Below are 57,671 nucleotides of genomic sequence, written 5' to 3' on the forward strand. Positions count from 1 at the left end.
GTAGCTGGCGGGCTTGGGGTTGACGGTCAGGCGCAGTTGCTCGGAGCTGACCCGCATCAACTGGCCGGGCTTGGGCCCCGACGGCGCGGTTCCCTGGGCCACCGGCTCGACCAGGGTGGCGCTGAAGGTCTGGGCCGGGATCATCAGTTCGCCGCTGCGTTGGGGGTAGATGCCGTAGCGCAGTTCGATCACGCCGTGGCGTACGTTGTTGATGACCTTTTCGTAGGTGCGTGATTCGCCCAGTTGCTCGGTACGGGCATCGGGAATGTGCAGCGGTGTCAGGCTGCTGTCGTCGTACAGCGACACCGAATGGTAGATGCGCAAGGTCAGGATCGCCTGTGCCTGCACATAGACGTCGGTCTGGTCGAGGCTGGCCTCGATGAACACCGGGGCCAGTTTGCCCGGCTCATTGCGCGTTTCGCTTTCGATCACTTGCAGGGTGATCGGTTGGCTGGTCACTTCGCCCAATTGCAGGGGCGGAATGACCACGGTGCCACTTTGGCGCGGCAGCAGGGTGACGATCCAGCGGGTGGTGGCGCGATTCTCGCCATCAAGAGTCGTCAGTTGGTTGACCTGGCGGGTGCCGCGCACTTCGAACAGCGCCTGGAGCGGGCTCAGGTCGGGTTTGCCGAACAGTGTGGCGTCATTGGACTCCAGGGTCAGTTCCACGGTCTCCCCGGAATTCAGGCGCCCGCGATCCACACTGGCAGTCAACTGTACGGCCTGGGTTCCAGATGCCCAGAGCAGCAACACGAGGAGGTAGGCGGTGAAGCGGGTCATGGGGTTTTTCCCTGGGCCTGATGGCTTTGCTGTTCATACCAGAATTTACGTCTGAGCAGTTCGCCCGGATTATCCGGGATCTGGCGCAGCCATTGTTCCAGTGCCTGGCGCTGTTCTTCGTCGTTGCGCTGGCCGGCCGCGGGGCGCAGTGGTGGGGTCGTGGTCCGCTCATCAGGCAACTCGCTGCCCGGCACATCCTGGGCACCAGGCGGTTGCGCTGCCTGGGGGCCCTGGGATTGTTCCGGTGTCGCGGTCGCTTCGGAGGAGGGCTGTCCCGGCGCAGAACTTTGTGCCTGGGCATTGGCGTTCGGTGCTTGCTCGGCGGGCCCTGGCTGCTCACTTTCACTGGGCTCAGGTTCGGCAGGTTTTGCCGTCTGCTCTTTGAGCAGGCTCTGCACCAGCGCTTTGTTGGTTTGGGCGGGACGCAGGTCCGGTTGCAATTCCAGGGCTTGCTCGTACGCATCCAGCGCGGCGTCCAGTTCGCCGCTTTTGGCCAGGGCGTTGCCGCGATTGTAGTGGGCGCGGGCGTCGTTGCCCTCGGCAAAGCGGCGAGCGGCTTCGCTGTAGGCACCGGCTTCATACAGGGCCACACCTTGCCATTGGTGGTCCTCGAAGTGGGCGGCGGCCTCGGCCGGACGCTTCTGCTTGAGCAGGTGCTGGCCCTGTTGATCGGGGCGCAGCCACAGGTCCTGGAGTTCGAAGGCATGACCGGTTTGCGGCACCATGAACACCCACGGCAGGCAGAACAGCCAGCCGCGCCGTCCGGCGCAGGCGGCCAGCAACAACAGCGGCAGGAGCAGCCAGTAGCCATGGTCCGCCCAGGTATCCAGGCGCAACGTCTGACCGTCGCTGCGCAAATGGCGAGGGCCGTCCAGCAGCCCCAGGCCACGCAGGTCGCTATCGTCCAGGCGCGCCGGACGATAGCGGCCGTCCAGCTCATTGAGGAAGGACTTGAGGCTCGGGCTGTCCAGGCGCGGTACCAGAATCGCGCCCTGGGCATCCTTGAGGTAACTGCCATCTTCCTGGGTTACCGGGGCGCCTTCGCGTGTTCCGATGCCCAGCATCAGCAATTGCGTGGCAGATCCATCGAGGATCTGGCGGATATGCTCGCGTTCCTGTTCGTTCAACGATGAACCTATCAGCAGGATCCGACCGTGACCAAGTCCGCTCTGATCCAGCAGGGCCATGGCCTTGTTGACCGCCAGGTCGGCGCGATGGCCGTTCTGGGGCATGATCGAGGGGGTGAGTGCTTCCAGGAGGTTGGCGCTGGTGGACAGGTCGTCGGACAGCGGCACCAGCGTATGGGCACTGCCGGAATAGACGATGATTGCGGTCTGGGCGTCGCTGCGGCTATGAAGCAAGTCCAGCACCTTGCGCCGGGCTTGCTCCAGACGCGTGGGCGGGACGTCGGCGGCGAGCATTTGCGGAGTCAGTTCCAGCACCACCACCAGCGGATCGGCGGGTTTTTGGCTGGTCTGTTCGACCCGTGCCCAACTGGGGCCCAGCAGCGCAAGCACCACCAACAGCCAGCCCAGGCCAAGGGCAACCCACGGGAGTTTGCTTTCGCGGCCGTTGCCGCCACTGAGCAGCACGGCATGAAACGCCGGCGGCAGGATCATTTGCCAGCGGCCCACGCGTTTCTGCCGGTGCCACAGGTGCCACAGCAGCCACCCCAACAAAGGCAGCAGCAATAGGAACCAGGGACGCAACCAGTGTGGCCAGAGAGCGATCATCGGCGTTTCCCCAGACGCATGCGCTTGAGTCGCCGGCGCCACTCGGAATGTTCTGCCGGTTGGAACAATGGCTGGGTGAACAGACGCTGCAGAGGGTTGTCCGGCCAGCGTTCCCGGGCTACCAGCAAAACGCTCAGCAGCAGCGCAACGGCCAGGGGCCATTGGTAAAGTGCCTGGGCGGGGCGCGCCTGGGTCGGCTGTTGGGTCACCGGTTCGAGCTGGTCGAGGGTGGTCTTGATCGCCAGCAACTGTTGGCCATCCTGGGCGCGGAAATACTGGCCGCCCGTGGCTTGGGCAATTTCCCTGAGTGTCGCTTCGTCGAGGTCCAGGCTCGGGTTGACCCCGACAAACCCTGCTGTGCCACTTTCTTCCGGATCGGCGCCAATGCCGATCGGGTAGATCTTCACGCCTTCTTCAGCGGCCAGCCGGGCGGCGGTCAGCGGGTCGATTTCCCCGCCGTTGTTGGCGCCATCGGTCACCAGGATCAGCACGCGGCTGTTTGCCGGACGTTGACGCAGGCGCTTGAGCGCCAGGCCGATGGCGTCGCCGATAGCGGTGTTCTTGCCGGCGATGCCGATGCGCGCTTCATCCAGCCAAAGCCGCACGGTGCGACGATCGAAGGTCAGCGGTGCCTGGAGGTAGGCCTGGCTGCCGAACAGGATCAGGCCGACCCGATCACCTTCGCGGCTCTCGAGAAAATCTCCCAGCAGGTGCTGGACCAGCGCGAGGCGACTGATTTCTTCGTCTTGCCAGCGCATATCGGGAAAGTCCATGGACCCCGAGACATCCACCGCCACCAACAGGTCCCGGCCGCTGGCGGCGATGGGCAACGGCTCACCCAACCATTGCGGGCGGGCAGCGGCAATCAGCAACAGCAGCCAGAGCAGGATGAAGGGTGCCTGCTGACGCCAGGTCGGCAGATTGCTTCGGGCCCGGCGCCCCACGAGACCTTCGAGGTCGCCCAGGAAACTGACCCTGAGGGCCGGCTCGCCACTGTCGGCCGCCGGCAGCACCAGGCGCATCAGCCAGGGCAGCGGCAACAGCGCGAAAATCCACGGCCAGGCGAACTCAAACATGTTTGCGAATCCAGATTTCGACGGCTTGGGTCAGGCCGGCAATGGCTTTGTCATCGAGCTTGCATTCGGGTTTATAGGCGCCTTCCACCAGCACCATCCAGCGGGTCAGGCCTGCCGCCGGGCAGCGGTTATCCAGGAAAGCCAGCCATTTACGTCCGTTGAGGGTGTGGCTCTGGCTGTACGGATAGTGGTTGCGACACAGGCGCTTGAGCAGCCCGTTGAGCTGTTGCAGCCAGGCGCCGGCAGGGGCGCCATCGTAGGGTTTGGGCAGTTGGGCGAGTTCCGCCAGCGCGGCCAGGCGCGCCGGGTCCAGGGGTTGCTCGGCGCGCACGGTGGAGCGCTTGGCGGGAAGGAACCGGCGCAATTGCCACAGTCCAAACCCCAGCAACGGCAACACCACCAGCAGCAGCCACCAGCCCGGCGCGGGAGGCCAGAAGCCGATGGGTGGCGGCGTGATCAGTGGCTGCAGTTGATCGAGACTGCTCATCGGCTTTTCCCCGACCGCTTGGGGTTCAGGTATTCGCGTAGCTGTTCGACCATGTCGCCCTGGGTGCTCAGGGGCATGAGCAGAATCCGCAGCTTCTGGGCCAGCAATTCCCAGCGCTCCTGGCGCGCCTCGGCCTGGGCGCGATAGGTCTGGCGCAGTTCGAAATTCAGGGTGTCGAGTTCCAACTGCGCGCCGCGCTGGGCGAAACGCAGCAATCCGGCGGCGGGCAGGGCGTGATCCAGCGGATCCGAAAGCGGCAACAGCAACAGGTCGCAATGGCGTGACAGCAGGCTCAACTGTTGCTCGGCGCTGTCGGACAGCGCGCGCTCATCGCAAATCACGATCACCAGGCTGCCAGGGCGCAATACTTCCCGGGCCCGGCGCAAGGCGTTGCCGAACGAATCGCGGTCCGCTTCGCCCTCGGTATGCAGCGATTGATTGACCCGCACCAGGCGGTTCAGCAGTTGCAGAAGGCTCTGTTTGCTGCGCCGGGGCTTAACCTCGTAATGGGTGTTATCTCCGAACACCAGCCCGCCGACCCGGTCGTTGTGCCCCAGGGCGGCCCAGCCGATCAGGCTGGCGGCCTGGGCCGCGAGCACCGACTTGAACATCAGCCCCGAGCCGAAGAACAGCCGATGGCTTTGCTCGATCATGATGAAGATCGGCCGCTCCCGCTCCTCATGAAACAGCTTGGTGTGGGGCTCCTGAGTACGAGCGGTCACGCGCCAGTCAATGGTGCGTACGTCGTCGCCGGCCTGATAGACCCGCACCTGATCGAAATCCACGCCGCGCCCGCGCAGTTTGGAGTGGTGCAGGCCGATCAGTGGGCTACGTTGGCCCGGCGTCGAGAACAACTGCACTTCACGCACGCGATGGCGCATCTCGATCAGCTCCGAAAGGCTGACGCGGATGCCCGGTACGGGCGCCAGTGGGTTGTTCATGGCTGGCTACTCAAGCGACGGCGACGACGTCGAGAATCCGCTGCACGACGCGGTCCTGGTCAATACCGGCAGCTTCGGCTTCGAACGACAGAATGATGCGATGGCGCAGCACGTCGAACAGCACGGCCTGGATGTCTTCGGGGCTGACGAAGTCGCGGCCGGCGAGCCAGGCGTGGGCACGGGCGCAGCGGTCCAGGGCAATGGAGCCTCGCGGGCTGGCGCCGTAGGCGATCCATTCGGCCATTTCCGGGTCGAACTTGGCCGGCGTACGGGTGGCCATGACCAGTTGCACCAGATATTCCTCCACGGCGTCGGCCATGTACAACCCGAGGATCTCCTTGCGAGCGGAGAAAATAGCCTGCTGGCTCACGCGGCGCTCGGGCTTGGTTTCGCCGTGCAGCGCTTCACCTCGGGCCTGCTGCAGAATACGACGCTCCACCGCGGCATCCGGGAAGCCGATCTTGACGTGCATCAGGAAGCGGTCGAGCTGGGCCTCGGGCAGCGGGTAGGTGCCTTCCTGCTCGATCGGGTTTTGCGTGGCCATCACCAAAAACAGGGGCGACAGCTCGTACGTGCTGCGCCCGACGCTGACCTGGCGCTCGGCCATTGCTTCGAGCAAGGCCGACTGGACCTTGGCCGGGGCACGGTTGATTTCGTCCGCCAGCACCAGGTTGTGGAAGATCGGCCCCTGCTGGAACACGAAACTGCCGGTTTCCGGGCGGTAGATTTCCGTGCCGGTAATGTCGGCGGGCAGCAGGTCGGGGGTGAACTGAATACGATGGAACTGCGCTTCAATGCCCTCGGCCAGCTCTTTGATGGCCTTGGTCTTGGCCAGCCCCGGCGCGCCTTCCACCAGCATGTGGCCGTCAGCGAGCAGGGCGATGAGCAGACGCTCGATGAGTTTTTCCTGGCCGAGGATCTGCGTTGAAAGAAAGGTTCGCAGCGCCAGCAGCGCTTCACGATGTTCCATCGGTGACTGTTCCTGGAAAGGGTGGCCCAGGCGTTCGGATAACGTCGGGGCTGGGGGCGTTACTTTAATGCATGGCGGGGGGTGGCGACTAACGGGATTTTGTTTGGTGTGCGGATTTGTGATCGGTTTGGATTCATTGGGGGATCTGAGGTGAACACCGACTCTATGAACACCCCAGATCGGCTCCCGCAGGGACTGGCGTTCAGATCTATTCCTGTATGCCGGCTAGTGCCGTGTCCTGAAAGTCATTGAGCAACAATTTGATTGCCGGTCTGTCGGCCAGCTCCTGCCAACACCCGTCGTCAACAATCGCGCCGTCGCGCAGGACGATGACCCGATCAAAGCGCTGTAGATGTTCGAAATCATGAGTGACACAAATTAGCCCGCGTTCTGCGAAGGTATCGAACAGCAAGTCCCATAGGGAGTCGGTCAACCCGGGCTCGATTGATGCACTGGGTTCATCGAACAAATTGAATCGCCCAGGCCTGTTGATCAGACGCAGCAGTGACAGACGCTTGGCTTCACCGCCAGAAATATTCGATGCGTGTTCACTGATGCTCCGTTCACAGACAATGTCCTGTAGCTGCAGTCGTCGTATTGCCTGGTCGAGGTGAGGCGACGCTTTAACGCCAAACAGAACGGACCTTTCAAAGAGACCTTCGAGAAAACAGGGCTGCTGAGGGCAGTACCTCAATGCACTCAAGTGGGCGCGAGGATTCAGTTGCGAAACGGGAGTTGCGTCGATGCTCAACTGATTTCGCGTTTCTTGATCAAGACCAGCGAGAACTTCCAACAAGGTGGATTTGCCCGCACCGCTCTGGCCGATGATCGCCACGGATTGACCTTGAGTAAATCTCAGGCTTTGCGTGATCGACAAGCGAACGTCGCCATTTTCGGTCAGTACGCACGGATCCAGAATCAGTGTCGATGCCCCTCGAAAATTGACTTCCGATTGCCGATTGCCATGGTCAAAATTTGGGAGCAAAAGCAGGCTTTGAAGTCGACGCTGATCGGCAAGAAACTGATCCAGCACACGATAGCCCTCCGTTAACGCGGCGATATTGAGTAAGTAACTGCCGGCAATGGAAAAAATGGCCACCAGTTGTCCGACACTGATACTGGGCTGGTTCGACAGTTGATCAACAACCCCCCATCCCAGTAATCCGCCCGTGGAGAGGCTGACGAACAGAATCTTGGCAGCGCTCAAGAAACCACCCGAGGTTGCCGCGGTCACCGCAGTATTGGCATAGCATTTGAAGGCCTCATTCAACGGCTGTGTGGCGGTAGACTCGGCGTTTTCCAGCTTTATTGCTTTGCCTGCATTGAGCGTGTTGTATAGGAGGGCGCTCAATTCATCTTCCTGCTCGTTGACAGCGTCAATGTGCTTCCTGCGCCATCTGATAATTTTGTGGCTGACAATCAGGTAGATAAATCCTAGACCCGTCATGCTCACAAAAACTTCAATGCCACCCATGTAAAAAAAAGCGCCGCCAACGATCAAGAACTCCAGGCACAGCGGCAGTCCGACGGTAACAAAAAACGTCAATAGTTGTTCGTGAGCGGTAATTCCACGCTCGACCGACTTTATGAAGTGACCGATTCGCCATGAATTGAACCGGGCAAATTCCTTGCGCATAAGGTTTGCCAGCCATTCAATAGATGCGGCCATGATAATTTGCTGGACAAGCTTGGATAGGAAATGGATCTGTAGCGGGCTGATAATTGCCTGCACGCACCCAGCGAGCACAAGGCCTGCCGTAAGAGTGAGCATTAGGTTGACGGTTGCATGTTTCTCGCCGTACAGGGTGTCGACGATGGCCCCCAGGAGCAAAGGTGGGGCAAGTGCGATGAGCTTGAGCACCAGGATTGTTGCAATGGTGGATGCCAGAAGAGTCGTATGTTCTTTGCAGGCAGTTCTAATGAGCGTTTGCATAGGATGCATACGACCGTCCGTTATTGTTTTATGGGTGGTTGGTTTCAACTGCTGAGTAATACATGCTGAGGTACAACGAGTTGCCCATTTCTAATGATGTTGAAACGTTCAAGTCCAGGGATGTAAGCCTGGGTAACGATGCTGTTGTTCGGGAAGCGCACTACAGTTCTATGAAATATTTTTTTGTCGGACGCCGATACGGCTTTGTGCAGGGTGTCTAATTGCGCTGGGACAGTTTCGTTGCTGTCGTGTGGTGGGCATTCAAGCTCAGGAAGGTTCAGGCTTCTAACAGGGGCCAAGTCGATTAAATTTTTAAGGGTTTTTGAGTGCGATAATAGCTTGACAGTCTTTCTGTCCATGGAGTCTTCAAAGACATCATATAGACTCTCGGATTGGAATTGTTCAGTCACCGCTCTCTGAATGGCGGTGCAAATGTCCATCGAACAGCCTGAGCCAATAGGTGAGAGAGGCTGGTCTCCAGGGCCGGCTTTGGGAAAGGCGACGGCAAAGTAAACAGATAAGACATCTTTGATAATGATGATCTGCAGTTTATTGGCGGGTTCTAAGGCGGAAGGGTCGTTGAGGAGCGCCTTGTTAAGCAAGCTCGTCGACGGTTGGTATAGGTCCATCTTGGGGCCGATTCCGCATATCGCCATGAAAAAAAGAGATAAGACATGTCGTTCGATTATTTCCTGAATGCCATGCAATAAAGCTTCATTTTCAGTGCAGCCAAAAGCAATGCCTGAGTTGGATGAGTAACGTGCCAAGAATTGCATGGTAGAACGCGTGTCGTTGGAGTTGCTTCGGGCAGCAGCAGGGCAGAGTAGAGCGCTTGGAGCAATCAGGTGTTCTTTTTTATCCAGCGATGTGAGAGTGAAGCAGTCTATTGGTTCGTCGCTGTATGGCAGGCGGGTGAAAAAACCGTCGTATTTAGCTGCTTTCTGACTGGCAATACTGTCGGTGCTGTGCCATGTCGACTCATGATTAGGGGCTAGAAAAGAGCTGGCATGCTCGATGGTTTCTGCCAGCGCACCTATAAGTGCGTCCGGCCCTTTACCCGCACCTGACTCAATAAAATGATTGTCACTATCAAAAAGCTCCGCGGTTGCCACTAGCCTGGAGGGTGTCGTATAGCGGGCCTCGGCTCTAAAACCGAGCGTGTGCAGGGTGGACATGATATTGAATAGAGCTTCGGTAGATGTTAGTTCGCGTTCTGGCATAGAAACCTCTAGGTTTAGGCGCCGAAAGGTGGAAACCTTTCGGCGCCTGTTCACAGGCACTTAATCGATCAATGATTTCAGTTGATCAGAGATGCAAAAAAGTTGGCTTCGGTTGGCAGAAGCCCTTTGGAAAAGCCCATTGCCTGCGGCAGAACATCAAAGGTGTTGATTTCAGAACGCTTCCTACCCATGTCATATACTCCTTTATTGATTATTCAGTGTCGCTTAGCGATCACCTAACTTGCGCGTTTTTGTGCAAGTGCATAATTAATAACACTGGGCTTTTGGATGGGCTAGGATGCAACTTCCGATGCTGGTGTAGGCCTGTTCTTGGCGATCGGTAGGACGTGCCTGAGGGAAGGTGGTTTTTTGTTGAAGTTTGCTTTTCTGGGCTATCTACTCAATGGGTTGAGTGGTTTATTCATCCCGGGATGAAGTGCCGCTAGAGTAATTGAGCAAGATTCAAAGGAGGGGTGTTGCCAGTCGGCTATCCAGTACTGGCAGAACCGGTGGCGAGGGGAGAGATTCCCTCGCCAAAAAGCTGCGCTTGGCTTCATTCTCGTGGACGAACGAATCAACCCTCCCACGCCTCCGGATTCACCAGATTCACCGGTCGCTCTCCCGCCAACGCCATCAGGAGATTATCCACCGCACAGCGCGCCATTGCCTCCCGTGTCTCGTGGGTGGCCGAACCCATGTGCGGCGTTGCCACTACGTTATCCATTTGTAATAACGGTGAGTCCGCACTCAGGGGTTCGCGCTCGAACACATCCAGCCCCGCGCCACGGATCTGTCCGTTGCGCAGGGCGTCGATCAGAGCGGCTTCGTCCACCACCTTGCCTCGGGAGATATTGATGAAGATGCTTTCGGGACGCATCTGCGCGAACGCTTGTGCACCGATCAGCCCTTGGGTTTCTGCCGTCAGAGGCAAAGTCAGACAAATGAAATCCGCCTGTCGCAACAGCGTCTCGAGGTTGCAATAACGGGCCCCGAAACGTTGCTCGACCGCGGGCTTGGGCGAATGGCTGTGGTAGAGCACCGGCATGCCGAAACCGAAATGCCCGCGCTGGGCCAAGGCTTCGCCGATGCGGCCCATGCCTATTATGCCGAGGGTCTTGCCATGGACATCGGTGCCGAAATGTTTGGAGCCGATGCTCTGTTGCCAATGGCCTGAGCGGATCAGGTTGGCCAACTCCACCACGCGCCGAGCCGTTGCCAGGATCAGTGCAAAACCGGTGTCCGCGGTGGTTTCGGTCAGCACGTCCGGGGTATTGGTGAGCAGGATGCGGCGTTCGGTCAGATAGTCGATGTCGTAGTTGTCGACCCCCACCGAGACGCTGGCGATGGCTTGCAGGTTCGGCGCTGAGTCCAGTAGTGGCGCATCCAGTTTCAGGCTGGCCCCCAACAGGCCATGGGCGCCAGGCAAGGCGTCGCGCAATTGGGCCAGGCCTGGCGCATCGAGGTGCTCGATGAGGGTGACCTGGGCCTGAGCTTGCAGACGGTCCATCAGTTGCGCCGAGAGCGCTTTGTACAACACTACGTGCTTTTTCATGGAGGGCTCGATTCAGGACTGTGCGGACGCCGGGTGTGGCGTCGCGGTTTGAGACACGGCGCGGTCGCTGGCGCCGGGCTTGAGGGCCAGGGTCAGTACCACCGACAACAGCAAGGCGCCACTCATTAGTAGAAAGGACATACCGGGAGAGCCGGTGGTGCCGTTGAGATAGCCCACCAGGTACGAGCCGCCGAACGAACCCAACGCGCCCATGCTGTTGATCAGTGCCATGGCACCGCCGGCGACGTTGGCCGGCAGGATCTCTGGAACGATGGCAAAAAACGGCCCGTACGGCGCGTACATGCAAGCCCCGGCAACCACCAACAAACTGTAGGACCACCAGAAATGCTCAGGCCCCAGCAAATAGGAGGCGTAAAACGCTACGGACGCGATCAGCAGCGGCGGCCAGACGAAACGTTTGCGCTTCTGCGCCTTGTCCGACGCCCAGGACACGACCAGCATGGCGACTACTGCCGCCAGGTATGGCAACGACGACAGCCAACCGGCCTCGACAATGCTCATTTGCAGGCCAGCCTTGAGGATTGACGGCAGCCACAGCACGAACCCGTAGACCCCAATGCTCCAGCAGAAAAATTGCAGTGCCAGGATGATGACTTTGGGTGAGCGGAAGGCTTCGGCATAGTTTTTCACGGCCTTGATACCGACCTGTTCAGCCGCCAGTGCGCTTTCCAGGTCTTGTTTTTCCTGGTTGCTGAGCCACTTGGCCTGGGACGGACGATCATCAGCCAGGCGCCACCAGATAAAGGCCCAGAGCACCGCCGGCAGACCTTCGATGATGAACATCCAGCGCCAGTCGAATTGTTGCACCAGATAGCCGGACACCACGGACATCCACAGCATGGTGACCGGGTTACCAAGGATCAGGAAGGTGTTGGCACGTGAGCGTTCGGCCCGGGTGAACCAGTGGCAGAGATACACCAGCATGGCCGGCATCACCGCAGCTTCGACCACGCCGAGCATGAAGCGGATCACGATTAGCCAGTAAGCATTGGAGACCACGCCCGTCAGGGTCGCCAGCGAGCCCCAGAGGATCAGGCTGACAAAAATCAGCTTCTTCACACTGTGTCTCTGCGCGTAGATCGCCCCCGGTACCTGGAAGAAAAAGTAACCAAGGAAAAACAGTGCGCCCAGCAATGAGGACAGCCCCGGGGTGATCATCAGATCCTCGGCCATGCCCGAGGCGGCGGCGAAGCCGTAGTTGGCCCGGTCCAGGTAAGCCAGGCTGTAGGTGATGAAGACGATGGGCATGATGTACCACCAGCGGCGGGTGGCGAGGTTGAGCGTTTGCATGTCGTTGACTCCTGAGCTTGTTGTTTTTGTTGCAGCAGGTGTGTTTTGTGGTGGTTCTAATCGCGAGCAGGCTCGCTCCCGCATGAGGATGCGTCGACCCTGTGGGAGCGAGCCTGCTGGCGATTGGCATCATTAAATTCAGCCAGTAACTCAATGCGCGTCGGCAATCCCTCCATGTCTCCACGGCTCTGCACTGCGCGGCTACCAATCCAGTTGGCGCGCTGTACGGCTTCGGTGATGGCGCGGCCTTCGAGTAACGCACTGATCAGGCCGACCGCGAAGCCATCGCCGGCGCCCACGGTGTCCACCACCTGGGCCACCGGCACGCCGGCAACTACGCCCTGGCCTAGCTGAGTGCGGAAATAGGCGCCATCCGCGCCGAGCTTGATCGCGACGATTTCGGCACCCAGGTCCAGATAGAACGCGGCGATGTCGGCCGGGTCGTCGAAACCAGTCAGCAAGCGACCTTCGCCGAGCCCCGGCATGACCCAGTGGGCGAGGGCGGCGAGGCGATTGATTTCGTGAATCATCATCGACTCGCTAGCCCACAGGCTCGGCCGCAGGTTGGGATCGAAGGACAGGCTGCGGCCGGCCTCGCGCATCCGCATCATTAATTCAGAGGACATCTCACGGGCCGTGACCGACAAGGCCGGGACGATGCCGGTGGCGTGCAAGTGGCGGGCTTCGAGCTGCGAGGGGGCGATGGTGTCGATCGACAGATGACTGGCCGCCGAGCCGCGACGGAAATATTCGACTTGTGGGTCGCTGCCATCGTCGCTACGGGATTTGAACTGGAACCCGGTGGGGTGGGCTGGATCGACCGTCACGTGGCGACAATCCAGGCCTTCGTTTTCCAGCGTCTGCACCACGAAGCGTCCTAGGGAGTCAGCACCCACCCGGCTCAGCCACGCCACTTTGAAGCCCAGTCGCGACAGACCGATGGCCACGTTACTGTCGGCCCCGGCGACGCGCTTGTGGAACTGCTCGACATTGGCCAGGTCACCGCGCTGGTCGGCCACCAGCATCGCCATGGTTTCGCCGAAAGACAACACATCGAACTCAGGCATGGGCTGGCTCCCGGCATGATTGGCCTAGGCGGGCGAGGGTGGCGACATGTCCCGCAGTCAACTGCAGCAAATCATCGTCTTGCAGCGGATATTCGGCTGCGCGCATTACACCAGCGGGCATGTGTTTGAACAGTTGTTCCCACAGATGCAGGTCTGTCATCGCCGGAGGCACCGCGACCAGTTTGCCGTCGGCGCGCCGGGCCACGGCCTTGCAATGCACATAAGCCACATACCGCCCAAGCTGTCGGGCGGCCACAGCGGCCGATTGGTCCTGCCATTGCCAGTTGCCAATGTCGAAGGTCATACCGATGGGCAGCGCTTGCTCCTCTGTCGCAGCAAAAAAACGCTGTAATGGTTCGATCCGCCCGCCTTGCAGGGTCTGGTCGTTTTCCACCAGCAATCGCACCGGGCTGGCGGCCAGCGCATCCGCCAGGGCTGGCAGATCATGGGAGTCGGTGAAATAGCCGAGAGAGACTTTCAGCCATGCCGAGCCAAACGCCTCGGCACGTCGCAAGGCAAGTGACAGGGCGGGATTGGGCTTGGGCTGGCCGGCGAGCCACAGTTCAAGTGGAGAGGAAAAAATACTTTGCAGTCCTTTGGCCAAGGCACCGGCGGCCAGTTTAGCGGGCTGTTCAGTGGTGAGCAGTTCTTCGCGCCATTCGATCCGTGAAGCGCCAGCGGCAGCCAGCAGATCGATAAAACTGCCTTGGCCCTGTTGCCGTACCAGATCGGCACCGTAGCTGGAAAGGCTGATGGAGACGGGTGGGTTGTGCATTGTTTTTATACCTCTGAAACCGGTTTCAGTTTTGTGCAAAAAAAAGTTGTGCTTGAGAGGGCCCTATCGCGAGCAGGCTCGCTCCCACAGGGGACTCCAGTGCGATGCAGATCCAGTGTGGGAGCGAGCCTGCTCGCGGTAGGGCTTTATCACCGACCATTTCCCCGCGTGGACCCACGCTCGATCAACCGCGCCGCAAAATCCAGGGTTCGCACCGGCCCGTTATCGCCACGCAAGCGCTTGAGCAAACATTCGAACGCGCTGGCGCCGATCTCGGCCGTCGGTTGGGCCAGGGCGGTGATGCCGCTGCCCACCAGCGGGTACCAATCCAGATCATCGAGGGCGATCAGGCCTACATCGTCGAACAAATGGCAACCCAGTTCGCGCAGCACCGTCGTGGCGGCCAGGGCGGCAATGCCATTGGCGCAGAACAATGCTTTGGGGCTATGTCCCGGCGGGGCAAGAAAGTTCTTGATGCGCGTGGTCAACTGATCACAGGTTTCCACAACGGTGCCGGCCAGGGCAGGCCGTCGTTGAATGCCGGCCTTGAAACTCTCGACCCGTTCGATCCGCGAGCTGGTGCCGTCGAATGGTTCGGTCACCAGCAACAGATCGCGGTAGCCCCGCTGTTCGAGATGATCGAGCGCCATCTCGACGGCCGCCGGATTGTCCAGGCCCACCAGGTCGCTTTCCAGTCGATCGACCTTGCGATCGACCAGCACCAGGGGCATTTCACTGCGCAGTTCCAACAATTCATCACGGTGGTGGCCGAGGGTGTTAACAATCAGCCCTTCGATGTTATAGGCGCGCAACAAGGCCAGATGCTGGCGTTCCTGCTCATCGTCGCGGTCGGTGTTACACACCACCAGGCTGTAGCCGTGGCGACGGCAGGCTGTTTCCACGCCGTGCATCACGGCAATTGAATAAGGGTTGCGGATATCGGCCACCAGCATGCCGATCAGGCGTGTGCGTCCGCGCTTGAGGCCGCGGGCCATCTGATTTGGACGGTAGCCCAGTTCGCTGATCGCTTGCTCGATGCGTTGAGCGATGGCCTCGGAAAGCAGGGCGCGATCCTCGCCAATGAAGCGCGAGACGCTGGCCTTGGAGACCCCGGCGCGTTCGGCGACATCAAGCATGGTCACGCGGCTGCGCTGGGCGGCGGAGAAAGGGTTCATCAATTGAAACCTGCTTATTTTTGTTAGTGGCTTTGAAACCGGTTTCAGAAGACCTCAGAACCCAGGGGGTCGTCAAGAGCGACGCGACATAAGAACGACCGACGGTGGTTTACCTCAGCCCAGGAAAGCGCAGGTATCGTGTCCTGACGAGTATCTGGTCCATGACTCGGACGGCAATCTTGTGCCGGCGCAGGAATAAGTTAGGCGGGGTGCCTCCAAGTTCCGTGTGGCGAGCAAGCATGCTCGTCGCAGGGAGTCAGTCGCGCTTCAGGTTCAGAGCTGGCTGATATAGGTGCCCGTCCCCTTGAGGATGTTCTGCAACGTCAGTTCCACCTCCGCCAAATCCGCCGCATCGGTGTCGTGGGTAATCTCCAGCACATCATCCCCGTTCAGCACATCGGCGTCCGACGCGGCAATTTCGATTTTCAGCAGGGTCGGGCTGAGGGTCACTTTGACGCCTTCCAGTGTCGAAGGCTCACCCTCCAGGGCGATTTCCAGTTCGTCTTCGTCGGGGTAGCGGGTCATCAGGAACATTTCGCCCTGGGTGCTGTGGCAGCACAGCATGGCCATGTTGTCTTCTTCCTCGTCGCACGGGTTGGCGATCAGAAGGGCGGTGGTCATTTGCATGGTGATGGCTCCTGGCTCGATGAGCCTTGCTGGGCGCAAATAAAGTGAATTTTGCCAGCCCGAACGACTTTCTGCTGGATTACTGCAGTCACACGCAGAATATGCGCGCAATTTCACAGCGCAAGGTGCCGTTTTGCTCGCCGGGCTGCTACGGTTGTTCGATGCAAACCGGCTGTTTAGCTTGCCGTTGACCGAATATGTCGCAGCGCTGCAAGCAGGCACATTGTCGCACTCGTTAAGCTGCACGGCGGATGTACACCTGCAAAGGGCACCACGAGGGCTTTTTGCAGGTGTCCATTACATGGAAATTACATGGAAAAGGATGTGACCTGCCGGTCTTGTCCAGCTTCACCCACCTGTCGTCCTGTTTCCTCTGCCCGAGAATCAGGAACAGGATGGCCGACAGCCCTGAAAAAGGGCTGCACGCGACGCTTCCATCAATAACAAGCCCAAGCGGAGTACCACAGATGGCGTTCTTCACCGCAGCCAGCAAAGCCGACTTCCAGCACCAACTGCAAGCGGCACTGGCGCAGCACATCAGTGAACAGGCACTGCCACAAGTGGCGCTGTTCGCTGAACAATTCTTCGGCATCATTTCCCTCGATGAACTTACCCAGCGCCGGTTGTCCGACCTCGCCGGCTGCACCCTGTCTGCCTGGCGCCTGCTTGAGCGCTTCGATCATGCGCAGCCGCAGGTCCGCGTCTACAACCCGGATTACGAACGCCACGGTTGGCAGTCGACCCATACGGCAGTGGAAGTGTTGCACCACGACCTGCCATTTCTGGTGGATTCGGTCCGCACCGAACTGAACCGTCGCGGTTACAGCATCCATACCCTGCAAACCACCGTGTTGAGCGTGCGTCGCGGCAACAAGGGCGAGTTGCTGGAGATCCTGCCCAAAGGCACCCAGGGCGATGGCATTCTCCAAGAATCCCTGATGTATCTTGAAATCGACCGCTGCGCCAACGCCGCCGAACTCAACGTCCTGAGCAAGGAACTTGAGCAGGTGCTGGGCGAAGTGCGCGTGGCGGTGGCTGATTTCGAGCCGATGAAAGCCAAGGTCCAGGATATTCTGTCCAGCCTGGACAACAGCGCCTATGCCATCGATGCCGACGAAAAAGGTGAAATCAAGAGTTTCCTGGAATGGCTGGTGGGTAACCACTTCACCTTCCTTGGCTATGAAGAGTTCGTGGTTCGTGATGACCCTGATGGCGGCCATATCGAATACGACGCCGATTCGTTCCTCGGCCTGACCAAACTGTTGCGTGCCGGCCTCACGGTCGATGACCTGCGCATTGAAGACTACGCCGTCAATTACCTGCGTGAACCGACCCCGCTGTCGTTCGCCAAGGCCGCACACCCGAGCCGTGTACACCGTCCGGCTTACCCGGACTACGTATCGATCCGTGAGATCGACGCCGATGGCAAGGTCATCAAGGAATGCCGCTTCATGGGCCTGTACACCTCGTCGGTGTATGGTGAAAGCGTGCGCGTCATCCCGTACATCCGTCGCAAGGTCGAGGAAATCGAACGTCGCTCGGGCTTCCAGGCCAAGGCGCACCTGGGCAAGGAACTGGCTCAGGTGGTCGAAGTGCTGCCTCGCGACGATCTGTTCCAGACCCCGGTGGACGAGCTGTTCAGCACCGTGATGTCCATCGTGCAGATCCAGGAACGCAACAAGATCCGCGTATTCCTGCGCAAAGACCCGTATGGCCGTTTCTGCTACTGCCTGGCCTACGTGCCGCGCGACATCTATTCCACCGAAGTGCGCCAGAAGATCCAGCAAGTGCTGATGGAGCGTCTGAAAGCCTCGGACTGCGAGTTCTGGACCTTCTTCTCCGAATCCGTGCTGGCCCGTGTACAGCTGATCTTGCGGGTAGACCCGAAGAACCGTCTCGACATCGACCCGGTCTTGCTGGAAAAAGAAGTGGTGCAGGCCTGCCGCAGCTGGAAGGACGACTACGCCAGTCTGGTGATCGAAAGCTTCGGCGAAGCCCATGGCACCAACGTGCTGTCCGATTTCCCGAAAGGCTTCCCGGCCGGCTACCGCGAGCGTTTTGCCGCGCACTCGGCCGTGGTCGACATGCAGCACCTGCTGAGCCTGAACGAAAAAAATCCGCTGGTCATGAGCTTCTACCAGCCGCTGGGCCAGGTGTCCGGCCAGCGCGAGCTGCACTGCAAGCTGTATCACGCCGACACGCCGCTGGCGCTGTCCGACGTCCTGCCGATCCTGGAAAACCTCGGCCTGCGCGTGCTGGGCGAGTTCCCGTACCGCCTGCGCCACACCAATGGCCGCGAGTTCTGGATTCATGATTTCGCGTTCACCGCCGCCGAAGGCCTGGACCTGGACATCCAACAGCTCAACGACACCTTGCAGGACGCCTTCGTCCACATCGTGCGTGGCGATGCCGAGAACGATGCATTCAACCGCCTGGTGCTGACCGCCGGCCTGCCATGGCGCGACGTGGCGCTGCTGCGTGCCTACGCCCGTTACCTGAAGCAGATCCGCCTGGGCTTCGACCTGGGTTACATCGCCAGTACCCTGAACAACCACACCGACATCGCTCGTGAACTGACCCGGTTGTTCAAGACCCGCTTCTACCTGGCGCGCAAACTCAGCGGCGACGACCTGGAAGACAAGCAGTTGCGTCTTGAACAGGCGATCCTCACGGCACTGGACGACGTTCAGGTGCTCAACGAAGACCGCATCCTGCGTCGCTACCTGGACCTGATCAAGGCCACCCTGCGGACCAACTTCTACCAGACCGACGCCAACGGCCAGAACAAGTCCTACTTCAGCTTCAAGTTCAACCCGCACCTGATCCCGGAACTGCCGAAACCGGTGCCCAAGTTCGAGATCTTCGTGTATTCGCCTCGGGTCGAAGGCGTGCACCTGCGCTTCGGTAACGTTGCTCGCGGTGGCCTGCGCTGGTCCGACCGTGAAGAAGACTACCGCACCGAAGTGCTGGGTCTGGTCAAGGCCCAGCAAGTGAAGAACTCGGTGATCGTGCCAGTCGGCGCCAAAGGTGGTTTCCTGCCGCGACGTCTGCCGCTGGGCGGTGGCCGGGATGAGATCGCCGCCGAAGGCGTAGCGTGCTACCGCATCTTCATCTCCGGTCTGTTGGACATCACCGACAACCTCAAGGAAGGCGCACTGGTTCCGCCGACCAATGTCGTGCGTCATGACGACGATGACCCGTACCTGGTAGTGGCTGCGGACAAAGGCACTGCAACCTTCTCCGACATCGCCAACGGCATCGCCATCGACTACGGCTTCTGGCTCGGCGATGCGTTCGCTTCTGGCGGTTCTGCCGGCTACGACCACAAGAAAATGGGCATCACCGCCAAAGGCGCGTGGGTCGGCGTACAGCGTCACTTCCGTGAACGCGGTATCAATGTCCAGGAAGACAGCATCACCGTGGTGGGCGTCGGCGACATGGCCGGCGACGTGTTCGGTAACGGCCTGTTGATGTCTGACAAGTTGCAACTGGTGGCAGCCTTCAACCACCTGCACATCTTCATCGACCCGAACCCGGAGCCTGCCAGCAGCTTCGCCGAGCGCCAGCGTCTGTTCGACCTGCCGCGTTCGGCCTGGACCGACTACGACACCAGCATCATGTCCGAAGGCGGCGGTATCTTCTCGCGTAGCGCCAAGAGCATCGCCATCTCGCCACAGATGAAAGAACGCTTCGACATCAAGGCCGACAAACTGACCCCGACCGAGCTGCTCAACGCCTTGCTCAAGGCGCCGGTGGATCTGTTGTGGAACGGTGGTATCGGCACTTACGTCAAGGCCAGCAGCGAAAGCCACGCCGATGTGGGCGACAAGGCCAACGATGCGCTGCGCGTGAACGGCAACGAACTGCGCTGCAAAGTGGTGGGCGAGGGTGGCAACCTGGGCATGACTCAGTTGGGTCGTGTCGAGTTCGGCCTGCATGGCGGCGCCACCAACACCGACTTCATCGACAACGCCGGTGGTGTGGACTGCTCCGACCACGAAGTGAACATCAAGATCCTGCTCAACGAAGTGGTGCAGGCCGGCGACATGACCGAGAAGCAACGTAACCAGTTGCTTGGCAGCATGACCGACGAAGTCGGTGGCCTGGTGTTGGGCAACAACTACAAGCAGACCCAGGCCCTGTCCCTGGCGGCACGCCGCGCATTCGTGCGCATTGCCGAATACAAGCGCCTGATGAACGATCTGGAGGCACGAGGCAAGCTGGATCGCGCCATCGAGTTCCTGCCGGCCGAAGAGCAACTGGCGGAACGCGTCGCGGCGGGCCAAGGCCTGACCCGTGCCGAACTGTCGGTACTGATCTCCTACAGCAAGATCGACCTCAAGGAAGCGCTGCTCAACTCCCAGGTGCCGGATGACGACTACCTGACCCGTGACATGGAGACCGCGTTCCCGCCGACACTGGTGAGCAAGTTCTCCGAAGCCATGCGTCGCCATCGCCTCAAGCGTGAGATCGTCAGCACCCAGATCGCCAACGACCTGGTCAACCACATGGGCATCACCTTCGTTCAACGGCTCAAAGAGTCCACCGGCATGAGCCCGGCGAACGTGGCTGGCGCTTACGTGATCGTGCGGGACATCTTCCATCTCCCGCACTGGTTCCGTCAGATTGAAGCCCTGGATCACCAGGTGTCGGCTGACGTGCAACTGGAGCTGATGGACGAGCTGATGCGCCTGGGTCGTCGTGCGACGCGCTGGTTCCTGCGCAGCCGCCGCAACGAGCAGAACGCTGCCCGTGATGTTGCTCACTTCGGTCCGCACCTGGCGGCGCTGGGCCTCAAGCTCGACGAACTGCTGGAAGGCCCGACCCGCGAAGGCTGGCAGACCCGCTACCAGGCCTACGTAGCAGCCGGCGTGCCGGAACTGCTGGCGCGCATGGTTGCAGGCACTACGCACCTGTACACCTTGCTGCCGATCATCGAAGCGTCCGATGTCACTGGCCAGAACGCCGCCGATGTGGCCAAGGCCTACTTCGCCGTGGGCAGTGCCCTGGACATCACCTGGTACTTGCAACAGATCAGCGCGCTGCCGGTGGAAAACAACTGGCAGGCCCTGGCCCGTGAAGCGTTCCGCGATGACGTCGACTGGCAGCAACGGGCGATCACCATTTCGGTCCTGCAGCAGGGCGACGGCACCCAGGAGGTGGAAACACGCCTGGCGCTGTGGCTGGAGCAGCATCACGACATGGTCGAGCGCTGGCGCGCCATGCTGGTGGACATCCGTGCCGCCAGTGGCACGGACTACGCCATGTACGCGGTCGCCAACCGCGAACTGCTGGACCTGGCGTTGAGTGGTCAACCGGTCCTGCCGGCCAACTGATCCGGCGTTGAATGAAAAAGCCCCGCATTGAGAGATGCGGGGCTTTTTTGCGTTTGTAATACGCGATTGGTTGGAGCGCAGAGCCCCTGTGGGAGCGAGCCTGCTCGCGATGGCGTTTGACCCGCGACATTGATGTTGACTGACACCCAGCTATCGCGAGCAGGCTCGCTCCCACAGGGGGCTCAAAGGTGTTAGTTCTTCAGCGGAATCAACACCGCCTCATCCTTGCCCATCACCATGAACACCAACAGTTTCGCCGGCTCGGTCGAGCTGGCGTTTTTCGAAACCAGATGCTCGGAACCCGCGGCTTCGTACCAGAACTCCCCGGCCTTGTAGGTGGTCGCCGGCTCGCCTTTGACCTGGGAGGTGATGGCGCCTTCCAGCACATAGGCCATGGCCGTTCCTTCATGTTTGTGGGCGACGGACGACTGGCCGGGGGCGTAGTCGACGGTCAGCATCATGGCTTTTTTACCAGGCAGGTTCTTCAGCATCTTCTCCTGCAGCACGTTGACCTTTTCCGAGGGTGCGGTTTCGTGGGCATAGACCGGGGCCAGAGGCAGCAGGCTGAGGGTGGCGATCAGGCAGAGGGTTTTCATGGCAATGACCTTCGTGGGTTTGAGTGAGTTCGCGCTGTGGCAGCGATGGATTCACCCTAAGCCCCACGGAGGGGCAAACAAACGTCCAATCTTTCGGAAGGCGGGTAGACCAATGCCGCGATCCACCCCAAGACAAAGGTCAGCGGTTGAAGTCCACGCTTCGAGCCAGACGGTTGTCGATCAGGCCGATGAACCCTTGCACTTCAGGGCAGTTGAAATGGGCTTGCATCGCCGCTTCCGATTGCCAGCGGGCGCTGACGGTCCAGCGGTCACCGTCGTCCGGGCAACGGTCGACCATGTAGGCATCGCACCCCGGTTGTGCACGCAGGGTTTCGACGATTTGCTGCAACTGGCGGCCCAGTTCTTCCGAGCGCCCGGCGGCGGCTTGGACCTGTACGGTATTGATCACCTGGCGAGTCATGGTTCTGGCTCCTGAATCAAGTCGGACGGGATTGGCTCGACAATCAACGAGACCCCTGCAGGATAGGCCTGTATTTACGAGGCTAAAACAGCCAATGGGCGGATAAATGTCCAGTCCAATGGCTCAGGCGACCTGCTGCAAAATGTCCCGCAAACGGTCCAGGGCGGTGTCGATGTCGAGGATTTCGATGGCGCCAAAACCGAAGAACAGACCCGGCCGCACCGGGGCGTCGTTGAAAAAGCCATCGAGGCGGTACAGCCCGACTTCGGCTTTTTTCGCCAGTTCGATCACCAGTGCCAGATCGATGGGCACCTTGCACAGCACGGCCAGGTGGAAGCCTGCGGTGGTGGGAACCGCCTCGAACCAGGGCGACAGGTCCCCAGCCATGCGCGCCAGAATTCGCTCGCGGCGGCCGGCATACAGCGTGTGGCAGCGGCGGATGTGCTTGAGCAGGCAGCCCTCGGCGATGAACTTGGCCAGTGCCCACTGGGGCAGGGTGGAGGTGTGTTGATCGGTGAGGCGCTTGGCCAGGATCACCGCTTCGAGGATCGCCGGTGGCAGGATCGCGTAACCGAGGCGCAGCTCCGGCAACAGCGTTTTCGAGAAGGTGCCGACGTAGGCCACGATCCCGCGGTCGTCCATGCTTTGCAGTGAGTCGGCCGGCCGGCCTTCGTAACGAAATTCGCTGTCGTAATCATCCTCGATGATGATTGCCCCCAACTCGTAGGCCCGCGCCAGCAAGGCCTCGCGGCGGGCCTGGCTCATGGGCATGCCCAAGGGAAACTGGTGGGACGGCGTCACATAAATCAGGCTCGTGCCGTCGGGAATGAGGTCCACCCGCATGCCCTGGTCATCCACCGGTATACCGACCACCGTGGCGCCGTGGGAGCCAAACAGCAGGCGTGCTGGTGGATAGCCCGGATCCTCCATGGCCACCAGGCTGCCCGACCGGGTCAAGACCCGCGAGATGAGATCCAGTGCCTGTTGTGCACCGTTGCACACCACCACGTCATCGTCCTGACAATTGACCCCGCGGGAAAAAGCAATATGCCGGGCAATGGCATTGCGCAGCGCCGGCAAACCCTCGGGCTGGCTGTAGAAGCCCTTGGCGCTGGCGATCTGGCGCAAGGCGTGGGCGGTACAACGTCGCCAGTCGTCCAGGGGAAACTGGCCTTTGCCGGTGGCGCCGCCGATGAAGTCATAACGCAGCGCACCTTCAAGGGTGGGATGGCGCATCAGGTCCGGCATGTTGCGCCAGGTCTCGACGACATCGGCGCCGGCCAGCTCGCGGTGGCTTTGTTTGCGCACGATTGGGGCCGGGCGCGCATTGACATAGGTGCCCTTGCCAATGATGCCGGTGAGAAAGTTTTCGTAGGTCAGTTGGGCGTAGGTGTCGGACACGGTCTTGCGCGAGACGCCCAGTTGTTCAGCGAGCAAGCGGCTGGGCGGCAGTTGCGTGCCGGCGGCCAGGCGACCACTTTCGATGGCACTGCGCAGTTGTTGATACAACTGGCCCGCCAGGTCTTTGCGGCCGTTGATGACAACATGAAGTTCCATACCCGCGCGCTCCTGGGCGATTGTGTGGCGCTAGCCCGCAAAGGCGCAAGATTAACCGCATTGTGCGTATGCATAGAAGTTGCGTGGAGAAAATCGCGCTGATTGGTCTGCTATGAACTGGTCCGGTTTTTTTCGACACATTGGATCTGTCGCGCAGCGTGCTCACGGCCTACCGTGGAGATACCGATCAGCACGGAATTGCGCCATGAGCCAGCGTCTGGATTACTACAGTGCGTCCCCAGGGGCGATGAAAGCCATGATTGGCCTTGAGGCGCTAAGCAGTCGCCTGAGTATAGAGCCGGGATTGCTGCATCTGATCAAGATCCGTGCCTCGCAGCTTAACGGCTGTGCGTTTTGCACCGACATGCATTCGGTGGATGCGCGTCGCCTGGGTGAGAGCGAGCGGCGCCTGTTCGCCGTGGCGGTGTGGCGCGACAGTGGCTTTTTCACCCCCCGCGAACGCGCCGCCCTGGCCTGGACCGAGGCGGTAACGCTGTTGGCCGAAAGCCAGGTGCCGGATGAGGTCTTTGCCCAGGCCCGCGCCGTGTTCAGCGAGGAGGAACTGGTCGACCTCACGCTGGCGATCAGCACCATCAACAGCTGGAACCGGCTGGCGGTGAGTTTCCGCCAGAGTCCCGGTTCCTGATGGTTGATCGATCTGCCTGCTCCCGTCAGGCCGTGAAGTCGCTGGCATGCAGCTCCTTGACCCCCACCAGTTCGAATTCGAACTCGGCGCTGGCGTCGGCATTTACACTGCCGTAGAGGATGCCATCGGCAAAGCGCAGTTGACCGGTGGCATCGGCGCTAAAGGCATTGCTGCCAATGAACGTGAAGGTGTCGATCTCGGCGGTCAGCGGATTGGCGTCCAACCCGGTGAAGTCCAGTTGGTCGAACTCGGTGCTCTTGAAGCCGCTGATGACATCGCGTAGCGCCCCGATGCCCATGTCCGACAGTGCTTCGAATGCATATGTGTCTGCACCCGTACCGCCGCTCAGGCTGTCAGTGCCTGCGCCGCCGATCAACCGGTCATCGCCCGAGCCACCCACCAGCGTATCGTTGCCCGCCCCACCGTTGAGCACGTTGGCGCCGCTGTTACCCGTCAGGTTGTCGGCGTAGGCACTGCCGGTCAGGTTCTCGACATACTTGAAGGTGTCAAGGCCCGAACCCACGGTGTTCTGTTGCGCGGAGGTGGACAGGGTGGCCGTGACACCGGCCATGGCCCGTTCGAACGAGACCGTGTCATTGCCATCACGGCCGTCCAGCACGTTGTTGCCGGCCCCGGCAAACAGTATGTTGTCCAACGCATTACCGGTGCCATTGGCGGCGTCGGGGGTATCGATGTACAGGTTTTCGACGTTGTTGTTGAGGGTATAGGCCGTCAAGCTGCTGTGCACGCTGTCGATCCCGCCAGACACCGGGTTGCTGTTGGTCTCGATCACGGTATCGCCGGTGTTGTCGACATAGTAAGTGTCGTTGCCATCGCCCCCGCTCATGCTGTCGGCCCCGGCGGCGCCATCAAGCACGTTGTTGGCGGCGTTACCGGTGATGAAATTGCGCCGCTCATTGCCGGTGCCGTTGATGTCCGATACGCCGGTGAGCACCAGATTCTCCAGGTTATCGCCCAACGTCCAACTGACCGAGGCCTGCACCGTGTCGATCTGTGCGGTCGAGGTGTTGCTTTCCACCACGCTGTCGAACGCGTTGTCGACCACATAGATGTCGTTGCCGTCGCCGCCGGTCAAGCTGTCGGCGCCCAGGTCTCCGTCCAGAGTGTCGTTGCCCGAGCTGCCCACCAGCGTATCTGCCTGGTCGGTACCGGAAATCATCCCGCCTTCGTTCTGGGCATCGTCGAATATGTCCTGCACGCTGTTGTTGTCATCAGGATTGCCCTGGAAACCCAGGTCATCGGCGATGTAATCGGCCAGGCGCTGGCCGACGATTTCCGCCGATTCCTCGTGCAAGTGCCAGACGTCGTCGGGATACACCAGTGGGTCGACTTCGTAGCGCAAGGGCAGATCGGTGTAGTCCACGGCCAGTTTCACGTCCGCGCGCTCGGCGGCGATGGCCTCCTGGGTGGCGCGGACATAACCGACACCTTCGACAATGTCGGCGATCTTCTCTTCCGAATAGCCACGGGCACGCGCCGCGTCCTGTTGGTAGTGCCCGGTCTCCATCAGGTACACGTTGAAACTGCCGAACTGGGCGTGCAGGTAATCAAACACGGCCAGCGTCGCGGCCTTGTAGGCCGCCGCCGCAGCTTCCTTGTCGGAGGCGCGGGCGATTTCCTGGGCCGCTTCCTCGCCTTGGCCCCAAACAATGCCCATGGTGACGTTGTCGATGGCCCTGAGCTCGGCAAGCTGATCCTGCAACAACGCCACGGCGCGCAACAGCGCAGGCCCCGGTTGGTTGGTGTCGGTCAGCCACCAGCACAACTTGAGCTCCTCGGCGCCCAGGGTCGACAGGCCATTGACCGTACTGCCGCCCACCGCGATGTCGATGCCATTGCCGTCGGCATCCTCGAACTGACTGCGTACGTCATAGGGGGTGTACTTGCTCAGGTCATTGACCAGCATCGATGTACCGGACTGATCGTCGTCCTCGGTCATGCGCAGCAGGCGCGCATTGGACTGGCCGAGGGTCGGCAGGTAGAGGATGTCCTGCTGGGCGCGCTCGCCGAACACGAAGTCATCGGCGGTCAGGGTGTTGAGGTAGTTACCGCTGAGGGCGATTTCGAAGCGATTGCCGTCGGCGTCCGCTTCGCTGGATTTGATGTAGGTCTTGTCGCCGGCCGAGTTGAGGGTCATGTACAGCGTGCCGTTGCTGCCATTGCCGAGGCCGAGATAGCCCAGGCCGGAGACATCGATCTTGTCGACGCCCACGGTGAAGTCATAGATCGTGTCCGTGGCCGTGACCCCGCCGGTGTCGTAGTCGCGGTAGCTGTCGAGCACGTTGGTGTAGCGGAAGGTGTCGGCACCGTCGCCACCGTACAACGAGTCGCGACCGGCGCCACCATCGACAATGTCCGCGCCAGTGCCGGCCCTGATCGTGTCGTTGCCGCCCAGGCCGAGGATCAAGTCCGCGCCCGCGGTGCCAGTGAGGGATTCGGCGTTGTTGGTTCCGGTGATGGTATTGTCCGGCGCATCGGCCACTGCCAGGGCGAAGCTGTCGCTCACCGAGGCACCTGACGGATCGGTGGCCTTGACCAGTACGTTGTAGTTGCCTGCCGCCGTGCTGGTGGGTGTGCCAGCGAAAGTCAGATTGCTGGCATTGAAGCTCAGCCAGGCGGGCAGGGCGCTGCCATCGGCCAAGGTGGCGGTGTAGGTCAGCACATCCTGATTGGCGTCGCTGAAGCTGTCGGAGGTCACGGTGTAGGTGAACGGCGTACTTTCGGTGGCGTTCTGGTCGAGCAGGGGGATAACCACCACGGGCGCCACATTGCTGGGGGTGTTCTCGTCGGCGAAGACGAAATGACTGGCGGTCAGGCTGCTGACCAGGTTACCCGCCAGCGACACTTCGAAACGGTTGCCGTTGGCATCGACCGTGAGGTCTTTGAGGTAGGTGCGGTTGGTCGAGCTGCTGTAGGTCACCTGCAGTGTGCCGCCCTGGCCATTGCCCAGTCCGGTGTAGCCGAGGGCCGATACATCGATCTTGTCGGCGGCCACGTCGAAATCGAGGATCTGGTCACTGGCGCTGGTGGAACTGGTGCGGTAGCTGTCGAGTTTGGAGGTATAGCGAAACACGTCGGCACCCGCGCCGCCGGTGAGTTTGTCCACGCCAGTGCCGCCCACCAGAATGTCGTTGCCAGCCCCGCCATTGAGGGTGTCGTTACCGGCGCCGCCATACAGTTGTTCGTTGGCCGCGGTACCGGTCAACGTGTCGTTGTTCGGCGTGCCATTGATCACGATGGGCGCGGCGGGCACGTCCTGCACCGCCAGGGTGAAGCTGTCGCTGACGGTGGCGTTGCTGCCGTCGGTCGCCGTGACCTGTATGGAATACGTGCCTGATGCTGTATCGGTTGGCGTGCCGCTGAATGTGCGGCTGGCGGCATCGAACACCAGCCAGCCGGGCAGGGCGCTGCCGTTGGCGAGGGTGGCGGTATAGCTGAGGCTGTCGTTGTCCGGGTCGGTAAAACTGGTGGCCGGCACCACGTAGCTGAACGGCGTGTTTTCGGTCGCATTCTGATCCAGCAACGGCGTGGCCAACACCGGTGCCTGATTGGTGGGCGAGGCGGTGGCGAAGACAAAATTGGCGCTGGTCAATGTGTCGAGGTAGTTACCCTCCAGCGCCACTTCGAAGCGGTTGCCATTGGCGTCGGCGGTCAGGGATTTGATGTAGGTCTTGGTCCCGGCGCTGTTGAGTACCACGTACACGGTGTCGTTCTTGCCGTCACCAAGGCCGGTGAAGCCCATGGCCGACAGATCGATCTTGTCGGCGCTGACATCGAAATCGGTGATCACATCGCCCAGGTTGACGCCGCCGGTGTTGTAGTTGCGGTAGCTGTCCAGACGGTTGGAAAACACAAAGGTATCGGCCCCGGTGCCACCGGTGAGGGTGTCCATGCCGGCCCCGCCGTCGAGCTTGTCGTCGCCCGCGCCACCACTGAGGCTGTCGTTGCCCGCCAGACCCAGCAGGGTGTCGGCCGAGTCACTGCCGATCAGCGAGTCACTGCCGCTGGTGCCGGTGACCACCCGATTGAAGATGAAGTTGCTGGCGGTCAGGGTACTGGTCAGGTTGCCCGACAGAATCAGCTCGAAGCGATTGCCGCTGGCGTCGGCATCGTAATCCTTGATGTAGGTGCGGTCGCTGCTGGCGCTGTAGCTGATCTGCAATGTGCCGCCACGGCCATTGCCCAGGCCGGTGAAGCCCAGGCCCGCGAGGTCAATCTTGTCCTGGGTAACGTCGAAATCAGTGATGGTGTCGTCGAAGCTGGTGGTGGCGTTGCGGTAACTGTCGGACTGGCTGGCGAAGCGAAACGTATCGGCGCCGGTGCCGCCAGTCAGTCTGTCGATGCCCGCGCCACCCACCAGGATGTCGTCACCCGCGCCGCCATTGATGGTGTCATTGCCGGCACCGCCGTAGAAAATCTCGTTGGCGGCGCTGCCCAGCAAGGTGTCGTTGCCGGCGGTACCTTGCACGGTGGTCACCGGTACCGTGGCGCTGACATAGCTGCCGTCGCCATAGACCAGCGTTGCGCCCTTACTGGTGTGACTGATGGTGTTGGCGATGATCGCATTGCGGTCGGTGCCGTCTTCGTTGCGTTCGGCAACGCCGTAGGTCGACAGGTCGCTGCCGCTGATGATGTTGCCCTGGATCAGGTTGTCGCTGCCGTTGAAGTAGCGACCGGACACGCCCAGGGTGTCGTCGTAGGACTGGATGATGATTTCCGGTACCGGATTGCCCAGGGAGTTGTTGTTGAGGGTGTTGTCGATGACTTCAACGTGGTTGCTGCCGTAGATGCGGATCCCGGCGCTGGCGTTGTCGTGGATGTCGACGCCGCTGACGGTGACGTCGCTGGACAGCTTGATCAGTACGCCTTCGCCGCCGTTGCCATACACCTCGCCGCCGGTGATGGTGATGTTGCTGGGGGAGGGGATGTCCTCGCTGCCGCGCTGCACCACGATACCGTTGCCGCCGTTGTTGTAGGCAACGTTATTGGTGAGGGTGAAGTCGTGGGTGCTGGTGACAACGTTGAAACCATGGCGGTCATTGTCGTAGGCGACGTTGTTTTCAAAGGTGCTGTCACTGAGGAAGTCAGCAACAAAACCGTCCAGGCCGTTGCCGTGGGACACGCTGTTCTTGATGACCATGTTGACGGTCTGCTCGTGGGGGTCGAAGCCGTACCCGGAGCAATCCTTGATCTCGACGCTGTCGAGGGTGACGTTGGAGTCGTAGCCTTCTTCGCCGGGAATGTAGCCGTTGAACCAGCCGTCGATCTTGCCTGTGGTGTTGTCGCGATTGCCGTCGATGGTGAGATGGCTGACGCCGAAATCGTGGGTTTCTTCACCGTAGGCCGAGCGGATGATGCCGGTGATCTTGGTGTCGGAGCCGTCGGCCACCTTGACGGTGGTTTCGCCCATGCCGTCGCCGTACAAATAGACGTTGCTCTTGAGCATCAGGCAACCGTCGGAGGGTTCCTCGCCGGCCGAAACGATGTAAGTCCCGGTCGGCATGTACACCTGCCCGCCGCCTGCGGCAGCCGCCGCATCAATGGCACTTTGTATTGCCGCCGTGTCGTCGGTGATGCCATCTCCTTTGGCGCCAAAATTTTGTACGTTGAAAATCATGAGCTTATCTCCGTATCGGGCTGGAACCACGGTAGAAGCCAATATTCCATCGGCGGCCACCGTGTTATGACCCGCAGGAGCGCAAAAGTTGTGACCGCATATCGGCTGAGCGTCAAAAAAACGAACGGACTGATCAACGGTCGGAACGACTTCAGCAACAGATAACGTTCTGTTGACGCTTTTTGGGTTGCACAACCCTTGTGGGAGCGAGCCTGCTCGCGATAGCGGTGTGTCAGTCGATGGGATGCAAGCCGAACCGACGCTATCGCGAGCAGGCTCGCTCCCACAGGTGCGGTATCGGATTTCCTTGATTGGCATCAACCCCCAATCCGAAGCCGCGGGATAACCTCGACTAAACCATCGCCCGATGATTCAGGGGCGACCGAGGAGCCCATGAGCTATCCGCTATTCCTGACATTGCACCTGTTTGCCGCGCTGGTTTTCATTGGCACGGTGTTCTTCGAGGTGCTGTTCCTGGAGAGCATCCGCAAACAGCTGCCCGCCAAAGTCATGGTGCTGCTGGAACAGGGCATCAGCCGGCGTGCCCGGCAGTTGATGCCCTGGGTGTTGCTGACGCTGTTCGGTGCCGGCGCTGCCATGGTCTGGCTGCGGTACTGGCCGACGCTTTCCGCGCCATGGGAGTCTTCTTTCGGGTTGCTGCTGGGCCTGAAAATAGCCTTGGCGGGCAGCGTACTCGGGCATTTCCTCTGGGCCATGTGGCTGTTCAGAAGCGCCCGCATGAACGCCCGTTACGTGCAGATCATCCATACCAGCGTGTTCATTCATCTGCTGGCAATCGTGCTGTTGGCCAAGGGGATGTTTTACCTGACCTGGTGAGCGGTTGCGGGGCGTATGCAGGGCGCTTGATACAGGTCAAGGCGACCCATCGGGACAAGTCCGACACTGTGCCTGCGCAGCCATTCGGAGATTGTCATGTTCGACCTGTTCCACACCCCCGGCGATCGAGCCCCGCGCCGTACCCCGGCGGTGGCTGATGTCGATTGCCCGGTCGGTACGCGCAAATTCCATACGGGGGTTGGCTCGCTCGATCTGCTTCGGGAGTTGCGCGACAGCCGCCATAAACGGCGGCCGCTGTCCCTGGCGGTGCATCTGCCTTCGCGCTTGCGTTTGTCATCGTGTTCGCCCCTGGCGAGCGTGTGCCGGTGTGGCGAGATCGAGGGCTATCTGCAACACCTGACCTATGAAATCGGACTGGTCGGTTGTCACTTGGGCGCAGGGCGTCGGGTCGAGGCGTTCTGCCTGACTGGCGGTACGCCGGTGATCGCCCATTTGCAGCGGCTGATGGATGACCTGCGCAAACGTTTCGAGTTCTGTGAATACGACAGCGCCGAACACAGCATCGAGGTCGACCTGCATCACACCGACTGGTCCACCATGGGGCTGATTCGCGACCAGGGATTCACCCACGTCAGCATCGGAGTACCGGACATTGGCCTGGACAGCGATTTGTCCGTGGATTGCTATCAGAACCCGGCACCGATTCATTCGCTGATCGATGCCGCGCGAACCTTCGGTTTCCGTTCCATCAACATCGATCTCGGTTATGGCCATGCCTGGCAAACGCCCCACAGCTTCGCGCGCAAACTGGGCACGCTGATCGAACTGGAGCCCGACCGGCTGCATGTGTTCGACTACGCCCATGCGCCGTATCGCTATCGTTCGAAAAAACACCAAGCGGCGGATGCCTTCAGCAGCCAGGCCGATACAGACACCATGCGCCAAATCTGCTGCGAGCAACTGACCGGGGCGGGGTATCACTACATCGGGCTGGGGCAGTTCGTCAGGGCGGACGATGACCTGGCCGTCGCCCAAGAGCACGGGCGCCTGCACCGCAATTGTCAGGGTTTCACTCGGCGCGGTTGCTGTGACCACTTGGGTTTCGGCCTGTCGGCCATCACCCAGATCGAACACTTGTACGTGCAGAACACCGATGACCTGCTGGAGTACTGCCAGCAGCTGGACGCCGGGCAGTTGCCTGTGTCTCGCGGCTGGCGCTGTGAGGCGCAGGACCTGCTCAGGGCCGCGGTGACCGAGCAACTTGCCTGCGACCTGGAGCTGGATATCCCGGCCATGGAAGCGCGTTTCGGCGTGGTGTTGCGCGATTATTTCGCGTCCATCTGGCCGCAGCTGGAGGTATTGCGCAGCCAGGGTTTGATCGAATTGACCAGCCGTTTTATCGGTATCTTGCCCGCCGGGCGCCTGAGTGTGGATGCGATCTGCAATCTGTTCGATCCAGTTCCCGACGACGCAGGCACTTTGACCGGCCCCTTTGACAGGTTGACCCCATCATGAATGCTGTATCCGCTTTCAATCGCGCCCTGGTCGAGAAGTACGACCGTCCGGGGCCGCGCTACACCTCCTATCCGACGGCCCCGCAGTTCCATCAGGCCTTTGCCATGGATGAGTACCGCCAGGCCGCCGAGCTGAGCAACCAGGCCCCGGTGCCCAAACCCTTGTCGGTCTACATCCATATTCCGTTCTGCCAGAGCCTTTGCTACTACTGCGCGTGCAACAAAATCATTACTCGCAAGACTCATCGCGCCGCTGAATACCTGACTTACCTCAAGCGTGAGATCGGCCTGCAGGGGGCGTTGTTCGACCGCTCGCGCAAACTGACGCAACTGCACCTGGGCGGTGGCACGCCGACCTATCTGACCCATGAGCAACTGGCCGATCTGATGGAGTGCCTGCACCAGGCGTTCGACATGGACGACAGTGACGCCCATGAGTTTTCCATCGAGGTCGATCCGCGGACCATCGATGCCCAACAGATCCAGGGGCTGCGCCAGCTGGGGTTCAATCGCCTGAGCTTCGGCGTCCAGGATTTCGATGCCCAGGTGCAAGCCGCAGTCAATCGGGTGCAGAGCGAGGCCCAGGTCGTCGAGTTGGTGGAGGCGGCCCGGCTGGCGCGTTTCAAGTCCGTCAGTGTCGATCTGATCTACGGCTTGCCGCTGCAAACCATCGCCAGTTTCGATGTGACCCTGAGCAAGATCATCGCCCTGCGTCCCGACCGGATCGCCGCCTACAGCTATGCGCATCTGCCGCAACGGGTGCGGGCGCAACGGATGATCCGACCCGAAGACATGCCGCCGCCGGAGCGCAAGCTGGAGTTGCTGGAACTGACCATCAATCGTCTGACCGAAGCCGGTTATGTCTACATCGGCATGGACCATTTCGCCTTGCCGGAGGACGAGTTGGTGCGCGCTCGGGTCCAGGGCACGCTGCAACGCAACTTCCAGGGGTATTCCACCCATGCCGATTGCGATTTGATCGGCCTGGGTGTGTCTTCGATCGGTAAGGTCGGTGACAGCTATGGTCAGAACGTCAAGGAGCTTTCTCAGTACTACGCTCGCCTGGATCAAGGCCTGCTGCCGGTGCAGCGCGGCTATCGCCTGAGCGACGATGACCGGTTGCGCCGCGAGGTCATCAGCGAGTTGATGTGCCATGGACGGATCGATTTCACCCGGGTCCAGATCAGTCACGGTGTGGGTTTCAACGAGTACTTTGCCGATGCCCTGGTCCGGCTTGAGGAACTGGTGCGCGACGGACTGCTGGAGATCCACCCCGACTCGCTGGTGCTGCTGCCCCAGGGGCAATTGATGATGCGCAACGTGGCCATGGCTTTCGACGCGTACTTGGGCGTCGACCAGACGGTCCAGTATTCGCGTACGGTTTGACGTTATGACGAGAGCTGGCCGTTCCCGCTGGCTGCGCAGCCAGCGGGGATAACCCCCTCGCCACAGGCCGTGCGCCAGGCAGGTTGCCCTTCAACCTCCAGGCTGCAGCACCCTGCCCAGAAAGGCCGCCGTTCGACTTTCCTGGCATTTCGCGACCTTCGCCGGAGCCCCGCATACCACGACTTTCCCGCCCTGGTTCCCAGCGCCCGGGCCGATGTCGATGACCCAATCACTCTGCGCCACCACGCGCATATCATGCTCCACCACAACCACGCTGTGGCCTTCATCCACCAGGCGATTTAATTGCACCAGCAAGCGATCCACGTCCTGGGGATGTAAGCCGTTGGTTGGCTCATCCAGCACGTACAAAGTGGCGCCCCGGGCTTTGCGTTGCAGCTCGGTGGCCAGTTTGATGCGCTGGGCCTCGCCGCCGGACAGTTCCGTGGCCGGTTGACCCAGGCGCAGATAACCCAGCCCGATATCCTGCAGCACTTGCAGTGAGCGCTTTGCCGACGCCTGCTCGGCAAACACCTCAAGCGCCTGGTTCACGGTCAGTTGCAACACCTGAGCGATATTCAGCCCCTGCCAGTTCACTTCAAGGGTCTGGGGGTTGTAGCGATCCCCGTGGCACGTGGGGCAGGGTGCATACACGCTGGGCATGAACAACAGCTCGACGCTGACGAAGCCCTCGCCCTCGCAGGTTTCGCAACGGCCTTTGGCGACATTGAAGGAGAACTGTCCCGCATCGAAACCCAGTTCCTGCGCCTGAGGCGTGGCGGCGAACAATTTACGTACGTGATCGAACAGCCCGGTGTAGGTGGCGAGGTTGGAGCGCGGGGTGCGGCCGATGGGTTTCTGGTCCACCTGGACCAGCCGCTTGACCGACTCGAGTCCGGCGGTGACGTGGCCACCGCTGGTTTGCAGCGGTTCATCTTCCAGGCTTTGTTCGTCGGCTTCGGCGTTGTGGCTGGCCTGGCCCAGATGGCCACCCACCAGGTCCAGCAGGGCCTGGCTGACGAGGCTGGATTTACCCGAGCCGGAAATGCCGGTCACGGCGCTGAAGCAACCCAAGGGAAAGGCGGCGCTGAGGTTATCCAGATTGTTGCGGGTGATGCCTTCCAGGCGTAGCCAATCCTTGGGTGTTCGAGGCGTACGCCCCGCAGCGCTGTCCTGGGCAAACAGGTAGGCGCGGGTGCGTGACTCCGGCACCTGCCGCAGGCCCGCGGGTGGACCGCTGTAGAGGATTTTTCCGCCTTGTTCCCCCGCGTCGGGGCCGACGTCGATGAGCCAGTCGGCGCGGCGCATGGTGTCCAGGTCGTGTTCGACCACAAACACCGAATTACCCGAGGCCTTGAGGCGTTGCAGGGCCTGGAACAGCGCTTCGCTGTCGGCCGGGTGCAGGCCGGCAGAGGGTTCATCCAGCACATAGATCACGCCGAACAGCTGGGAGTTGAGCTGGGTTGCCAGGCGCAGGCGTTGCAGCTCGCCGGAAGACAGCGTCGGTGTGCTGCGCTCCAGGGCCAGGTAGCCGAGGCCCAGGTCGATCAAGGTGACGATGCGCTCCAGCAATTCAGTGGCGATGCGTTGGGCGGCCAGGCGTTTTTCCAGGGACAGATTGTGGGTGTGGCGTGCATCAGGCCCGCCGGCATGGGGATTCTCACCCCGAGCGGCGCGTTGCTCGCGGGCCTCGCGGGTTTGCTGGTGGGTGAGGGTTGTTCCCGGTTCCTCGGCTTGCGCCAGATAATCGGGGGCGGCAACGCCCTTGAGCACCTCGGCCAGTTCCAGCAACGGCAGGTGGGACAGTTCGGCGATGTCCAGGCCGGCAAAGGTCACCGTCAGTGCCTGGCGCTTGAGGCGTTTACCTTCGCACACCGGGCAAGGGCTGGCGCGCATGTATTGCGCCACGCGTTTGCGCATCTGGGCGCTTTGGGAGTGCATGAACGTGTGCAGCAGGTAGCGTCGGGCGCCGCTGAACGTGCCTTGATAGCTGGGCTCGAGTTTGCGCTTGAGGGCTGCGCGGGTCTGGGCCGGGGTGAGCCCGGCGTACACCGGGACAGTGGGGGTCTCTTCGGTGAAGAGAATCCAGTCACGCTGTTTTTTGGGCAGGTCGCGCCAAGGAACGTCGACGTCATAACCCAGGGTTACCAGGATGTCTCGCAGGTTCTGGCCCTGCCATGCCATGGGCCAGGCCGCCACGGCGCGTTCGCGGATGGTCAACGAAGGGTCCGGCACCATGGACGCTTCGGTCACTTCATAGACCCGGCCCAGGCCGTGGCACTGCTGGCAGGCACCCTGAGGCGTGTTGGGCGAGAAATCCTCGGCGTACAGCATCGGTTGGTCGGCCGGGTAGCTACCCGCTCGGGAGTAGAGCATGCGGATCAGGCTCGACAAGGTGGTGACGCTGCCCACCGAGGATCGCGCGCTGGGCGTGCCGCGCTGCTGTTGCAAGGCCACCGCTGGCGGCAGACCTTCGATACTGTCCACGTCCGGCACGCCCACCTGGTCGATCAGGCGCCGGGCATAAGGCGCGACTGACTCGAAATAACGGCGCTGGGCTTCGGCATAAAGCGTGGAAAAGGCCAGCGACGACTTGCCCGACCCCGACACGCCAGTGAATACCACCAGGGCATCGCGAGGGATGTCGACGTCGACATTCTTGAGGTTGTGCTCGCGGGCGCCACGCACCCGGACGAAACCGGTGTCTTCAGGCAATGGCGAAGCGGAGGCGGGACCGGAGCGTGGGGGCATGGAGCGTTCCTTGTTTGCGTCTGTTCAACGCGTGGAGGCTTTCTGGCGAAACGGCGTCACTCGGAGAGTGGAACCTGAGTCACAGCACTGATATTTATGCGACCGGGTTCGTCGATTCTCGTGCAATAAAAATTTTCTCCGAAGCGAAGAGATGAGAAAAGCTTCGCAATTGTCATGGAAACGGACCCCGGATGCCTCGATCAAAGCTGTTCACTGCTCTGTTTGTTGCGCTGCTGTGGATGATAACCAGCGTGGCCCGCAGTGATAACCAGCGGCGTGTTCGCCATTTTCGCGTTCAGGATGGCGCCCCAGGCGTACCGTGTTTCCAATCTGCCGCGCCGATCAATCTTCCCCGGCCGCACCCGGCATCCCACCAGATGACCCGCAGCAAAGGCGCTTGCTGCGCGATCAGGATCGCTTGTGTCGGGTCGCTTTCAACGAAGTGCGTGCACCCCAACTGTACGCATGCCCGGGCTTTGTAGAGGGCAACCTGTTCTGGGCTGTCGTTGCACGAGCGGGTATCTCTCATGATCAGCGGTGTCCCGCTATGGCCGTGCTGGCTTAGCCAGGCTTGAGTACGAACGCGATCCATCTCCGGGCGCCCGGTGATAATCGCCTTCACCCGCCCCAGAGGTGGCAGTTGCTTGAAGGGCTCGAGGCGGTCGCGTTCGCCAAGCGCCGCACTCAAGTCCGCCGCATAACGTTGGAGCGGGATATCTGGAAGCAGTATTCCGTCGAGGTCGATGGCGTACACGTCGTAATCATGGTCATGGGCCATCCTGCCGGTACGCCCGCCACCGGTGTCGATCCAGCGATCGCGATAGGCGCAGGTAAGGGCTTGGCGCTCCCAAGGGAACTGCAAGAAATACCCTCGCCCGTCCAGCCCGTAATCGGGGCGTATACCGCTTAGGTCGTCAAAGCCGACAGTGAAAACCCTCACGATCAATCCCCTGCGCTGCAAGAATGCCAGGCAGTCCTTCAGGGTGTGCCCGGTGCCAGCGATGTCTTCACAGAGCAACACCTTGCTGCCTGGAGGAGGAAGGGGGATCGACGAGTCCCAAATCACGCTCCGATCGACCCGGTAATAGCGCAAAAAGGCCGGTTCAACGCCCGTGGCATGCGAGACCATCAGCGCTAAGGGGCCTCCACCTCGCAATATACCGATGATGCTACTGAACGCTTCTTCGAGAAGCGTAGGCTGTATCGACGCGACCAAGCGATCCATCTGCTCATACGAGATAGGCAGCACGGGTTTGAGCACGTGCGATTTCTGGACAGACACTGTTTTATCCGGTGATGAAAGCGAGTGTTCGGTGGGTGCTTGATGGCCCTACGGAGCCGTCACAGGGCTATGGGGTTGGCACAGGGTTCGATGTCCAGTCGTTTGACTCACCACCGTCGGCGTCTATTAAGGAAAGTCTGAAGGACAGATCGCGATACTCGCCCTTTGCTTTCAACCAACGGCAGCAGAGAACGGACGGCATCGCTGCGCAGGTAAAGCGAAGCCCAGGCCGCAATGCCCAACATCCCACTGATGATCTGCGAGGCGGAGCCCAATTCACCCAGGCGCAAATGGGTGCAAATGGCACCACCCAGGAATCCTGTCACCAGTATTGCGCCCAACACGGCGGTTCTCGGAATCATGTAGAGCACGGTGCAAACCAGGATGATGCTGCCAATGACAGAGGAGAGGTGATCGGGGAATCCGGTCAGCTCCATGTTTTTTGCGAGGACTTGGGGCGCGAAAATATTCACACCGGCGTCGGCAAGTAATGCCAACACCACCAGAGCGCCCAGGACTCTGCCCGTCCAGTGCGCGACGCTGGTTTTTTTCTGCATATCTGAAATCATGATTATGACCGTGGTAAAACTCATTGGGTGGGTTGACGCACACGCGTTAATTCAAGCAAGGCCCGGTTCTCCCGCAGGGTTCGGCGCAGCCCTCGGCGAGTGGCCGGCTCGAACACAGTCACCGGCGCCTGCTGACGCTCAAAGCTCGTAAGTGGTCCATATAGCCTCCACGGCCCGCTCACCGATCACGACGCACGGAGCCATCGTATTGCCGCTCGTGACATGCGGCATGATGGAGGCATCGGCAATGCGCAGGCCCTGGACTCCATAGACTCGCAGTTGACCATCGACCACGGACATCGCGTCCTGGCCCATTTTTGCCGTACCGCATTGGTGCCAGTAAGTAACGGCAGCGTTGCGAGCGTAATGTTCGAGCGATTGGGTGTTGAGTTTTCCAGGCAGGCTTTCACGTTTGACCAAGCCCTTGAAGGGCGCCTGCGCGCCCAGTTCCTGGACAAATCGGATGTTTTCCAGCGCGTTGCGCCGGTCGGTCGGATGCGACAGCGTGTTGGGTTCAATGATGGGGGCATCGGTCACATTCGGGCCGCTGAGCTTGACCCGGCCGCGACTTTCCGGATGGGCAAGGCCAGCGAACATTGTCCAGCCATGTGCGGGAACGCCGAGTGAGGCGTTCTCTGCGCTGGGCACTGGAAATTCAACTTGGCAGTGGAACATATCGGGGAGATGCAAAGCGCTTTCGCTGCTCCAGTAGAGCGTCGCCTCCGAGCCGCCGTAACCCACCGGCTGTGGAGCCGCGTATTCGAAAATAACGGCAAAGGACACGTGGTCCTGATGATTGGCGCCAACGCCGGGGAGATGCTGGACGAGCGGAATACCATGGCGCTGCAGTTCCTCCTCCGGCCCCACGCCTGATTGCATCAGGACCTTGGGGGTGTTGACCGCCCCCAACGAAAGAATGACTTCGTGATCGGCGTAAAAGCACTCGATCTGCCCATCTTTTATGGTTTGTACGCCGATGGCGCGTTGGTCCCTGAAGAGCACGCGACTGACAAGCGTATCAGTCAGGACCGTGAGGTTGGGCTGACCACAGCGTGGAGCGACGTAGGCGCGGTAAATGGAATTACGCCGGCCGTCCTTGACGATGAGGTCGTTCAAGGCTGCACCTCCGCGGCCTTCCATCATGGCGCCGTTCGGGTTCTCGAAAGCCGGTATACCCATGCCGGCAGCCGCACTGATCATGGCGTTTGCAATCGGTTGGGCGTCTCGCACAGGCGCGACATGAACCGGTCCGCCCTTGCCGCGACGCACCGGATCGCAGGTGCCCTGATAGTCTTCCACGCGTTGATAAATTTTCAGGACCGACGCGTAGTTCCACGCCGGGTCGCCACTGAGTGCGGCGAAGTCTTCCCAGTCGTTTTTATGGCCGCGGGCCCACAGCATGACATTGACGCTGGACCCGCCCCCCAAGCCGCGGCCCATATTCAATGGGATTTTCCGGTCGTTGAGATGAGGGTTCGCGGCGCCCACGAAGTTCCAGTCGCGCTCGGTGCCCAGGTTCAGCGGCCAATTCCCCGGTTCCAGCACGTGGGGGTGGTCATCGCTGCCTCCCGCCTCGATGAGCAACACTTCCACCTCGGGATTCTCGGCCAGTCGTCCGGCCACGACGGAGCCGGCGGTTCCCGCGCCACAGACGATGAAATCGAAATGGTGTTTATTCCGTGCGCAATTCATAGGCATGAGCGAGGTTCCTTGGTCGGGGTGGTATCGCTCGCCAGGTTCAAGCGTAGATCGAGGTGCAAAATCATTGCTGGGGAGAACATGCGGTGAATCTCGCTAGGGTATTGATAGGGGAAGCCGGGCACGATGACGGGTCAATCGACTGCCGTTTTGTTTGCTGGGCAATGAGTGACGGCAGGGGGGCAAAAGGTTCCAACGGATGTTTGCCGGCGGCTGGGTAGCAGGAGGCGAAGCTCAATCTCGCCAGATGTGATGACTGCTGCGAGGGAAGTGCGTTGCGTCCGAGCTTCCGCCAACCTGTCCTGAGACCGGTTGCAATCCATCCTGACGCAGCACTTCCCTCGATCCCGGCGCAGAAGAGGCCTGAAATTATTGGCTCTTCTGAACAGCCTGGATGATGACTTTTGCAACATCTGCCGGGCGTGACTGTTGCGGCACGTGGCTGGCGTCGATTTCGGTGACCTTGGCACCGATCTTCTTGGCGAAAGCTCGCTGCAGATCAGGCTGGATCATCCGGTCTTCCTTGGCCACGACGTACCAGGATGGCTTGCCTTTCCAGGCGGCGGCGCTGGTTTTGTCATCGAATGCCGAGGCGCGGATCGGCCCTTGCGTCGCGGCCATTACCGCGGTTTGCTCTGCGGAAAGATCCTGGGCAAAACCGGTGGCCATGCCCTCGGCAGTCATGTACAAGAAACCGTTTTTGTCGGCGGCGATGTCTTTCACGCCGGACGGAGCAGGGTAGTCCTTGCCCAGGTCTTTACTGGCTTGACCGGCATCCGGAGCGAACGCGGCGACGTACACCAGGCTGCGTACTTTCTTGTCGGTGCCAGCCTCGCTGATGACGGTACCGCCCCAGGAGTGGCCGACCAATACGACATCGTTCTCCTGGTTGTTCAGCACACGTTGCGTGGCGGCGACATCGTCAGCCAGCGAGGTCAGCGGGTTTTGTACCACGGTGACCTTGATGCCTTCCGCCTGCAGCAGCGGGACGACCTTGCCCCAATCGGATCCGTCGGCGAAAGCGCCATGGACGATGACGACAGAAGGTTGCTGCGCCGCGGCATGGACCGCGCCGCCGAACAATGAACAGGTCATGGCGAGTGTGAGGGCAAGGGCCTTGGGTTTGAACATGATGCGATCTCCTGTATGGGGTGAGCGCAGTTTCAGCAATACTCGGCGGCTGAGGTATCGGTCATTTATCCGAGGCCGTGAATAATGTTCAATCGAATGCCCGGAGGAAACGACATGTCGGCAGGTGGCGCGGCTGCGCGGGGACCGGTGGCTCACTTGGACCAGCCGCCTGATTGCGTCGAGCCCGGCACTCGGAGGAGTTCATTTCCTCAACTTGATTTCAATCAAGGGCCGCGCAGGGGAGTGGGTCCTACCATGATCGCCAAGATCCTGTCCTTAAGCCCTGGCGTCCATGACCCCTCCCTTTGTGATGCTGCACCCATCCCGCTTCTGGCTCCATGGGCTGCTCGTTCTCCTGCTGTTGATCGCAAGCCTCGCCCAGGCCAAGGACTACGGTGATATCCAGCAACAGCGCATCCACCAGGTCCTGAGCCCGGTCGATTCGATCTCCGAGCCCGACGGCCCCTTCAAGGTTCGCAAACTGTCCGCTGCCGGCAAGGTCGTCGGCTATGTGTTCCAGAGCTTGGATGTGGTGGACATTCCCGCTTATTCAGGCAAGCCCATCAACGTCCAGGTGATCCTCGATCCGGCCGGTGTGATCCTCGATGCTTTTGTGCTTGAGCACCACGAACCGATCCTGCTGATCGGCATTGCCGAAGAAAAACTCCACGCGTTCAGTGCCCGCTACAGCGGCATCAAGGTCAATCAACGGGTGGTGGTGGGGCATTCCAGCGACCCCAACGCGGTGACGGTGGATGCAATTGCCGGCGCCACCGTGACGGCGATGGTGGTCAATGAAGTCATCATGCGCGCCGCTCACGATGTCGCGGTTTCCCTGGAGCTGGTCAAGGGGGACGCGGGGTTGGCGGTGGCGCCGGCACGCGTGCGCGATGACCTCTACGAACCCGCCGACTGGAAAACCTTGACCGGCAACGGCGCGGTGCGTCGCCTGCACCTGACGCGCGGCCAGGCCGATGCTTCCTTCAAGGGGACCGAGGCCGAGGGTGTTGAAGCCGCCAGCGCCGAGCAAGCAGACGACACCTTCATCGACCTGTATGTCACCCACCTGAACCCGCCCACCATCGGTCGCAACCTGCTGGGCGAGGCGCAATACCGCACGTTGATGGCCGAACTCAAACCCGGCGAGCAGGCCATCGCCGTGATGGGCAGCGGTCGCTATTCCTTCAAGGGCTCGGGGTATGTGCGCGGCGGCATTTTCGATCGGGTACAGGTGCGTCAGTTCGGCGACGCCATCAGCTTTCGCGACCTGGACTTCCAGCGTCTGGACGACGTGGCGCCGACGGACATGCCGGAGTTCGACGAAATGGCGATTTTCATCGTCCGCGCCTCCCACCGTTTCGACCCGGGTTCGCCCTGGAGCCTGGAGCTGCTGGTGCGTCGTCAGACCGGACCTGTCAGTGGCATCTTCAGCAGCTTTGAACTGGCTTATCAATTGCCCGAGCCCTATCTGGAAAGGCCATTGCCAACGGCTGAACAACTGGCAGCTGCCGAAGAAGCCAGCCGACCGATGTGGTTGACCCTCTGGTACCAGAAAAGCCTCGAGATCAGCGTACTGGGCGTGGCCCTGCTGGTGCTCACGGCGATCCTGTTCCTGCAGGATGCGCTGGCCCGGCGCCCGAAGCTGTTGCACTGGGTCCGCTGTGGCTACCTGATGTTCACCGTGGTGTTTCTCGGTGGTTATGCATTGGCCCAGCTGTCGGTGGTCAATGTGCTGACCTTCGTTCATGCCCTGTTCGAAGGCTTTCGCTGGGAACTGTTCCTCACCGATCCGCTGATTTTCATCCTTTGGGTGTTCACCGCCGCCAGCATTCTGTTGTGGGGGCGCGGGGTGTTCTGCGGGTGGCTGTGTCCGTTCGGTGCGTTGCAAGAGTTGCTCAACGAGCTGGCGCGCAAGTTGAAAGTGCCGCAGTACGAGCTGCCGTTCGCCGTCCACGAGCGACTCTGGGCAATCAAATACATCATTTTGCTGGTGCTGTTCGGCGTCTCGCTGGAGTCGATGTCCAGCGCCGAACGGTTGGCCGAAGTGGAGCCCTTCAAGACCGCCATCACCCTCAGGTTCGACCGTCAGTGGTGGTTCGTGGCGTATGCGCTGGGTCTGCTGGTGGTCAACCTGTTCACCCGCAAAGTCTATTGCCGCTACATCTGCCCGTTGGGGGCCGCCCTGGCGATGCCGACCCGGCTGCGATTGTTCGACTGGCTCAAGCGCCGCAAGGAATGTGGCAACCCCTGCCAGCTGTGCGCCAAGGAATGCGAGATCCAGGCGATTCACCCCGATGGCCGGATCAACGCCAACGAATGTCACTACTGCCTCGATTGCCAGATGACCTGGCACAACGAAAACAAATGCCCGCCACTGATCAACAAGCGCAAAAAGCGCAGCAAGGCGAGCGCGACCGAGACGCAACTGATTCCCGTGGTGCAGGTGACCCCGGCGCCTTAAGACACCCGAATGTCCTGTCCCTTGACCCTTTCATTCTTCATGGAGCACACAGCATGAGCGATAAAAAAACCGAAACCAGCGGCGCGGTCGAAGAACCCAGGGGCGTCAGCCGTCGAGGATTTCTAGGGACCAGTGCGGTGACCGGCGCCGTACTGGCCGGCGCCACGGCGCTGGGCGGCGCGGTGTTCACCCGTGAGTCCTGGGCTGCGGCGGCCAAGGAAGCCAAGTCCAAAGTCCACGTCGGCCCCGGCGAGCTGGACGACTATTACGGTTTCTGGAGCGGTGGCCATCAGGGCGAGGTGAGGGTGTTGGGCGTACCGTCCATGCGCGAGCTGATGCGTATTCCGGTGTTCAACGTCGACTCGGCCACCGGTTGGGGGCTGACCAACGAAAGCAAGCGCATCCTGGGTGACAGCGCCAAGTACCAGAACGGCGACTGCCATCACCCACACATCTCCATGACCGATGGCAAATACGACGGCAAATACCTGTTCATCAACGATAAGGCCAATTCCCGGGTCGCGCGCATTCGCCTGGATATCATGAAGTGCGACAAGATTCTCACCGTGCCCAACGTCCAGGCGATCCATGGCCTGCGCCTGCAAAAGGTGCCGTACACCAAGTACGTGTTCGCCAACGCCGAATTCGTCATCCCGCACCCCAATGACGGTCGCACGTTCGACCTGCAAGACAAGAACAGCTACACGATGTTCAACGCCATCGACGCCGAAAAAATGGAAATGGCCTTCCAGGTGATCGTCGACGGCAACCTGGACAACTCCGACGCCGACTACACCGGCAAGTACGCCGCTAGCACCTGCTACAACTCCGAGAAGGCCTACGACCTGGGCGGCATGATGCGCAACGAGCGTGACTGGGTGGTGGTATTCAACATCCCGCGCATCGAAGCGGCGATCAAGGCCGGCAAGTTCATCACTCTGGACGGCTCCAAGGTGCCGGTGGTCGATGGTCGTAAAACCGATGGCAAGGACAGCGCGTTCACCCGCTACATCCCGGTGCCGAAGAATCCCCACGGGCTCAATACCTCGTCCGACGGCAAATACTTCATCGCCAACGGCAAGCTGTCGCCCACCGTCTCGATGATCGCCATCGACCGGCTGGATGATCTATTCGACGACCGCTACAAAGACCCGCGCGAGGTGATCGTCGCTGAGCCGGAACTGGGCCTGGGGCCGTTGCATACCACCTTCGACGGGCGCGGCAATGCCTACACCACCTTGTTCATCGACAGTCAGGTGGTGAAGTGGAACATGGACGAGGCCATCCGTGCCTACAAGGGCGAGAAGGTCAACTACATCAAGCAAAAGCTCGATGTGCAGTACCAACCCGGCCACAACCACGCGTCCCTGACCGAAACCAGCGAGGCGGACGGCAAATGGCTGGTGGTCTTGTGCAAGTTCTCCAAGGACCGCTTCCTGCCCACCGGTCCGCTGCACCCGGAAAACGACCAGTTGATCGACATTTCCGGCGAAGAGATGAAGCTGGTACACGATGGCCCGGCCTTTGCCGAACCCCATGACTGCATCCTTGCCCGGCGTGACCAGATCAAGACCCAGAAGATCTGGAGCCGCACCGATCCGTTCTTCGCTGAAACCGTGGCCTTGGCCAAGAAGGATGGCATCAACTTAGAGACCGACAACAAGGTCATCCGTGACGGTAACAAGGTGCGGGTCTACATGACTTCGATGGCGCCGGCCTATGGCCTGACGGAGTTCACCGTCAAGCAAGGCAACGAGGTGACGGTGACGATCACCAACATCGACCAGATCGAAGACGTCTCCCACGGCTTTGTCATGACCAACCACGGCGTGAGCATGGAGATCAGCCCGCAACAGACCTCGTCCATCACCTTCATCGCCGACAAGGCCGGTTTGCATTGGTACTACTGCAGCTGGTTCTGCCACGCCCTGCACATGGAAATGGTCGGGCGCATGCTGGTTGAAAAGGCCTGAGCAGGTTCAACGAGGAGACGGGTTCAATGACCGGTAACCAGCAACAGCCTGCGGGCTACGCTCGCGCACCGGTCATTGCCCTGGTGCTCCTGCTACTGTCGGGCGGCGCGCTTGCCGCGCCGCAGCCGATCACCGACTTGCCATTGCAGGCCGACGGTGAACGGCAATGGCGCCTGCCTGCGGGGCAATACCGCGGCTCGTTCAGCATCGACCAACCCATGACCCTCACGTGCGCGCCGGATGCGGTATTCCAGGGGCAGGGTGAGGGCAATGGGTTGATCATTCGCGCCCCGAACGTCCAGGTCCAGGGCTGTACCTTCCTGGACTGGGGCCACGACCTCACGGCCATGAATGCCGCGGTGTTCATCCAGCCTGTCGCCCAGGGGGCGATGGTCCGTGCCAACCGCATGCAGGGCCAGGGTTTCGGTATCTGGGTCGATGGCGCGCGGGATGTCAGCCTGATCGACAACCGCATCCAGGGCGATCCCGGGCTGCGCTCCCAGGACCGGGGGAACGGCATTCACTTGTACGCGGTACACGGTGCCCGGGTCATCGGCAACCACGTACGCGAAACTCGCGACGGCATCTATATCGACACCTCCAACGGCAACCTGCTCGAGGGCAACATCCTCGAGGACCTGCGCTACGGCGTGCATTACATGTTCGCCAACGATAACCGTCTGTTGGGCAACGTCACCCGGCGCACCCGCACCGGTTATGCCTTGATGCAAAGCCGTCAACTGATGGTCATCGGCAACCGCTCCGAACAGGACCAGAACTACGGGATCCTGATGAACTACATCACCTATTCCACCCTGCGCGACAACGTGGTCACCGATGTTCGCGACGGGTCCACCGGCGACACCATGATCACCGGTGCCGAGGGCAAGGCCCTGTTCATTTACAACTCATTGTTCAACCGCATCGAAGGCAATCATTTCGAGCGCAGCGCGGTGGGCATCCACCTGACCGCCGGTTCGGAGGACAACCGCATCGCCGGCAACGTGTTCGCCGGCAACCAGCGCCAGGTCAAATACGTGGCCACGCGGTTGCAGGAGTGGTCGGTGGACGGGCGCGGCAATTACTGGAGTGATTACCTGGGTTGGGATCGCAACGGCGACGGACTGGGGGACGTGGCCTATGAACCCAACGACAACGTCGATCGCCTGCTGTGGCTGTACCCCCAGGTACGGCTGTTGATGAACAGTCCGGGTATCGAGCTGCTGCGCTGGGTACAGCGGGCGTTCCCGGTCATGAAATCCCCCGGGGTGATGGACAGCCATCCATTGATGCACGCGCCGCTCCAGCCCCCGCCACGCAACAGTGCTCAGGAGGACGCGTCTTGAACGTCGTCGAGATCGAAGGCGTCAGTCAGCGCTACGGCAATGCCACTGTGCTGCGCGGGCTGAACCTGAACCTGGCCCAGGGCGAAGTGCTCGGGCTGTTCGGGCACAACGGTGCGGGCAAGACCACGACCATGAAGCTGATACTCGGTCTGCTGCGCGCCAGTGAGGGTCAGGTGCGGGTATTTGGCCGCGAGCCGAGTGATCCGGGCGTGCGCAGAATGCTCGGTTACCTGCCGGAGAACGTGATGTTCTATCCGCAGTTGAGCGGGCTGGAAACCCTGCGCCATTTCGCCCGGCTCAAGGGCGCGGCGCCAGAACAGGTCGAGCGCTTGCTGGAGGAGGTCGGGCTGGCGCAAGCGGCCTGGCGGCGTGTGCGCACGTACTCCAAGGGCATGCGCCAACGCCTCGGGCTGGCCCAGGCCTTGCTCGGCCAGCCGCGGCTGCTGTTGCTGGACGAACCCACCGTCGGCCTGGACCCCATCGCCACCCAGGACCTCTATCAACTGCTCGATCGGCTGCGCTGGCAGGGCACCAGCATCATTCTTTGTTCGCACGTCTTGCCTGGCGTGGAAGCTCACATCAACCGCGCCGCGATTCTCACCCAAGGTCGCCTGTTGGCCCTGGGCAGCCTGGACCGGTTGCGCGAAGACGCGGGGCTGCCGACGCTGATCCGCGCCTCGGGCCTGTCGCGGGCCGACTGGCTTCGCCAGCATTGGCGCAGCGAAGGGCACCTCACCCAAGGGTGGGGCGCGCAAGGGCTGCAGGTGTCCGCGCCGGATGGCAGCAAACTCAAGTTGCTGCGCCAGTTACTGGCCCAGGATGACCCGACGGATGTCGAGATCAAACCGCCGTCCCTGGAAGATTTGTACCGCCATTACATGGTTCGCGCGGCGACCGAGGAGGCCGGCTCATGAACCCGATCTGGAACATGGCCCGCAAGGAGTTCAGTGACGGCTTGCGCAACCGCTGGTTGTTGGCGATCAGTCTGTTGTTCGCCGTGCTGGCCATCGGCATCGCCTGGCTTGGCGCGGCGGCGTCCGGCCAGTTGGGGTTTACCTCGGTGCCGGCAACGGTGGCGAGCCTGGCCAGCCTGGCAACGTTCCTGATGCCGTTGATCGCCTTGTTGCTGGCCTATGACGCGATCGTCGGCGAGGACGAGAGCGGCACCTTGCTGCTGTTGCTGACGTATCCGTTGGGGCGCGGGCAGTTGCTGCTGGGCAAGTTTGTCGGTCACGGCCTGATCCTGGCGCTGGCGACCCTGATCGGCTTTGGTTGCGCGATGTTCGCCATAGCCCTGCTGGTGGACGATATCGAGCTGAGCCTGCTGCTCTGGGCCTTTGGCCGCTTCATCGTCTCCAGCACGCTGTTGGGTTGGGTTTTTTTGGGGCTGGCCTATGTGCTGAGCAGCCTGTCGGCGGAGAAATCCACCGCCGCCGGGCTGGCGCTGGGGGTGTGGTTTTTCTTCGTGCTGGTGTTTGACCTGGCGTTGCTGGCACTGCTGGTGCTGAGCGAGGGCCGGTTCAGTCCGGACCTGCTGCCGTGGCTGTTGCTGTTCAACCCCACCGATGTGTATCGGCTGATCAACCTGTCGGGGTTCGACGCCGGTTCCAGCGGCGCGGCAGTGCTGACCTTGGGCAGCGACCTGCCGGTGCCCGGGCCTTGGCTCTGGCTGTGCCTGTGGTTGTGGATGGCTGTGCCGTTGTGGCTGGCCTATCGATTGTTCAACCGCCGGTGTCCGTGATTTCTGATCTTGATAGAGGGAGCATGTAACGATGAACAGGGTGTATTCGAGGACAGGCCGAGTTCTCGCAGGAGTGTTGGTGTGCCTGGTGCTGGTGGCATGCGGCAAGCCTGAGTCGACACCGGCCTCAAAGGCGGCGCTGGCGTTCCATCCCAGTGACGAGTGCCATGTCTGCGGCATGGTCATCACGGATTTTCCCGGACCCAAGGGCGCCGCAGCGACCGCCAGCGGCGTGAAAAAATTCTGCTCGCCGGCCGAGATGCTCAGCTGGTGGCTGCAGCCGGAGAACCATCGGGCCGACGTCCAGTTGTACGTCCACGACATGGGGCGCAGCCACTGGAACACCCCGGATGATGAGCACCTGATCGATGCCCGGACCGCCTATTTCGTCGTCGGCTCCAAGCTCAAGGGCGCCATGGGCGTCGTCCTGGCCACGTTCGCCGACGCCCAGGCGGCGGAAAAACTCGCCCGCGAGACCGGCGGCCAGGTGCTGCGTCTGCAAGACATCGACCAGAAGCTGCTGGGACAGGCCACCGCTATGTCGCCGATGAGTCATTGAACAAGCAACCTGCTCCCGCTGAGGCGAGCAGGTTTGCCCTGATCGCCCGTTCAGTGAGACGTACCTTCGGCAAATTCGATCTTGTTGCCCACGTTGTATTTGCCCGACGGTTTGTTCATGGGCAGGCGTTTGATTTCCTTGAGGGTGTTGCTGTCGTAGACGATCAGCGCGCCGTCGGTGTCCCAGATGCTCAACAGCAGGTAGCGGCCGTCGTGGGTAAATTCGACGTGGGCGGCGGTTTTGCCGGGCATGGGGCGCAAGGTGTGGGCGATTTCCAGGGTCTGTTTGTCGATCAGGTGGATGGCATCGTTGCCGGCGGCGAAGAACACGTCGGTCCAGGCATAGCGGGAGTTGGCATGGCTGCGCAGGAAGAAACCCGGCCCGAGGGTAGGGATCTGCCTGATGACTTTCCAGGTGTTGATGTCGATCACCGACACCAGTCCTTTGCTGATGTTGGGGGTCGCGAACACCCAGCGGCCATCGCGCTTCCAATAGGTGCCCGAGCCCAGGTGCGGCATGCCCGGCAGGCTGATGTCGCTGACCACCTGGCCACTGTCGAGGTCGATCACCTGTCCACCCTGGGCCTTGCGCGAGGTGGCGAGCAGCTGGCGATAGTCGGGGGAGAAGGAAAAGTCATCCAGATGATCCTGGACCTCGATGCGCCTGGGCACGAAGTCCGGGTTCGGGTCGGTGGACAGTTCCCAAACCTCGTTCACATCCTTCAGTGCGACGATGAAGCTGTTGCGCGGCGCAGCGGTATAGACCGCGCTGACCCGCGAAGCCTGACCATCACTGCCCAGCGTCGCGATCGTCTTGACCAGTGACAAGTCCCGGGCATCCAGTACCGCCAGGTTGCCGGGCAGCGAGTTGCCCACCAGAACCCAGCGACCGTCCTTGCTCACCGCCAGGTTGCGGGTGTTGAGCCCGGCCCGCACCTCGGCGATCAGCTTGAGGTTGTGCAGGTCATACAGACTGATCCAGCCATCGCGCGACGCCAGATAGACAAAACGCCCGTCCGGGGAAAACTTCGGTCCGCCATGCACCGCAAAGTGCGAGGCGAAGCGCGCGAGCACCTCGAAGCGATCCCCGTCGACCACCGCGACGTGATGATTGCCGGCTTCCACCACTACGAACAGGTTCAGCGGGTCGGCCCGGTGTTGCGGCTGGTCGGGCAATGTGGCGACGTCCACCAACACCCGATGACTTTGGCGAATATCCTCTTCATTCCAATTGGGCGCGACGCTGGGCGGACGCTGGAGATAAAGCGCCAGGGCGTCGATTTGTGCAGGCTCCAGCAGCGTACCGAAGGCCGCCATCTGACTGGCGGGGCGGCCATTTTCGATCACCTGGCGAATTTCGCCGGGCTTGATCCGGCCCAGGCTCTGGGGCAGTAACGCCGGCCCGGCGCCGCCGATGCGGTTCACGCCGTGGCATTGTTGGCAGAGCTGCTGGTAATTGCGCTCGGCCTGTTCCAGGTCGGCACCGGTGGTAACGGCGCCATGGCTCGTACCGATCCACAGCATCGCAAGCCCGATGCGCTTCATAGCGCCACCTTCAAAGCCTGGGGGATGGGATGAACGCGCGCCGGATGCTGCATCGGCTGCTGGGCAAACAAGCCGACCACCTTACCGATCACCGTCAATGTCGGCAGGCCTTCAACGCAATCTCGTGCCATGGCCGGCAGTTGTTGCAGGGTGCCACGTAGCACCTGCTGGTCGGGACGAGTGCCGTTGCTGATCAATGCCGCCGGAGTCTCGGCGGCCAGGCCTGCGGCCATCAACCGTGCGGCAATGCTGCCCAGGTTCGACAAGCCCATGTAGAACACCAGGGTCTGGCTGTCATCCGCCAGGCTTTGCCACGGCAGGTTCAAATCGCCTTCGCGCTGTAAGTGGCCGGTGATGAAACGGCAGGAATTGACCAGGTCGCGATGGGTCAGCGGAATGCCGGCGTAGGCGCTGCAACCGGATGCGGCAGTGATACCGGGCACCACCTGACAATCGATACCACGGGCCAGCAAGTATTCCAGCTCTTCGGCACCGCGACCGAAGATGAACGGGTCGCCGCCCTTGAGCCGGACCACCCGCTGGCCCTGATCTGCGAGGTCGGCCAGCAATTGGTTGATCTGGGCCTGGGGCAGGCTGTGGCAGCCGGCGGCCTTGCCGACGTAATGCCGGGCACACGTCAGCGGGATCAGGCCCAGCAATTGCGCACTGATCAGGCGGTCATAGACCACTGCGTCGGCCTGCATCAACAGGCTCCAGGCGCGTAACGTCAGCAAACCAGGGTCACCGGGACCGGCGCCGATCAACGCGACTTCCCCCGGTCTGAAGGACGATTGCAGGGCAGCGGGCAGAACGATAGAGGCAGACATGGGACTTCCTTGGTTCATCATCAGGTTCGCCGTCGGGTTATCGGGCGCAGGGCAATGCAACGCTGGGAATCAAAGTGCTGGGGAGCGTGTGCAAGCCGATTTCGTCATCGCTGAGGTGGCAGCCGGGGTCCTGGCCCCACAGGTCGCCGTCGGCCCAGGCGCGTGTGCGGGTGTTGCCATTGCAGATGGCCAGCCAACGACACTGTCCGCAGCGGCCACCCACGGTGCGCGGATGCTCGCGCAGTTTTTGCAGCAGAGCGTCGGGACGTTCCAGCCAGAGTGTGCGAAAGGGCGTCCGGCGCACGTTACCCACCGAGTGCTGCCACCAGTAAGTGTCGGGGTGTACCTCACCGGTGTTGTCGATATTGGCAATGCCGCTGCCCGAGGCGTTACCGCCCCAAGCCTTGAGCATGCGTTCCAGTTCGGCGTAGTGATGGGGCAGGCGTGAGGCTACCCATTGCAGCAACAGCACCGCATCGGCGTCGTTGTTGCCGCTGACGAAGTCCGTGTCGCGTCCGTGCAGGATGTCGCTCCAGGCCCGCTCGAAGATCAGGAGCATGGCCTCGCGGCTCATCTGTTGCCGGGCGTCGAGCTGACGACTGCGCTTGCCGCGACCGCTGTAGTTGAGGTGCGACAGGTAGAATTTCTGCACGTCGTATTCGCTCATCAGATCCAGCAGTCGCGGTAGCTGGGTGTGGTTCTGCTGGGTCAGGGTGGTGCGCAACCCGACCCGAATCCCGCGTTCGCGACACAACCTGATGGCCGCCATGGAACTGGCGAAACTGCCTTTGAGCTGGCGGAAGGCGTCGTGCGTCGCTTCCAGGCCATCGATGCTGATGCCCACATAATCGAAGTTCGCCGCCTCGATCTGCTCGATGTTGCTCGGGTCGATCAGCGTACCGTTGGTGGAAAGCGCCAGGAAGAATCCCTTGCGCCGGGCATAGGCACTGAGCTGGAACAGATCCTCGCGCAGCAGCGGCTCGCCGCCGGACAGGATCAATACCCGTACGCCCGCGTCATGCAGGTCGTCGATGACCTTGAGCGCCGCGGCCGTGTCCAGCTCATCACGAAACACGCTGTCGGCCGAGGTGGCGTAGCAGTGTTTGCAAGTCAGGTTGCAGCGCCTGAGCAGATTCCAGATCACCACCGGCGCTCGTGTACTGCCCGGTGGTGCAACACGCGGCGCGGGACATTGACCGGCCAGGGCACGCAGGTAATGGCTGATCCTCAACATAAGTCACTCCTTCCTTGTGGGGGCTAGGTTTGCCCGCCCTGAAGCCGATGCGGTCCCTCAGAAACCGAGGCGGCTGTTTCGCGAGCAAGCTTTGCTCCCACCGGCGACAGGCGCAGGCCGGTTTTTTTCAGGATGCGGCTGCTCACCAGCATGTCGTCGGCGCTACAGGCCTCACCCAGCAGATAGCGCAGGTGCTCGCGATAGCTGTCGATTTCCTCGCGACTGCGGCCATGGACCATGGCAAACAGGTTGTAGCGCCAACCGGCCCGGCGCGGGCGGCGGTAGCAGTGGCTGACAAAAGGCTGCGCACCCAGCAGCGCGCCCAGGCGCGGCACATCGGCGTCGGCGACATCCCAGACAGTCATGCCGTTGTGGCGATAACCCAGGCGATAGTGATTGGGCACCGCGGCGATGCGGCGGATCGCGCCTTCGGCCTGCAAACGCTTGAGCAGGTCGAGGGTCGATTCCACGCTCAGCCCCAGTTGCTCGGCCAGCCAGGCCCAGGGATCTTCGAGCAAGGGCAGGCCGTCCTGGGTCAGTTCCACCAGCCGCAGGGCCAGTGGCGTTTCATCCAGGCGAGGCAGCGTCTGCGGCAACGGCTCAGACCGGGAAATACAGGCCGACATGGTAAGTCTCCTCCTTGGGCAGGTTCAGCGGCTCCAGGCCGGTCAGGCGTTCGATACGCAACAAGGTGTCGCTGATCGCCTGTTCACTGGGGCAGGCAAGCACGAACCACATGTTCCAGGCGTGCTCGCGACGGTAGTTGTGGGCCACTTCTGGCATGGCCGCGAGCAGCTCGGCGATGGTGTCGAAACGCGGTTCGGGCACCGCCAGCGCCGCCAGGGTGAACGCGCCGCCCAGGCGGTCGATGTCGAACATCGGGCCGAAGCGGGTAAGCACGCCGTCGTTGAGCAACTCGTGCAGCCGGTCGAGCAGTTCGGTACTGCTGCTGTCCAGTTCATCAGCCAAGGCTTGCCAGGGCTGGCGTACCAGCGGCAAACCCAGTTGCAGACGATTGATCAGGCGTCGGTCCAGGTCATCCATCGATCGCCACTCCGGCCGGTATTGCGTAGCGTCCGCCACACTGCTTGAACAGGTGGGTGCTGAACAGCAACTGGTGCGGCAGATCACTCAACCAGTGCTCCTCCAACAGTGCCTGGACCTGGGCCTCGACACGGTCGCGCTGGCGACCGTGGATCATGCAGAACAGGTTGTATTGCCACTGGGGCAAGCGTCGTGGTCGTTGATAGCAAAGGCTGATGCCCGGCGCCTGGCCAAGGCGGCGACCGACTTCATCGACCAATGCATCCGGCACGTCCAGCACCAGCATGGCGTTGGCGGCAAAGCCCAATGCGCGGTGATTGACCACCAGGCCGACGCGGCGGAACAGACCCTGTTCCTGCCAGTGCCGCACCTGGTCGAGAACCTGTTGTTCACTGGCGTCGACCTGCTCGGCCAGGGCCTGGAAGGGCCGTGATGTCAGGGGCAGACCGGTCTCCAGCAGACGGCGCAGTTGCAGTGACTGTTGCTCACTCAGGGTCGTGTTCATGGGATAGCCTCCAGGGCAAAGCCCAGGTCGATGCGGTAAGCGGTCAGCATGGGCAGGTCCAGCGGCGTGAGGCCGGTGTCGTTTTCCAGTTCCTGGAGAATGTTGTCCAGGTGGGCACGATCAGGCCCGGTCAGCACGAACCAGAGGTTGTAGCGATGCTCCCGTGCGTAGTTGTGATTGACTTCCGGGTACTGACTGACGCGCGCTGCGACCTGGTGCAATCGGTCCACGGGCACCGCCAGGGCGGCGAGGGTGCTGGCCCCGGCTCGGCTGTGTTCGAACACCGGGCCGACCCGTGACAGGGTGCCCGCCAGTTGCAGGTGCTGCAGACAATCGAGCACCTGGGCTTCGCTGCAACCCAGGGCATCGGCCATTGCCCGATAGGGTTCGGCGCACAACGGCAGGCCATGCTGGAACTGATCGATCAGGCGACGGGCGAGTGGGCTTGGTGTCATGGTCAGTACCCCGGTTTGTGCGCACGGCTGCTGAAGAAGATGCCGCTGGGGCTCAGGGCAGGCAGGCTGCTCAGGCGTTCGAGCCGATACGGATCCCAGACCTGCACCTCACCGCCATCGCGAGCGGACAGCCACAGCTGGTCGCCCCGAGCGGTGAATTCCATGTGCAGCACCCCAGGCCCTGGTCGCAGGTCGGCGATGATGGCGTGAGTTTGGGTATCGATGACCTGCACCCGGTCATTGTCCGGGTAGGCGAAGTTGACCCACAGCTGTCGGCCATCGGGACGCGCGGTGACAAACACCGGTTGGCCGGCCACGGCGATGGCGTCGACCGGTTGCCAGGTGCGGGCGTCCAGCACCAGCACCTGATGATGGCCAACGGCGGGCACAAAGGCTTGTTGATCGGCCAGGGCCCAGCCTTCCAGGTGGGGCATCTTGTATACCGGGAGCCGCGCCTCGCCGCGCCCGTAATGGTCCAGCACCCGTTTCACGCCGCGCTCCGGGTGCCAGAGGTCAAGTTGCGCCATGCCGTCCTCACCAAACAGTCCGGCCATGTAATAACGCCCGTCCGGCGTAATCAGTGCGTCATAGGGTTGCCGACCGATGGCGGTGAAGCGTTCGATGCGTGGTGTCTGGCCCTGGCTGAAATCGGCGGTCCAGATTTCGCCGGTGTCGAACAGGCTGAATACGAAGCTCTGCCCCGGCGCGTCCACCAGGCCGACCACCCGCGAACGTTTTTGGCCGTCGGGCAATGGTGTGGCTGGAATGTCCGCGACCGGTTCCAGTGTCTGCGCGTCGAATACCTTGACGCCGCCGGGTTCGTAGTTGGAGACGGCGATCAGCTTGCCATCCTGGCTGATCGCGCCACCGATGCTGTTGCCGCCCTGAATGATGCGGTGGTCGATGCGTGCGCTCAGCAAGTCGACCTTGCTTAAGCCGCCATCGCGGCCAAATACATAGGCATAACGTTGGTCGCGGGAAAACACCACCGAGGCGTGCGACAGATCCCCCAGCCCTTCGACGCGGGCGAGGGCGGTGCGGGTGGCGCTTTCGATGATTTGCAGGCTGCCGGTGGCGCGCTCCACCACCACGCCCAAGTCGCCGGTGCCGCGCAGCGGTGGCTGGGCACAAGCCGAGAGCAACAGCACGCAGGCGGTGAGAGACAGCAGAGATCGGATCATGGGGCGGGAGTTCCTTGAAGGAGCCGGTCCACCAACCAGCGAATATCGTCGGGACCGAGCAATGGCTCCCAACCGGGCATGGCGCTGCCGGGCCGTCCCTGGGTGACGGTGGCGATGAGGCTGTCGCGGTTTTTTCCGGCCAGGGCATCACGGGTCAGAGGTGGGCCGAGGCCTCCGGTCAGGTGCAGGCCGTGGCAGGCGCCGCAGTCCTGGACCAGCAGGTGTTGCAGTTGGGCCTGGCGCTGGTGGTCGGGAGCGGCCAGCACCGGGGTACAGAAGACGAAGAGGAGGGTGGTCATCCGGGTTGCATAGCGGTGTCGGTCCATGACGTACTCCTGTTTGAGAAATAAAGCCGAGAGCGGCCCCTGTGGTGGGGGATTTATTTGGGAGCAAGCCTTGCTCCCCCATAAATCCCCTCGCCACAGGGAGATGCTCTTAATCAACGTTACTTAAGGGTCAAGACCCACGCCGCGAGGATCTTGGCTTCTTCATCGGTCACCGGATTGGCTGGCATCGGCATTGGTCCCCAGTTTCCTTGCGTGCCTTCCTTGATGTGCTTGGCCAACAGCTCTTGTGCTCCGGCGACGCCGGCATTTTTTGCCGCCACCTCCTTGAGCGCCGGCCCTACCAACTTGGTGTCAATGGAGTGGCAGGCGCCACAGGGTTTGCTCTTGAACAGTGTCGGGCCGTCCTGGGCCAGCGCCGGTTGCAGGCTGAATGCGGCACTCAAGGTCAGGGCAAGCAGAATAGGCTTCATGGTTTTTCCTCTTATTGATGGGGCTCAATAGATGTCGTGTTGGGTGTTGTAAACGTTGAATTTTCCGGTAGGGGTGATCAGGCGTTTGTCCTTGATCACGCTCTTGAGCTTGAGGGTCTTGTCATCGATCACCACCAGCGCCGACTCGTCTTCCTGACCGCTCCAGACCGAGAACCAGACTTCATCGCCGGCCTTGTTGTATTCCGGTTGCACCACGCGCATCGCACCTTTCTTGATACCGGCGTACTCGGCAATCGGCAGCACTGTGTAGCCGGCGTCGAGCTTGTCGATGTCGAACACCGCCACCGATTGGCTGAGCTTGGTGTCGGGGCTGAGGGTGGTGTCGACGTACAGGTGACGGGACTTGGGGTGGGTCTTGATGAACAGCGAACCGCCACCCTGGCCCTGGAGCGAGTCCACCTGTTTCCAGGCATATTGCGGATGCTTGACCGGGTCGGTGCCGATCAGTGAGACGCCGGCATCACCCAGGTGACTGGTAGCCCAGACCGGGCCGTAGAGCGGATGGTTGAAGTTGGCGCCGCGTCCCGGGTGCGGGGTTTTACCGACATCCACCAGGGCGGTGAGCTTGCGCTCCTTGGAGTCGATGACTGCCACCTGGTTGGAGTTGTTCGCCGCCGTCATGAAATAGCGATGGCTGCTGTCCCAGCCACCGTCATGCAGGAACGGTGCGGCGTCGATGCTGGTGATGGTGAGGTTCTTGATGTCCTGGTAGTTGACCAGCATCACCTTGCCGGTTTCCTTGACGTTGACGATGAACTCCGGCCACTCATGTGACGCGATGATCGCCGCGACCCGCGGTTCGGGGTGATATTGCTGGGTATCGACGGTCATGCCGCGCGTCGAGACGATCTGCCTGGGCTCCAGGGTCTCGCCGTCCATGATGGTGAACTGCGGCGGCCAATACGAGCCGGCAATGGTGTACTTGTCTTCGTAGCCCTTGAACTTGGAGGTTTCCACCGAGCGGGCCTCGATCCCGACTTTGATCTCGGCCACCTTGGTCGGCTCTTGCGGCCACAGGTCGATCATGTCGATCTTGGCGTCCCGGCCGATCACCAG

At 61.3% G+C, this 57,671-nt stretch carries 45 protein-coding genes (2 of these 45 only partly in view); 11 read left to right on the top strand and 34 right to left on the bottom strand.

Annotated elements, in window-relative coordinates:
• The 14 genes from T3A99_RS03845 to T3A99_RS03910 form a co-directional block, all read right to left on the bottom strand.
• Window positions 1-780, bottom strand: the start of a protein-coding gene (locus T3A99_RS03845; RefSeq protein ID WP_047225794.1) for a BatD family protein. 858 nt of this gene lie to the left of the window's left edge; only the first 780 of its 1,638 coding nucleotides appear in the window; its start codon is at window positions 778-780; the stop codon falls past the left edge of the window.
• Window positions 777-2,513, bottom strand: coding sequence for a vWA domain-containing protein (locus T3A99_RS03850; protein WP_322833957.1), 1,737 nt, complete (start codon window positions 2,511-2,513; stop codon window positions 777-779). Before T3A99_RS03850 ends, T3A99_RS03845 begins: the two co-directional genes overlap by 4 nt.
• Window positions 2,510-3,589, bottom strand: a complete 1,080-nt coding sequence (locus tag T3A99_RS03855) for a vWA domain-containing protein (protein WP_173406910.1) — start codon at window positions 3,587-3,589, stop codon at window positions 2,510-2,512. Before T3A99_RS03855 ends, T3A99_RS03850 begins: the two co-directional genes overlap by 4 nt.
• Complete coding sequence (locus T3A99_RS03860) at window positions 3,582-4,076, bottom strand: DUF4381 domain-containing protein (RefSeq protein WP_173406911.1); 495 nt, start codon at window positions 4,074-4,076, stop codon at window positions 3,582-3,584. Before T3A99_RS03860 ends, T3A99_RS03855 begins: the two co-directional genes overlap by 8 nt.
• Window positions 4,073-5,017, bottom strand: coding sequence for a DUF58 domain-containing protein (locus T3A99_RS03865; RefSeq protein ID WP_047225798.1), 945 nt, complete (start codon window positions 5,015-5,017; stop codon window positions 4,073-4,075). The genes T3A99_RS03860 and T3A99_RS03865 overlap by 4 nt, the downstream gene beginning before the upstream one ends.
• 10 nt (window positions 5,018-5,027) lie before the next feature.
• Complete coding sequence (locus tag T3A99_RS03870; RefSeq protein WP_047225799.1) at window positions 5,028-5,987, bottom strand: AAA family ATPase; 960 nt, start codon at window positions 5,985-5,987, stop codon at window positions 5,028-5,030.
• A 208-nt stretch (window positions 5,988-6,195) separates the two neighbouring features.
• The gene (locus T3A99_RS03875; protein ID WP_322833958.1) at window positions 6,196-7,929 is read right to left on the bottom strand and encodes an ATP-binding cassette domain-containing protein; all 1,734 of its coding nucleotides are present in this window, start codon (window positions 7,927-7,929) and stop codon (window positions 6,196-6,198) included.
• A 35-nt stretch (window positions 7,930-7,964) separates the two neighbouring features.
• Window positions 7,965-9,140, bottom strand: coding sequence for a YcaO-like family protein (locus tag T3A99_RS03880; protein WP_256676795.1), 1,176 nt, complete (start codon window positions 9,138-9,140; stop codon window positions 7,965-7,967).
• 574 nt (window positions 9,141-9,714) lie between these two features.
• Window positions 9,715-10,692 (bottom strand): D-glycerate dehydrogenase, encoded by a 978-nt coding sequence (locus T3A99_RS03885; RefSeq protein ID WP_322833959.1) that lies wholly within the window; start codon window positions 10,690-10,692, stop codon window positions 9,715-9,717.
• A gap of 12 nt (window positions 10,693-10,704) precedes the next feature.
• Entirely contained in the window at window positions 10,705-12,003 is a 1,299-nt protein-coding gene (locus T3A99_RS03890) for an MFS transporter (protein WP_047225802.1), read from the bottom strand.
• Between the two features lie 56 nt (window positions 12,004-12,059).
• Entirely contained in the window at window positions 12,060-13,070 is a 1,011-nt protein-coding gene (locus T3A99_RS03895; RefSeq protein ID WP_160892271.1) for a sugar kinase, read from the bottom strand.
• Window positions 13,063-13,845, bottom strand: a complete 783-nt coding sequence (locus tag T3A99_RS03900; RefSeq protein ID WP_076384463.1) for a TIM barrel protein — start codon at window positions 13,843-13,845, stop codon at window positions 13,063-13,065. The genes T3A99_RS03895 and T3A99_RS03900 overlap by 8 nt, the downstream gene beginning before the upstream one ends.
• Window positions 13,846-13,994: 149 nt before the next feature.
• Window positions 13,995-15,020 carry a LacI family DNA-binding transcriptional regulator gene (locus T3A99_RS03905; protein WP_047225805.1) on the bottom strand — a complete coding sequence of 342 codons (1,026 nt, stop codon included), beginning with the start codon at window positions 15,018-15,020 and terminating at the stop codon, window positions 13,995-13,997.
• 273 nt (window positions 15,021-15,293) lie between these two features.
• Entirely contained in the window at window positions 15,294-15,647 is a 354-nt protein-coding gene (locus T3A99_RS03910; protein ID WP_107322371.1) for a hypothetical protein, read from the bottom strand.
• A 467-nt stretch (window positions 15,648-16,114) separates the two neighbouring features.
• Between T3A99_RS03910 and T3A99_RS03915 the strand changes: the two genes are divergently transcribed.
• On the top strand, window positions 16,115-20,983 hold the full coding sequence (locus tag T3A99_RS03915; protein ID WP_139049981.1) for an NAD-glutamate dehydrogenase: 4,869 nt from the start codon (window positions 16,115-16,117) through the stop codon (window positions 20,981-20,983).
• A gap of 191 nt (window positions 20,984-21,174) precedes the next feature.
• On the opposite strand, the gene T3A99_RS03920 is transcribed toward T3A99_RS03915, so the two are convergent.
• The 3 genes from T3A99_RS03920 to T3A99_RS03930 all read right to left on the bottom strand — a co-directional run bounded on the left by T3A99_RS03920 (window position 21,175) and on the right by T3A99_RS03930 (window position 23,557).
• Window positions 21,175-21,579 carry a cupin domain-containing protein gene (locus tag T3A99_RS03920; protein WP_047225808.1) on the bottom strand — a complete coding sequence of 135 codons (405 nt, stop codon included), beginning with the start codon at window positions 21,577-21,579 and terminating at the stop codon, window positions 21,175-21,177.
• A gap of 139 nt (window positions 21,580-21,718) precedes the next feature.
• Window positions 21,719-22,000 carry an antibiotic biosynthesis monooxygenase family protein gene (locus T3A99_RS03925; RefSeq protein WP_047225809.1) on the bottom strand — a complete coding sequence of 94 codons (282 nt, stop codon included), beginning with the start codon at window positions 21,998-22,000 and terminating at the stop codon, window positions 21,719-21,721.
• A 123-nt stretch (window positions 22,001-22,123) separates the two neighbouring features.
• The gene (locus T3A99_RS03930; RefSeq protein WP_076384469.1) at window positions 22,124-23,557 is read right to left on the bottom strand and encodes a PLP-dependent aminotransferase family protein; all 1,434 of its coding nucleotides are present in this window, start codon (window positions 23,555-23,557) and stop codon (window positions 22,124-22,126) included.
• A 205-nt stretch (window positions 23,558-23,762) separates the two neighbouring features.
• Here T3A99_RS03930 and T3A99_RS03935 point away from each other — a divergent pair, with 205 nt between their 5' ends.
• Window positions 23,763-24,203 carry a carboxymuconolactone decarboxylase family protein gene (locus T3A99_RS03935; protein WP_076384471.1) on the top strand — a complete coding sequence of 147 codons (441 nt, stop codon included), beginning with the start codon at window positions 23,763-23,765 and terminating at the stop codon, window positions 24,201-24,203.
• Between the two features lie 25 nt (window positions 24,204-24,228).
• Here the strand turns inward: T3A99_RS03935 and T3A99_RS03940 are convergent, their stop codons facing one another.
• Window positions 24,229-29,841: a putative Ig domain-containing protein gene (locus T3A99_RS03940; protein ID WP_188250810.1), complete on the bottom strand. Its 5,613-nt coding sequence runs from the start codon at window positions 29,839-29,841 to the stop codon at window positions 24,229-24,231.
• A 393-nt stretch (window positions 29,842-30,234) separates the two neighbouring features.
• Here T3A99_RS03940 and T3A99_RS03945 point away from each other — a divergent pair, with 393 nt between their 5' ends.
• The 3 genes from T3A99_RS03945 (at window position 30,235) to hemN (ending at window position 33,539) form a co-directional block, all read left to right on the top strand.
• Entirely contained in the window at window positions 30,235-30,678 is a 444-nt protein-coding gene (locus T3A99_RS03945; RefSeq protein WP_047225813.1) for a CopD family copper resistance protein, read from the top strand.
• Between the two features lie 96 nt (window positions 30,679-30,774).
• Complete coding sequence (locus tag T3A99_RS03950; protein ID WP_281459176.1) at window positions 30,775-32,154, top strand: coproporphyrinogen III oxidase; 1,380 nt, start codon at window positions 30,775-30,777, stop codon at window positions 32,152-32,154.
• Window positions 32,151-33,539 carry an oxygen-independent coproporphyrinogen III oxidase gene (gene hemN, locus T3A99_RS03955; RefSeq protein ID WP_322833961.1) on the top strand — a complete coding sequence of 463 codons (1,389 nt, stop codon included), beginning with the start codon at window positions 32,151-32,153 and terminating at the stop codon, window positions 33,537-33,539. Before T3A99_RS03950 ends, hemN begins: the two co-directional genes overlap by 4 nt.
• Window positions 33,540-33,629: 90 nt before the next feature.
• Here hemN and T3A99_RS03960 read toward each other — a convergent pair whose 3' ends face one another.
• The 5 genes from T3A99_RS03960 to T3A99_RS03980 form a co-directional block, all read right to left on the bottom strand.
• A complete protein-coding gene (locus tag T3A99_RS03960) occupies window positions 33,630-36,287 on the bottom strand; it encodes an excinuclease ABC subunit UvrA (RefSeq protein WP_047225816.1) in 2,658 nt (885 codons plus the stop codon).
• A 295-nt stretch (window positions 36,288-36,582) separates the two neighbouring features.
• Complete coding sequence (locus tag T3A99_RS03965; RefSeq protein ID WP_322833962.1) at window positions 36,583-37,569, bottom strand: phosphoribosyltransferase; 987 nt, start codon at window positions 37,567-37,569, stop codon at window positions 36,583-36,585.
• Between the two features lie 107 nt (window positions 37,570-37,676).
• Window positions 37,677-38,126, bottom strand: coding sequence for a DoxX family protein (locus T3A99_RS03970; protein WP_173406915.1), 450 nt, complete (start codon window positions 38,124-38,126; stop codon window positions 37,677-37,679).
• A gap of 150 nt (window positions 38,127-38,276) precedes the next feature.
• Window positions 38,277-39,836: a GMC family oxidoreductase gene (locus T3A99_RS03975; RefSeq protein WP_223194325.1), complete on the bottom strand. Its 1,560-nt coding sequence runs from the start codon at window positions 39,834-39,836 to the stop codon at window positions 38,277-38,279.
• Window positions 39,837-40,205: 369 nt separating this feature from the next.
• The gene (locus T3A99_RS03980) at window positions 40,206-40,967 is read right to left on the bottom strand and encodes an alpha/beta hydrolase (protein WP_047225817.1); all 762 of its coding nucleotides are present in this window, start codon (window positions 40,965-40,967) and stop codon (window positions 40,206-40,208) included.
• A 292-nt stretch (window positions 40,968-41,259) separates the two neighbouring features.
• On the opposite strand from T3A99_RS03980, the gene nosR reads away from it, so the two are divergent.
• Genes nosR through T3A99_RS04010 form a run of 6 tightly spaced genes read left to right on the top strand, consistent with a single transcriptional unit; the run spans window position 41,260 to window position 49,047 of the window.
• On the top strand, window positions 41,260-43,428 hold the full coding sequence (nosR, locus tag T3A99_RS03985; protein ID WP_322833963.1) for a transcriptional regulator NosR: 2,169 nt from the start codon (window positions 41,260-41,262) through the stop codon (window positions 43,426-43,428).
• Between the two features lie 53 nt (window positions 43,429-43,481).
• Window positions 43,482-45,401 carry a TAT-dependent nitrous-oxide reductase gene (gene nosZ / locus T3A99_RS03990; protein WP_047225819.1) on the top strand — a complete coding sequence of 640 codons (1,920 nt, stop codon included), beginning with the start codon at window positions 43,482-43,484 and terminating at the stop codon, window positions 45,399-45,401.
• A gap of 26 nt (window positions 45,402-45,427) precedes the next feature.
• Window positions 45,428-46,747, top strand: coding sequence for a nitrous oxide reductase family maturation protein NosD (locus T3A99_RS03995; RefSeq protein WP_188250814.1), 1,320 nt, complete (start codon window positions 45,428-45,430; stop codon window positions 46,745-46,747).
• Window positions 46,744-47,661 carry an ABC transporter ATP-binding protein gene (locus T3A99_RS04000; RefSeq protein WP_322833964.1) on the top strand — a complete coding sequence of 306 codons (918 nt, stop codon included), beginning with the start codon at window positions 46,744-46,746 and terminating at the stop codon, window positions 47,659-47,661. The genes T3A99_RS03995 and T3A99_RS04000 overlap by 4 nt, the downstream gene beginning before the upstream one ends.
• Window positions 47,658-48,488 carry an ABC transporter permease gene (locus tag T3A99_RS04005; RefSeq protein ID WP_076384487.1) on the top strand — a complete coding sequence of 277 codons (831 nt, stop codon included), beginning with the start codon at window positions 47,658-47,660 and terminating at the stop codon, window positions 48,486-48,488. The genes T3A99_RS04000 and T3A99_RS04005 overlap by 4 nt, the downstream gene beginning before the upstream one ends.
• 31 nt (window positions 48,489-48,519) lie before the next feature.
• Window positions 48,520-49,047 carry a nitrous oxide reductase accessory protein NosL gene (locus T3A99_RS04010; RefSeq protein WP_322833965.1) on the top strand — a complete coding sequence of 176 codons (528 nt, stop codon included), beginning with the start codon at window positions 48,520-48,522 and terminating at the stop codon, window positions 49,045-49,047.
• Window positions 49,048-49,097: 50 nt separating this feature from the next.
• Here the strand turns inward: T3A99_RS04010 and T3A99_RS04015 are convergent, their stop codons facing one another.
• The 11 genes from T3A99_RS04015 to nirS all read right to left on the bottom strand — a co-directional run.
• The gene (locus tag T3A99_RS04015; RefSeq protein WP_322833966.1) at window positions 49,098-50,591 is read right to left on the bottom strand and encodes a cytochrome D1 domain-containing protein; all 1,494 of its coding nucleotides are present in this window, start codon (window positions 50,589-50,591) and stop codon (window positions 49,098-49,100) included.
• Complete coding sequence (gene cobA, locus T3A99_RS04020) at window positions 50,588-51,418, bottom strand: uroporphyrinogen-III C-methyltransferase (RefSeq protein WP_322833967.1); 831 nt, start codon at window positions 51,416-51,418, stop codon at window positions 50,588-50,590. The genes T3A99_RS04015 and cobA overlap by 4 nt, the downstream gene beginning before the upstream one ends.
• 37 nt (window positions 51,419-51,455) lie before the next feature.
• The gene (nirJ, locus tag T3A99_RS04025) at window positions 51,456-52,652 is read right to left on the bottom strand and encodes a heme d1 biosynthesis radical SAM protein NirJ (protein ID WP_047225825.1); all 1,197 of its coding nucleotides are present in this window, start codon (window positions 52,650-52,652) and stop codon (window positions 51,456-51,458) included.
• A 23-nt stretch (window positions 52,653-52,675) separates the two neighbouring features.
• On the bottom strand, window positions 52,676-53,278 hold the full coding sequence (locus T3A99_RS04030) for an Lrp/AsnC family transcriptional regulator (RefSeq protein WP_047225826.1): 603 nt from the start codon (window positions 53,276-53,278) through the stop codon (window positions 52,676-52,678).
• Window positions 53,253-53,696: an Lrp/AsnC family transcriptional regulator gene (locus tag T3A99_RS04035; RefSeq protein ID WP_047225827.1), complete on the bottom strand. Its 444-nt coding sequence runs from the start codon at window positions 53,694-53,696 to the stop codon at window positions 53,253-53,255. Before T3A99_RS04035 ends, T3A99_RS04030 begins: the two co-directional genes overlap by 26 nt.
• A complete protein-coding gene (locus tag T3A99_RS04040; protein ID WP_160892317.1) occupies window positions 53,689-54,201 on the bottom strand; it encodes an Lrp/AsnC family transcriptional regulator in 513 nt (170 codons plus the stop codon). The genes T3A99_RS04035 and T3A99_RS04040 overlap by 8 nt, the downstream gene beginning before the upstream one ends.
• Window positions 54,198-54,656 carry an Lrp/AsnC family transcriptional regulator gene (locus T3A99_RS04045; RefSeq protein ID WP_047225829.1) on the bottom strand — a complete coding sequence of 153 codons (459 nt, stop codon included), beginning with the start codon at window positions 54,654-54,656 and terminating at the stop codon, window positions 54,198-54,200. The genes T3A99_RS04040 and T3A99_RS04045 overlap by 4 nt, the downstream gene beginning before the upstream one ends.
• A gap of 2 nt (window positions 54,657-54,658) precedes the next feature.
• Window positions 54,659-55,837 carry a cytochrome D1 domain-containing protein gene (locus tag T3A99_RS04050; protein ID WP_322833968.1) on the bottom strand — a complete coding sequence of 393 codons (1,179 nt, stop codon included), beginning with the start codon at window positions 55,835-55,837 and terminating at the stop codon, window positions 54,659-54,661.
• Window positions 55,834-56,163: a c-type cytochrome gene (locus T3A99_RS04055; RefSeq protein WP_047225831.1), complete on the bottom strand. Its 330-nt coding sequence runs from the start codon at window positions 56,161-56,163 to the stop codon at window positions 55,834-55,836. The genes T3A99_RS04050 and T3A99_RS04055 overlap by 4 nt, the downstream gene beginning before the upstream one ends.
• Before the next feature lie 119 nt (window positions 56,164-56,282).
• Complete coding sequence (locus tag T3A99_RS04060) at window positions 56,283-56,594, bottom strand: c-type cytochrome (protein WP_047225832.1); 312 nt, start codon at window positions 56,592-56,594, stop codon at window positions 56,283-56,285.
• Between the two features lie 24 nt (window positions 56,595-56,618).
• Window positions 56,619-57,671: the 3' portion of a nitrite reductase gene (nirS, locus tag T3A99_RS04065; protein WP_231990623.1), read on the bottom strand. Its footprint extends 516 nt past the window's final position; 1,053 of the gene's 1,569 nt are visible here — the last part of the coding sequence; its start codon lies off the right edge, out of view; its stop codon occupies window positions 56,619-56,621.

The organism is Pseudomonas sp. N-137 (assembly GCF_034555295.1).
GTDB classification, from domain to species: domain Bacteria; phylum Pseudomonadota; class Gammaproteobacteria; order Pseudomonadales; family Pseudomonadaceae; genus Aquipseudomonas; species Aquipseudomonas rhizophila.

Excerpts from the sequence above, each read along its gene's own strand:
- T3A99_RS03890 (WP_047225802.1), bottom strand. The coding sequence starts at position 12,003 with ATGCAAACGCTCAACCTCGCCACCCGCCGCTGGTGGTACATCATGCCC.
- T3A99_RS03950 (WP_281459176.1), top strand. The coding sequence starts at position 30,775 with ATGTTCGACCTGTTCCACACCCCCGGCGATCGAGCCCCGCGCCGTACC.
- T3A99_RS03920 (WP_047225808.1), bottom strand. The coding sequence starts at position 21,579 with ATGAAAACCCTCTGCCTGATCGCCACCCTCAGCCTGCTGCCTCTGGCC.
- T3A99_RS03925 (WP_047225809.1), bottom strand. The coding sequence starts at position 22,000 with ATGACTCGCCAGGTGATCAATACCGTACAGGTCCAAGCCGCCGCCGGG.
- T3A99_RS04015 (WP_322833966.1), bottom strand. The coding sequence starts at position 50,591 with ATGAAGCGCATCGGGCTTGCGATGCTGTGGATCGGTACGAGCCATGGC.
- T3A99_RS03960 (WP_047225816.1), bottom strand. The coding sequence starts at position 36,287 with ATGCCCCCACGCTCCGGTCCCGCCTCCGCTTCGCCATTGCCTGAAGAC.
- T3A99_RS03940 (WP_188250810.1), bottom strand. The coding sequence starts at position 29,841 with ATGATTTTCAACGTACAAAATTTTGGCGCCAAAGGAGATGGCATCACC.
- T3A99_RS03860 (WP_173406911.1), bottom strand. The coding sequence starts at position 4,076 with ATGAGCAGTCTCGATCAACTGCAGCCACTGATCACGCCGCCACCCATC.
- nosZ (WP_047225819.1), top strand. The coding sequence starts at position 43,482 with ATGAGCGATAAAAAAACCGAAACCAGCGGCGCGGTCGAAGAACCCAGG.
- T3A99_RS03975 (WP_223194325.1), bottom strand. The coding sequence starts at position 39,836 with ATGCCTATGAATTGCGCACGGAATAAACACCATTTCGATTTCATCGTC.
- T3A99_RS03885 (WP_322833959.1), bottom strand. The coding sequence starts at position 10,692 with ATGAAAAAGCACGTAGTGTTGTACAAAGCGCTCTCGGCGCAACTGATG.
- nosR (WP_322833963.1), top strand. The coding sequence starts at position 41,260 with ATGACCCCTCCCTTTGTGATGCTGCACCCATCCCGCTTCTGGCTCCAT.
- T3A99_RS04060 (WP_047225832.1), bottom strand. The coding sequence starts at position 56,594 with ATGAAGCCTATTCTGCTTGCCCTGACCTTGAGTGCCGCATTCAGCCTG.
- T3A99_RS04035 (WP_047225827.1), bottom strand. The coding sequence starts at position 53,696 with ATGGATGACCTGGACCGACGCCTGATCAATCGTCTGCAACTGGGTTTG.
- T3A99_RS03995 (WP_188250814.1), top strand. The coding sequence starts at position 45,428 with ATGACCGGTAACCAGCAACAGCCTGCGGGCTACGCTCGCGCACCGGTC.
- T3A99_RS03910 (WP_107322371.1), bottom strand. The coding sequence starts at position 15,647 with ATGCAAATGACCACCGCCCTTCTGATCGCCAACCCGTGCGACGAGGAA.
- cobA (WP_322833967.1), bottom strand. The coding sequence starts at position 51,418 with ATGTCTGCCTCTATCGTTCTGCCCGCTGCCCTGCAATCGTCCTTCAGA.
- T3A99_RS03850 (WP_322833957.1), bottom strand. The coding sequence starts at position 2,513 with ATGATCGCTCTCTGGCCACACTGGTTGCGTCCCTGGTTCCTATTGCTG.
- T3A99_RS04005 (WP_076384487.1), top strand. The coding sequence starts at position 47,658 with ATGAACCCGATCTGGAACATGGCCCGCAAGGAGTTCAGTGACGGCTTG.
- T3A99_RS03875 (WP_322833958.1), bottom strand. The coding sequence starts at position 7,929 with ATGCATCCTATGCAAACGCTCATTAGAACTGCCTGCAAAGAACATACG.
- nirJ (WP_047225825.1), bottom strand. The coding sequence starts at position 52,652 with ATGTTGAGGATCAGCCATTACCTGCGTGCCCTGGCCGGTCAATGTCCC.
- T3A99_RS03865 (WP_047225798.1), bottom strand. The coding sequence starts at position 5,017 with ATGAACAACCCACTGGCGCCCGTACCGGGCATCCGCGTCAGCCTTTCG.
- T3A99_RS03895 (WP_160892271.1), bottom strand. The coding sequence starts at position 13,070 with ATGCCTGAGTTCGATGTGTTGTCTTTCGGCGAAACCATGGCGATGCTG.
- T3A99_RS03870 (WP_047225799.1), bottom strand. The coding sequence starts at position 5,987 with ATGGAACATCGTGAAGCGCTGCTGGCGCTGCGAACCTTTCTTTCAACG.
- T3A99_RS03880 (WP_256676795.1), bottom strand. The coding sequence starts at position 9,140 with ATGCCAGAACGCGAACTAACATCTACCGAAGCTCTATTCAATATCATG.
- T3A99_RS03900 (WP_076384463.1), bottom strand. The coding sequence starts at position 13,845 with ATGCACAACCCACCCGTCTCCATCAGCCTTTCCAGCTACGGTGCCGAT.
- T3A99_RS03945 (WP_047225813.1), top strand. The coding sequence starts at position 30,235 with ATGAGCTATCCGCTATTCCTGACATTGCACCTGTTTGCCGCGCTGGTT.
- T3A99_RS04030 (WP_047225826.1), bottom strand. The coding sequence starts at position 53,278 with ATGTCGGCCTGTATTTCCCGGTCTGAGCCGTTGCCGCAGACGCTGCCT.
- T3A99_RS04045 (WP_047225829.1), bottom strand. The coding sequence starts at position 54,656 with ATGACACCAAGCCCACTCGCCCGTCGCCTGATCGATCAGTTCCAGCAT.
- T3A99_RS03905 (WP_047225805.1), bottom strand. The coding sequence starts at position 15,020 with ATGAACCCTTTCTCCGCCGCCCAGCGCAGCCGCGTGACCATGCTTGAT.
- T3A99_RS03980 (WP_047225817.1), bottom strand. The coding sequence starts at position 40,967 with ATGTTCAAACCCAAGGCCCTTGCCCTCACACTCGCCATGACCTGTTCA.
- T3A99_RS04055 (WP_047225831.1), bottom strand. The coding sequence starts at position 56,163 with ATGGACCGACACCGCTATGCAACCCGGATGACCACCCTCCTCTTCGTC.
- T3A99_RS03930 (WP_076384469.1), bottom strand. The coding sequence starts at position 23,557 with ATGGAACTTCATGTTGTCATCAACGGCCGCAAAGACCTGGCGGGCCAG.
- T3A99_RS04050 (WP_322833968.1), bottom strand. The coding sequence starts at position 55,837 with ATGATCCGATCTCTGCTGTCTCTCACCGCCTGCGTGCTGTTGCTCTCG.
- T3A99_RS03935 (WP_076384471.1), top strand. The coding sequence starts at position 23,763 with ATGAGCCAGCGTCTGGATTACTACAGTGCGTCCCCAGGGGCGATGAAA.
- hemN (WP_322833961.1), top strand. The coding sequence starts at position 32,151 with ATGAATGCTGTATCCGCTTTCAATCGCGCCCTGGTCGAGAAGTACGAC.
- T3A99_RS04010 (WP_322833965.1), top strand. The coding sequence starts at position 48,520 with ATGAACAGGGTGTATTCGAGGACAGGCCGAGTTCTCGCAGGAGTGTTG.
- T3A99_RS04040 (WP_160892317.1), bottom strand. The coding sequence starts at position 54,201 with ATGAACACGACCCTGAGTGAGCAACAGTCACTGCAACTGCGCCGTCTG.
- T3A99_RS03970 (WP_173406915.1), bottom strand. The coding sequence starts at position 38,126 with ATGCAGAAAAAAACCAGCGTCGCGCACTGGACGGGCAGAGTCCTGGGC.
- T3A99_RS03855 (WP_173406910.1), bottom strand. The coding sequence starts at position 3,589 with ATGTTTGAGTTCGCCTGGCCGTGGATTTTCGCGCTGTTGCCGCTGCCC.
- T3A99_RS03915 (WP_139049981.1), top strand. The coding sequence starts at position 16,115 with ATGGCGTTCTTCACCGCAGCCAGCAAAGCCGACTTCCAGCACCAACTG.